Source organism: Bacteroides sp. Marseille-P8574, assembly GCF_902825465.1.
In the GTDB taxonomy this organism is placed as follows: Bacteria; Bacteroidota; Bacteroidia; order Bacteroidales; family Bacteroidaceae; genus Bacteroides; species Bacteroides uniformis.
In genome coordinates this window covers 2,190,383-2,248,053 of the sequence record NZ_CADEBE010000001.1, presented here as the reverse complement: position 1 = coordinate 2,248,053, position 57,671 = coordinate 2,190,383, and the positions used below count along the sequence as shown (strand labels likewise).

The window sequence follows — 57,671 nt, the reverse complement described above, 5'->3', positions numbered from 1 at the left end:
CTGCACTCCGTTTTCATAGATCACATTTCCGCAGTAATCCGTCGTGGTGGTAGCGCTGCCTATCTTATGGACTGTTCTTAGCTTTGTGCCGTCAGCTCCATAGGTATAGGTAATTGTACTTCCGTCACTGAAGGTTACTGCATTCGGCAAATTTAAACAATTATACGATATGTTGGTAATTCCCTTGTTTAAATCTTTAGTTAAATTGCCGTTCGCATCGTAGGCGTACTCGTTCGCCTGCTTCATGCCGTCCTTGAACTCGAAGCCTCCACCGTAAGTGGAAGCCGTCACCGCATCATCCACACGGTTCAACCGATTACCGTTCAGGGTAAAGGTCAAGTTGTCTATCAAGCCGTAGGCAGAAGCTCCGGTCTGCCCATAACGTTGCAATCCCTTGATGTTGCCGTTCTTGTCATAGTTTGTAACGTTCTCGCTGAAACGGTTGGCATTCGTGCTGATGCCTGCCGTTTCCCCATAAATAGCATTCAGCAGACGGTCCAGACCGTCGTAGGTGAACTTATAGCCGCGGACGGTGCTTTCATTGCCTGCCTTCCAAGTCATGCTGCTGATGCTGCCGTTGTACTTCACTACTCCGTTTCCGGTGTTATAATACAGATTCTGCGTGAACTTGCTTCCGCTGACCCCCGTCAGCCAGCCGCGGATGTTGTAAGTATAGGTCTGCTTGTTTACGGCACTGCCATGCAGCGACTTCGACTGTAGACGGCCCAGGTCGTCATAGACATTGTTCACGAGCGTAACCTCTCCCAAAGCATCCAACTTGTGCTTCACCGTCAACAACCTGCCTGCATGGTCATAGGAGTATGTACGGACTTCCGTACGGGCAGCCTTGCCTTGGGCAGTATGAACATGGCGCAACCTGGTAGGCTGGCCGGTAAAGTTATAGGCCGTGTATTCCGTTTCCTTGCCTCCCAGGGAATTGGAACTTTGCCGTTGGACGGGCCGTGAACGGCGGTCATAATACACCACACTGTAAAGCTGTCCGGCGCCGTCCCCGGCCAAGCCCGTCACGCTGCCCGTAAGCATTCCCCGGGCATCGGATTTGGTGCCGTATCCGGAGGACTCCATGGAACTGTCGTAGGCATAGGCGGGGAAACCGTTCTTGCCAAGAAAGTCATAGTTGTCGTAGTAGTTCACTGTGAGCAGCCTGCTTCCCGAAAGTGCACGGACGGTTCCACCCACTTTCACGGCATATCCCTTATAGCTTCCGCTGCCCGTGAATTCCGCTTCCACCGCACTTCCGTCCACCGGCAGGGGCTCGGAGCAGAGGCCGGAAAGCACTGTACGGCCCAAAGCGTCGGGAATGGTGAAGCGCCATCTGCCTTGTCCCTTCAAGTTGCCGTCCTGCACGAAAATCAGACGGTCGGCCTTGTCGTAGACATAGCGCACGGCATCACATCCGGGCAGCTTCCTCCACACGCAGCGGTCGCGGCTGTCGTACTGATAGCAATAGGCCAGTGCATCCTTTCCTGTGAGATTCCCTCGTCCCGCAGGCGCGAGGGAAGGACGAAACGGAGATTGTCCCGGTTGTCGTAGACATAGTAGGTGTCGTGGTTGTCGCTTCCGATGACCCGGCGCTGCAATACCATACGTCCCAGCTTGTCGGTGAATAGGCAGGAAACGTTCCTGTCCTCGTCCGTGGTGCGCACAATGTAAAGATTGCCCGAAGAGCAGTTCCCTGATTTGGAAAGCGTGGCGTTCCTACCTGTCCCGTTCACTTTATAGGCTATGCGGTTCAATAAAGCTCCGCCCGGAACGTTCGTCAGGTATGAAATAAAATTCCCTGCTTATAGAGATGGGGCAATATAAGCAGGGAATCATTTGGCTTATCGAAGCAGGAGATTCTAATATTCAGAAGCAGCGGATGAAGAACATCCGCTGCGACAAAAAATCAGTACAAAGATAGCTCAATTGGTATTTGGTATTTTAATCTCATATCCAAATACTCTTGCCAACTCAAAGGTCCCAATACAACATCGTTTGTTTTTAAAATTATCCAATAGAATAAACTATCGTTTGTTCCATATTCATATTTTCTTTTGTATAAAGGTTCTTGAGGATATTTAGGCTTCTGTTTTGCAATAATATATTCATCGTTATAGATATAGTCAAGTACAGTTGCCGGTATTTCTCCACCATTGAAATTTTGACAAAGAATATCTTTTATATTCTCTCCTTCATCTCTATAAAAATATCCATTTCCTAAGTTCTTAATAGAATCAGAAATGCAACTTTGAATAAATAAACTACAAAGCAAATGTAGAACAATACATCCCTTTTTCATATCTCTTCATATTATTTTATCCAAGGTAAAAATGGTGTCAGTTTAGCACTTCCATAAATATTTATTTCATATGGTTGTCCCCTTCCTGCAACCCTATTTCCTATAATAGTTTCTATATTTCTTCCCCAATTCAATGGATTCCGACCATTGTGCATTTCAAAATCATATTTATCAGAAAAAGCTCTTACTGAATGATTCGGATATCGTTTTAAAGTAACGTTTCCGTATACTAATCCATCATTTAAGGAGCCACTATGCAACAATAAATTAAAACTTTTTATTTCTCTCACATATTTTTCTCCTAAAGAGTATATCCCTGATAAATCTATTTTTGCTAAAGATGTGAATAGAGGTTGTCCTTTCCCTTCCCTATACCATTTATTAGCTTCCTCCAAGGTCAAATATCCATCATAATCCGGTCTGTCTTTAAGACTTGTATAACTCTCCAAGTAGTTAGAGCGCGCTTCTTCATCTGCCAATCCATTATACCCTAAACTATGGCTTAGTGCCTCTTCATGAGACATGCCTTGTTTAAAGTTTGACTTGTTCATAATAATGGCCTCTCCTTGCAGACCTTCATCATCTGTACCAATCAACTTACCTTCTTCGTCATAAATCGGACTTATGGACATACCTGTCGGATCAATATAGCGTACGGAATTATTACTACAATATGCATACATCCCTATCGAATAATACTTCTCCGCCAGAGGGTCAACAGTCGTAAACCGTCCCAGTACCGCATCATAATGCCTTGCTCCATAGTCATACCAATTCAGTCCTTTCTTCGTGTCATATTCCTTGCCGTTATACTTATAAGGCTGGACATTCGTAGTACTTGCAAATACCCCTCCGAAGGGATAGTAATGGTTCGTTTCCTCTACAGTGCCTGACTGGTTGACAACTACCCGGTTGTTCCCCTGATGGTCTTTCAGATAGTAGTGATACTGCTGAGTTCCGGTCAGGTTGACATAGCCCTCTTCGGTAAGAAGCATCTTCTGCACTCCGTTTTCATAGACCACATTTCCGCAGTAATCGGTAGTGGTGGTAGCGCTGCCTATCTTATGGACTGTTCTTAGCTTTGTGCCGTCAGCTCCATAGGTATAGGTAATTGTACTTCCGTCACTGAACGTCACCACACTTGGCAAATTTAAACAATTATACGATATGTTGGTAATTCCCTTGTTTAAATCTGCTGAATTCAACTTGCAAATGCAACTGAATTCTGGTTAATAATTTGTTTAAATTTTTCATTTGGTGTGAGGTATCCAAGTCTTTTACGAGGTCGATTATTGAGGATATTTTCTATCCTTTTAATCTGCTTATTGGTTATCTCACTAAAGTCCGTACCCTTTGGAATGTATTGCCTAATTAGTCCGTTAGTATTCTCATTAGCACCTCTCTCCCAAGAATGATATGGCTTACAAAAGTAGAAATCTAGTTCTAACTTTTGTGCTATTTCCTCGTGTTTTGCAAATTCTTTTCCATTATCAGCCGTAATAGTATAAATTAAGTTCTTTACTTTTCGTAGAGCCCAAGCGGTTACTTTAGCTACTGGGATGGCTTCTTTCCCTTGTAGTTTTCGTATCCAAACCCTACCTGTTAGTCTATCATTAATGGTAAGAATTGCACCCTTGTGATTCTTACCTATTATTGTATCTATCTCTAAATCTCCAAATCTCTCTTTGTTATCAACCACATTTGGACGCTCATCAATATCTACTCTGTTAGGGATAAATCCACGTCCTGCGTTCTTTGAGCCACGTTTAGCATACTTACGTCCCTGCCGCCTTAGATACTTGTGTAACGTGCCACCTTTTCGCTTCTCCTCCCATATCCAGCGATAAATAGTTTCGTGAGAGACCATTGGCTTATCCTCATTCTTGCTCCTACCTGCAATCTGTTCAGGGCTAAAACCTCTTTTTAAGAGCTTCTTAACCCTACGCTGCATCTGTAAGGTAAATAGCTCTTTACGTCTCTTATCTGCCTTGCGTTTATCTGCTTTGCGCTGTGCTAAATCCATAATATACTTACCACTACGCATATCACAATTACGCCTTAACTCTCGGCTTACAGTACTTTTATCTACTTCGATAGTCTTTGCTATCTCTATTTGTGTATAACCTATTTGCAACATCGCAAAAATGGTATATCTTTGTTCTACGGTTAAATGTTTCATATCTGCAACTAAATCTTTGGACGGACACAGGCGAAGATAGTAATATTTATCCATTCAGCAAAGCGAAGGAGAGTAACTCTCTCTTTCCTCTCTGAAAAAATATTGTATCTATTCCTATGCAACAATCATAAATTAAAAGTTGCATTTACAAGTTGAACTCAAGTCTTTAGTTAAATTCCCGTTAGCGTCGTAAGTGTATTCATTCGCCTGCTTCACGCCGTCCTTAAAACCAAAGCCGCCGTTGTAAGTGGAAACCGCTACCGCATCGTCCACGCGGTTCAACCGATTGCCCTTCAGCGTAAAAGTCAGGTTGTCTATCAGGCCGTAGGCAGAAGCTCCGGTCTGCCCGTAACGTTGCAATCCCTTGATGTTACCGTTCTTGTCATAGCCCGTCACATTCTCGCTGAAACGGTTGGCATTCGTATTGATGCCTGCCGTTTCCCCATAAATAGCATTCAGCATCCTATCCAGACCGTCGTAGGTGAACTTATAGCCGCGGACGGTGCTTTCATTGCCTGCCTTCCAAGTCATGCTGCTGATGCTGCCGTTGTACTTCGCTACTCCGTTTCCGGTGTTATAATACAGATTCTGCGTGAACTTGCTTCCGCTGACCCCCGTCAGCCAGTTGCGGATGTTGTAAGCATAGGTCTGCTTGTTGACGGCACTGCCATGCAGCGACTTCGACTGTAGACGCCCCAGGTCGTCATAGACATTGTTCACGAGCGTAACCTCTCCCAAAGCATCCAGCTTGTGCTTCACCGTCAATAACCGGCCTGCATGGTCATAGGAATATGTACGGACCTCCGTACGGACAGCCTTGCCTTGGGCAGTATGAACATGGCGCAACCTGGTAGGCTGGCCGGTAAAGTTATAGGCCGTGTATTCCGTTTCCTTGCCTCCCAGGGAATTGGAACCTTGCCGCTGGACGGGCCGTGAACGGCGGTCATAATACACCACACTGTAAAGCTGTCCGGCGCCGTCCCCGGCCAAGCCCGTCACGCTGCCCGTAAGCATTCCCCGGGCATCGGATTTGGTGCCGTATCCGGAGGACTCCATGGAACTGTCGTAGGCATAGGCAGGAAAACCGTTCTTGCCAAGAAAGTCATAGTTGTCGTAGTAGTTCACAGTGAGCAGCCTGCTTCCGGAAAGTTCACGGACGGTTCCACCCACTTTCACGGCATATCCCTTATAACTTCCGCTGCCCGTGAACTCCGCTTCTACCGGACTTCCGACCACCGGCAGGGTGTCCGAGCAGAGCCCGGAAAGCACTGTACGGCCCAGAGCGTCGGGAATGGTGAAGCGCCATCTGCCTTGTCCCTTCAGGTTGCCGTCCTGCACGAAAATCAGACGGTCGGCCTTGTCGTAGACATAGCGCACGGCATCACAGCCGGGCAGCTTCCTCCACACGCACCGGTCACGGCTGTCGTACCGATAGCAATAGGCCAGTGCATCCAGCTTGTCTTGTGAGATTCCCTCGTCCCGGATGCGCGGGGGAAGGACGAAGCGGAGATTGCCCCGGTTGTCGTAGACGTAGTAGGTGTCGTGGTTGTCGCTTCCAATGACCCAGCGCTGCAATACCATACGTCCCAGCTTGTCGGTAAACAGGTAGGAAACGTTCCCGTCCTCGTCCGTGGTGCATACCACACTGAGCTCTCCCGAAGCATAGCTGCCGGATTGCACCAATGCAGTGCCGCTCCCGCCCCCCCCTACCTTGTAGCGGATGCAGTCAAGCCGGTTGTCGCCCGTCCTGTTGGTCAGGTAGCTTGTCTGCACACGCTTCCGGTTGTCGTGCCACAGCTGGCCGGCACCATACTCCTCACAGACGCGTCGGTGTATGGGTTCCTCATAGGAAGACATGCCATAAGGAGCGGTGTCGCCGTAGTTCGTCCGTGCCTGTGCCGTGACAGAGGAGGGGGCGGTATATGCCCCGCCCGCACTGAAAGCCACCGGCAGCCAGTGCTTTTCCGGCACATCAAGGGAAGCGTACTCCTGCATGCTTATCAGATCCTTTCCCGCAGGCGAAGTGCGGTATTCCACCTGCTGCGCCGGGCGTCCCAATCCATCCATGTAACAGATGGAAACCTGCACGTTGCCGCTTTCGTAATTGCTGATTGTCCCGTTGTTGCAAGCCACGGAGGAAACCCCGTTGCGGGGAGTGAGCGTAGCCACATAATTCTTGTCCTTGCTGAACGAGACCGTTGCCGGACCGGAGCTTTGAGACTGCATTTCCAAAGAGATGCCCAAAGCGAATATCAATAGTATATATCTTAAAATCTTATTCATAGCCATGTTGTTTTAGGGATTGACATAATTATATTCATAGGATTGAAGCACTTTTCTGGACAGTCCTTCCAGCATCCAGACTTCTGACAGGCGGCCGAAGTTGTCGTATCCGTAGTAAGTGGTTGTTCCTGCCGGAGAAGTTTCTGTCAGCAACCCCACCTGGGGTTTATAGGTATAGGTGGTGACATGCGCCTTGCCCAATTTCGTCCTCAGTCCGTCTATCAGTGCCGTATCGGGACTGGAAGAGGAGGACAGTGATTCGGGAGCGGTGCCCAGGGCTGCCTTTACCTTTTCATACGTGGCATTCACGATTTTTGCCACCGGGTACATGCCTTGGTAGCTCCATAGGAAAACCATGTTTCCGGTTCCATCGACAGAGACATACAGAGGATTGCCGTAGCTGTCGTATTTGTGGCGCTGGCTGGCAGACAATACCACCTCTTGTACGCGGTACATCAAATCTTTTTTATAGGGGTCTTGTTCAAAATCATTTGTCTTGTATACATTCGATTCATAGGTGAATTCCGCCGTTCCCCCCGTCGGATATGTCACCCGCCTCAACTGGAATGCTTGTGCGAATGCCGGAGTGGGTTCGCGATCGGCACTGCCTCCATATTCCAAAATGACCGAATCAGACTTTTGATTGCTGTTACAGCAATAGGCAGGAATCAGACTTTTGTTGGCCGCACCATTATAATATCCCCAATGATCACGAGCTTCCGACAACTTGGTGGGTAGAGCGGCTTCGTTGTAGGAAAAGGAATAGACTTCCGGTGAAGCCACATTGCTTGCCGTATGTTTGAGTCCGGTCAGTTTCAGTCTTTTGGTATTCCAATCTTTCGTAAACATCTTGTTGTTCCATGTGGAGTTGTAATAAGCGCTGTTAGGCAGCCTGCGATTCAGTTCGTCAAGGGTAGGCACATCGAAGCCAATGTTGGCATTGGAAACAAAATATCCCTGAATCAACTCCCACTTGCTCAGATTGTTGCCTGCAGCGTCGTTGATGCGAACAGCCGACAAGCGCACTTCCGGACTGTAGTCCAACCGGTCTGTGGCATACTCAAAACTAATGCTGCCACCGGGATAACTGATTCTATCCAGATAGGGCACCTTGTAATAAGCCATATCCGCGGTGATATATTGTTCCATCCGACTGTCCTGAATATTGGCAAAAGAAGCCAAATGGAAATCCCTGGTTTTATAGCCGAATGTAACCACTGCTCCGGCCGTTGTCTTTATCCGCGTCAGGTAGAAAGCACTGGAATAGCTTTCTGCACGCGGACGGTCTGTGAAAAACGTCTGTTCAGTCTGTTCAAAACGGTATTCAGTGCCATCGGGGGTGGTCATGACCCAGCCGGCCAGTTTGGGATGGCCCATAGCATCGTTTTCCGTAAGAGGCGTAATCCGCACATTGTCTTCTCTTTCCTTCACTATGTGGCCCGAGTGAGAAAATATGAACTTTCCCGAATATCCCAAGAAGTGATAGTGGAAGACATCAGGAGCCAGTTCCGTACCGACACAACTGGCATAAGTATCGCTCGTCAAAGCTCTGTACAGCATTTCATGGGTCATACCTTGGGGTAGAGCGAACGGCAAGGAAGTGCCGGCTCCCTGCGTAAGATAAGTGTCGATATGATAGATGCCCGCAATGTCCTGGAGCTGGTTATCCGGGGAGTCATTGAAATAGCCCCACTCGCAGAAGTCCTGATAACGTCCTCTCACGGTATGGGTCACAACTCCGCCGGCATTCAATGTCCAGCCCAGCCCTACCCGAGTGGCCTCCTCATTTACCTTGATGCCCGAGGCATTGTAGGAAAGAGAGACGGGAAAGGAAAAATCTTTCAACTGGACGGTATAGAGGGGGATGGTAATATCCGGTACCCCTGTATAGCCGGACACCGGAAAATGTCCTGCCTTCAACATGCTTTGTGCATGAGGGGAAGGTGGAGTCACATTAGAGATAAGAATATTGTCTGACTGCGCAAACGTGGCAATTGCACACCATAGGCAGCAAAATAGGATATAAATTGTTCGCTTCATGTTTTTTTGTATTTCCTGATGAGTAAAAGTCTTAAGTTTCGTAAGTCCAATAATTGACTTTCAACAGAGGACTTGCGAAACTTGAACGAATGCTTTCTGTTTTTTTTCATAAAACTGCCCCGCTTGGTAGCTTTGTATACCAAGCTGTAAGCGGGGTAGTTGTCATCCGGAAAATCAGAGCGGCATCGCCTGCACCCCCAGCACACTGGCTATGGTAGCGATGATAGTACCCACAATTTTCAAGATGTCTTTCCAAGTTTCTTTACTTATTTTCATGATGTTCTGTGTTTTTAGACCCCTCGTTCCCCTAAAGGGGAAGGAGAATACTCCCGCCAATCCTGCGCGCGCTCAATCTTCAGGAGTATCCCCCTCCCCCTTCAGGGAGTCCTAGGGGGGATTAAAGTTCTTTACTGACCTCGAAACACGGGCACTGCTTCACCCACTCCCGTGGCTGCACCGTTCCGTCCCCGTCCAAATCCGGACTCAGGTCGCGGTGACCGCAGACACGGGCATTCCAGAACTGCTTCAGCAGCTGGTGTACCAGCAGCCGGAGTGCCGAACGCTGCTCCGGGGTGCGGGTATCTTTCGGATTCCCCATGGCATCCAGTCCACCCTCGTAGCAGATGCCGACGGAATGCTTGTTGTGGCCGCAGTTCCAGAGAGCGGGCCCCGAGCACAGTGCCGTCGCGCCGGATATAGTAGTGATAGCCCGTCGTGCGGAAGCCGCGACGGCGGTGCTCTGCCTCCAAAGCTTCGGGAGTGAGCGCATGGCCCTCCCGCGTGGCGCTGCAATGCACCACGATGTTGTTGATTTTTCGCATGAATGATGAATAGGGATTAAGAGTTAATGATTAAGAGATGTACGATTTGACGATGTACGATTGGGATTACTCCTCGTATCATAAATGCCTACACAGGCGCGGCTATTTAGCAGTACTAACTCCAATCGTACATCGTCAAATCGTAAATAATTTTATCCCAAAGGATTTTCGCCCTGGTCGCCGTCGTTGCCGCCCGAACCTGCCGTGTCCTGAAGGTCGAAGCGATGGCCATCGTGAAGTTCTCAATAAGGAAGAATATGATGATGTAGAGGGCGGCATTATCACCGGAAATTTCGTAAGAACACTCCTGACAAGAACTATTTAACAAGTAAATAGAGAAATTATGCAAATAAAAAACTTGTAATTTATTCTTTTATCTTATTTTTGCGATGCCATAGGCATAATAATAAGTATCCGGAAAAAACATGCTTATTCCATCCAATAGAACAAAGAGGGAGTGCATTCTTTCAAGGTTATGTTTTCTAGTGCTTTCAGTATGGGTGTCCCTACCTTCCGCAGCACAGAACAATCCCTACAAGATAGACGATGCACTCTACCCCATCTACCAACGGGCTTCCAGGCAGGCACGCCAGCAGGAGGGGTTGCTGGTGGCCGACACCTTGTATCAACAAGCTCTGAAACTCGGTGACAAAAAAGCACAATGCCTGGCATACATTATCCCTCTGCAGTTCTATATGTCCCAAAAAGACGACAGCAAGATAGAAAAGGCATCCACTGACCTGAAAGAGATTTCACGTGCCAATAACTATCTGCAATATTATTATTACGCTTGGAGCAGCGAAATAATTTACTTCCTGAACCAACAACGCTCATTGCTCGCCTTGCAGAAAGCGGAAAAAATGAAAAAGCAAGCTTTTGCCGACAGATACCCTTACGGTATCTTCAGCTGTATTCGAACCATGGGCCATATCTACAAATCACGCGGAAACTTCGACCTCTCCGCCCAATACTATCAGGAAGCCTTGGACTATATGCTGAAGAATATGCCCGACCAGGACCCCAGCCAACTATACTCAAGCCTTGCCGAATATTACCGTAACACCCAAAAAGATTACGCCACCGCACTGGACTATTGCGAAAAAGCCTTGAAGAGCGCCAAAACAGAACGGAACATAGCCCAAGCCATGATAGAGAAATGCCTGGTACTATTCCGACAGGGGCGTATAGATGAATTCAACGACTGCTATAAAGAAGCCGTGCAAATGGCGGACCGTTGCAAGCTCTCTGCCAACGTTTCCCTACTGATAGCCCACATCAGCAAGAACATACTGGACAAACAGTATGAGCAGGCCCATGCCCACGCTGACCAATTGTCCGAGAAAGGCTTGCAACAACATGCCTACATTTACGAATGCGCCAAAGACTATCCCAATGCCATCAAATATCTGAAAAAATATTACCAGCAGTTGGATTCGACAAACAATCTGCTGCAACTGTCGGACATCGCCGAACTGAACACCCAGATAGGCGCCGAACGCCTGAAAATAGAAAACATACAGGCCACCTCGCGCTACCGCATCACTCTTTTCAGCATTGTCACCGGCTTTTTACTGTTATCTCTGCTTTTCCTAATGCTCTACCTCCACCGCAAACGTAAAGTCAACCTCGAACTATGCCACAAGAACGAGGAACTTTCCGAAGCGCGCGACCAAGCCGAAGCAGCCAACAAGGCAAAGAGCATCTTCCTGCAGAACATGAGTCACGAAATACGGACACCGCTCAACTCTATCGTGGGCTTCTCACAACTCATCACTTCCCCCGACACGAACCTTTCCCAAGAGGAAAGGCAGGATTTCTGCCATCTCATACAGCACAATTCCGACCTCCTCCTCACACTGGTGGAGGACATCCTCAGCGCAGCCGAGTTGGAAAGCAACAGATACACCATGAAGATAGCGCCGCACAGTTGCAACAAACTCTGCCGGGAAGCCATAACCACCGTTGAACACCGCACGCCCGAAGGCGTGAAGCTCTACTACACCTCCGAAGTGGACGACTGCTACGAACTGAGCACCGACGGGCAACGTGTGTGCCAGATACTCATCAACTTCCTTACCAATGCCGAGAAACACACCACACAAGGCGAAATCCGCCTGCACTGCTCCCTCACAGAGCATCCCGGATACGTCACCTTCTCCGTCACCGATACCGGTACCGGCATTCCCCCGGAATACTCGGAAACCATCTTCGAACGCTTTGAAAAGGCCGACAACTTCGAGCAAGGCACCGGCCTGGGACTCAATATCTGCCGCCTCATCGCCGAACGACTGAAAGGGAAAGTGCTGCTGGACAAGGAGTACAAGGAGGGGGCAAGGTTCGTGTTTGTACTGCCGGTGGAGGAAAAAAATAAGAGTTATCTCAAAACTTGAAAGAATAGGTCAGCGAAGGGACGATGCCATAAAGATACAGTTTATAGATACGCCCGTTTCCTACAGAAAAGTGCCCCTGCCTCCCTGCATAAATAGAGAACACATTTTTCCGGCTATAAGCATTGATGATGGAAAGGCTCAAGCTACGGTCTTGCCTGATACGCCACGTTGCCGAAAAGTCCAACTGGTGGAAAGCCGGGGCACGATAACCATTCCGGTCAGAATAAATATAGACCAGTACATGTTCCGATTCATACTTTCCAACGGGAAGCGTAAGATTCATCCCCGATGCATAGGAGAAAGTGGAAGACAGAGACCAATGTCTGTTCATTTCCCAGTTTACGAACAATTTCAGGTTATGGGGACGGTCGTACACCGGTCGGTACTCCTCTCCTCCTATACGGTTACGCGCACGCGAGAGAGTATAACTAATCCATCCGGTCACGGCTCCTTTATTCTTTGACAAATAGAATTCCAATCCACACCCTCTGGCAGAACCGGTTTCGACTTCATCCTCTATCCGGTCGTTCTGAAAAATATCGGCATTTTTCCTATAATCTACCACATGGTTTGTTCGGCGCATATATGCCTCCAGTGACAATGTATATTCCTTATCAGGGAAATTGTATTCATATCCCAATGCCAGTTGGCGCATGACGGAGGGCTTCAACAGTGCATTGGCAGGCATCCACATGTCCGAGGGGATACCTACTGAAGAGGTGGTAAGCATGTGTATGCTCTGTGCCGCCTGTGTATACGATGCGGAAAACCGGTGCGAGGCATTCGGAATAAAAGAGAGTTCGGCACGGGGTTCGGGCATCACAAATGTCTTGGCTGCATAATAGGTAGAGGCCGGTGCATGCAATACGGACAGCCTAACCCCGGCATTCAGAAGAAAACGGGGCAGGAATTTATAATTTGCCTCGGCATACAATGCCGCATCCCACAAACTCTTGCGCGACATTTCCGAAGGAGTGATGTTAGAATCCTTACCGGACTTGCCCACCTCACCGGGCATCGTAGTGAAATAATGCAGGTTCACCCCTCCCTTCAAGGTCAGCAGATTGTTCTGATACCTCTCCCAATCCGACTTCAACTGATACGACTGCATGTTCGACTTCCACACATATCTCAATCCGTCCGACAACGATTTGTACTTATAATAATAGTTGCTGAAGACAGCGCTTGTATTCACATTTGTCTTATCATTCAGTATATGATTCCAACGTATCGTAGCCGTAGCATTTCCCCAATCCATCCCATAGCCTTTCACCAGCTTGTTGAACACGGTATGGTCGCCTCCGCTATACAAGGAAAAGAACATACGATTTCGAGCATCCAGCGTTCTGTTCACTTTGGCATTGACATCATAAAACCACATCTGCGGTTTCGACGTCAGGTTACTTCCCAACAGTCCGGCTACTACACCCGGATATCCAAACCGGCCGGAAACCAGATAAGACCCCTCTTTCTTCTTCAAAGGTCCCTCCAACAACACTTTCGAGGCTATCAGCCCCAAGCTGGCACTCCGTTCACGTTCCTTGCTGTTACCTTCGCGCATACGCACGTCTATGACGGATGAAGAACGACCGCCATACTTCAGCGGGAAGAACGATTTGTACAAGTTCACCTCACGGATAGCATCGTTGTTGAACACCGAAAAGAAGGACAATACATGACTGGGGTTATAAACTACAGCCTCATCCAGCAAGACCAGATTTCCCCATTGGTTACTACCCCGTACAGAAATATTGTTTGTCCCTTCATTGCCACTCTGCACTCCGGGCAGAAACTGCAATGACTTCATCAAATCCGGTTCCCCTCCCACAGATGGCAATGCTTGTATTTCCTTTGCTTCCAAAGCAAATTGTCCGCTATGCTTGCGGCTTCCCACTATCTCGATACCTTTCAGCCAATAATCATCGGGAGTCAATGCGATATTCACCACCGTATTTCCTGATAAAGTCAAGGTATCTCTCCAAGTAACATACCCCAACATGGAACATTGCAATATACATTCCCTTTTGGGAAGTGATATGGAATAAAGTCCGTAAGCATTGGTTGCCATCCCCGTTCCCGACCTTCGTTCCAGCACATTGGCATCCGAAAGAATCTCACCCGTTTTGGCATCCGTCACACATCCTCGTACAACGGCCTTTTGAGCAACCACTGCCTGACAACTCAAAAACAAAATACAGAAATAAATCAGCAACAGTTTCATTAATTTTATCTTCTTACGATTACAAAAAAGAACGCATCATCTTTCCCCCGTTGCAATACCTTTTTCGGAAACCGCACTCACACGGAAGCAGCCATACGCCCCGCCGCTTATATTGCTGCCCACCGATGACGGTGCAGGTGTATAAGCGCCACCATCCGACCGGAACTGGCGTATCATCTGGTCGAAAACGTCATAACAACTCTTGGATATGGTCTGAGCCCATACATATACAGAATCTCCCATGGGATAATCCCAACCCGGAGGATAACCCAGAGGATTTTCTCCGTCGTCAATCAGAAAATCAACCACATTCTCTTCAAGATACTCATCGCTCAAGATAGAATACTCCCAAAAGGTATTGGAGCCCAACAAAGAGTGAGGGCGCGAAAAAGAAAAATGCTTGTAAGTACGCGAATATAACCGGAACAAATAATAGTTATCTACCTCAGACGGATTAGTGAAACTTATACATGGCGCCCACCTGCCTCCTTTTTCATTAAAGTCGAAATATTTCAGCTTCAAATCAGTAATGACAAGTGCAGGCTCCATCTTCTGGACATCGGACTGATAATGCTTACCATCGTGATAAATATCCAATTGATAAGAATGACCTTCTATGCCATAAATTTTGGTAGTGACATACATACCCCTGCCAGAACCATTATCATACATGAGGTTCACTCTTTCGCGAGTATTCTTCTTTAAATGATAATCATAAAAATCATAAAACACTCCACCGTAATCACCATACGGATAAAGCACCTGCATAGTATCTCTGATACCTTCAGTAAGGTCCGTAACAATCATCACAGCATCTTCTATACCCTCATAGGCATAATCTTCAGCCGACATCAATGCCGGTTCCCTCAAAAGAAAGAAATAAGGGGGATTTTCGTTTGTAATTACTCCATTAAATACAATTCCCTCAAGCATAGAATCGGGGATATTGACATCAAACACTTCCTCACAACTTGCAAGCAGGAGAGAAAGGCCGGCCAGAAATGTAATTGTAAGGTATCTTACCATCGGCATCAGAGTTTATCTGTTTTGTAATTCTTGGTCTAAGAGTCTAGTCAGTTCCTCATACGAATTTGTGATGTATACTAGTCTGTCATTAATGATAATGGTAGGAGTGGCAAAAAGCCCCCGTTCCATCAACTTATTGATAGCATGGTTTACCTTATCATAATTTGGAGCAGACAACAACTCTTGTTTATATGCTTCTAAGTCTAAACCCAAATTTGTGGCTATATTAAAAATAAAAGATGAATCTACCAAAGCTTCGTGTTCAAAAATAGCATCGTGGAACTCCCAGAATTTACCATACCTGGAAGCAGCCTCGCACGATAAGGATGCAAGGGTAGGCTCATCAGCAAAATTGATGAATCCAAACTTTACCCGCTCCTTGTATTTATCATAAATCCGCCTCAATGTCTTTTCAAAATCAACACAACGTTTGCAGTCAAAGTCGGAAGCAACAATGAAAGTTGTAGCAGCATTCAGATTGCCCCTATAGCGCACGTTCAAATCACCAACAACACATTTGGGCTGTTTAGGAGGATAAAAGTATCTTTTAACTTGCGCCTTATTATACAATGAATCTGCCAAATGCTGAATGATAGCTGCACGAATATCATTCTTCACAGAAATAGTTCCTTCAATACTTTCTGAAGAAATCTTGTTTAATCTCTCCCTTGAATGGAGAATTCGCTCATTTACAGAACCATACACCGCAAGCAGGCTGTCTTCTTTAATGCTCATCACCTTTTCTATATAGTCATTCAAAAAAGTCTCGAAAGTTTTTCCTGCAACGGTGGCTTCTTGCTCTATCAACTTTTGTTTAATCAAGTCTTCCAAAGCCTTCATCTTTATCTCATAAGCCGTATTAAGCAAATCAAAAGTCTCTTGGGTAGTTAATTGAGACAGCTCGGAAGAATAAACTTTATGTCCATTCACTTCTGCCACAATGCTCTTGTCCCAGTTGGAACAAGAGCATAAAAGAAGTAAACAGCAAAATATTTGATATTTCATATTATTACGGTCTTGGTATAGGGGTTCCAAAATTAGGATGGAATATATTATTCAATGCAAAACCTTTGTTTGTGTTTAATAAAACATAATATCTTGTGTTGTCTGTAGCATTAATTCCATACATGCCTTGGTCACCAGACAATTTATCTTTGTATGTATATCCCTTATAGGATTTAAGCCAGTTTTTATTGCTGGAATCTTCGTCATCAACATAAATCATGCCTAAGTCCTCAATAGTATAGGCATAAGCTAAAACTCCATACTTAATAGAATTTCGAGGACCAACTCCAGGAATATAGCCCCATTGATTGCGAGGATAAGGAGGGTAAGCCCAGGCTAATGCTGCATTAGAATTCACGACAGTATACCCTCCAAGCTGATCAATTCTTTGGTATTCAGGATGTGTGCTATCAATTATTTTATTATCAGTATGCTTATCATCACAATCATGATAACGAACAAGTATATCCATTGTACCACCAAACTGACTGTAATTTATATGGTCAACAAGAAAAACTCCTCCAGGATAATATTGAGTTGCTTCCGTCAAGCAGAATTTGAAACGGACATTGCCATTATTATCTACAAACGTATCTCCTACATAACCTTCAATCTTAGAATTCTGTCTTGTATCTTCTGCATCAAGATAAAGTGTCAGTTCTTTATAAGTCCCACATGACTCTACTTTGAACACCCCTACTACATCAGTAGTTCCAGTGTAAGTAGTTCTCATTACTCTTTCTTTAGCAACAGACTGTCTATTCATTAATTCCTGCTCGTACTCATCCATCAAAGCCTAAATAACTTGTTCATCGGCTACAGTCTCAATTTTTGCCGTATCCCCCTCCTCATTAATTGCTCTGGTTGATAGCTCATAATCTTCAGCAGCTTTAGCAAGCTCCGCATCATTTTCCAACAAATCGTAGCTGTTACTGCATGAGTAACAAGCCAGCGCACCTAAAAAGGCGAACAGCAAATGTTTCTTCATTTTTTCTTAAATATAATGTTAGTAAATAAAATCCCCGTATAAAACGGTATCTCCGATAGTAATTTCTAAGCGATACTCTTCTCCTTCATTTAATAAGCCTGCTAAATTTAGTATTATCTCAAAAGTAGAGTATGAATCAGAAAAGATGGTTTCATTAGTAAAAAGGTTGGTAACTGAAACCTTGACATCAGCAAAGCCATTCTGAGAAGTTATCATAATTGATTCTGAATTAGAATCGAATAATGCAGAAGCCTCTAAGATAGCAGAACGTGTTCCTTTACTATTTGTAGTAGAAGAAGCTACAATTTTTTCAAGATCTATCTTTTTCGGTCGTTTCTGAGACATTGCATTTATATTCATACAAGTAAATGCAAATAGACACAATAGTAGTTTTCTTGTTCTCATTATTAATTAAGTTATTAAAAGTTTAATACTGCAAATAACTTAATCTTTTATAAGAAAGCCTACAAAAAAGAGGTAACAGTGGTAACAGAGCAATGTAACAGAAGTAACAAATCCATCATAATACGCTATTTATCAATAGTCAAACATACGATTGAACAGTTCTTCATCAATTTTATTCTTGATACGGCTCTTTCTCGTTTTTATAGCGTCCGAAGAGACATCCAGTATACATAAAACAATAAATTTGGAACAACGGAGCAAAGACAATATACAATAAAGCAAATCATCATTAGTCAAACCGGGATAGTGTTCCTTCAAATCTTTCATGACATCGGCAAAAGTCTTTCTTATATCACTCACCATCACTTGCCTATAAGTATCTGCAATCGAAACCTGCATTTTAGCAGTTGCTTTCTTCAATTCATCAAGTTTTCTACTTCCCTCGGTGGTTCTAAATATAGAAACACAGATACTGAATCGTTCCTCCTCCAATTTGTGTAATTCTGCTACTTTCGTATTAGAAGCTGATTCAGGAATTTCATTCAAAAGCATCACCTCCGCACGGTTTTCCATCAAGCGCTGCTGCAAAGCCATATACTCCTTTTTCCTACGGGCATCACGCCACAGATAAACAATGACCAATACAAACATGAATAACAAAAAAAGAACCGCCAAGCCTGCAACTATCCGTTGATTTCTGACAGACAATTCACGTTTATGAAGTTCTATTAAATGATTATCCATCAGTTCATCAAGTTCTGCACGATAATTCATCATTTGAATGGAGTCATAGAAAAGAATGAAAGAGTCAACATATACAGTAGCATTTTCCCAATCCTTCATTTTTTTATATCCTTCAAACAAATGATTATAAGACGATGTCTTTACATATATATTAGAAGACCTTGCTCCAATTTTCCAATAATAAACAGCAGAATCATTCCGATTTAAGGAATTTAGAATATCCCCCTTTATAGAACAAGCCGATGTATAATCTTCCTCAACGGTCAAATAGGGTAAAGCTTTTGAAAGAGCCGATTCCGCCTCCATATACCGCCCCAACTCATTATAAAGCCCCGCTATGTTTTTATAAATAAGGGATAAACACTCATTGTCTTGCAGCGAGGATGCAATTTTTAAAGCTTGTTGATAGTAACAAAGCGCACTATCCAATTGATATTCCAACAAAAAGGTATTTCCAATATCTCTTAATGCATAAAAAGAACGTGCAGAATCCTTCACTGCACATAAATTATATCCCTTCCGATACATTTCCCTTGCCGTAGAATGTAAATCTTGCTCATTATAACAGTTCCCCAAATGGCTGTACAGCATCGCCACGAATATAGAGTCTTTCTTTGGCATCAGTTCCAGCGACTTCAGATAGAGGCTTATCGCCTTCGGAAACTCTTTATTTTCCATATAGACACATCCCCAATAGAAATATGCTTGCGCCAGCCGTTCCTGCTTTCCGCCTCCTTCGTAATAGTCTACCGCTATCTGTATCAGCGAATCGTTCTCCAGCAGCACACAACTCTTGTATCGGGCTTGCGTCAGCAGCAACGCATACAAGGCGCGTTCTTCTCCCCGCAACTCGCGGGAATCCGGTATCTGTTCCAACACCAGCAAAGCACTGTCGGGATTGCTCCACATCATGGAATCTGCTGCCACGAGCATGGAACGTGCAGAAGTGACTTCCTCCTTGCACGACTGGCACAGCACAGAAGTTACTAAAAAGAAGGAAAAAGCAAGCAAAAGGTATCTCATAGGCAGCCCTATATTCGTTGTTGTTCACAAAGGTACACTATTTAGAGGAGATTACTGTACACATTCCATGCACATTTTGCAGGTAAGCTACGAATGCAATGGCAAAATTGCTTGTAAAATAAGGAAAAGAGAGAAGAAGAATCGCTTGTTGATAAACCACCATGCCCCCGTGACGAGCAAAAACACGAAAGCCACCTCTTCTGCATATACCGATATTCCGGAGATGCAGAAGGGCAGCCTTCTATATAAATAGCCGTAAAGCTATGCTGATTATAAACCGAATGCGGCTTTCACCTTGTCCACATAGTCCAGCTTCTCCCAGGTGAAGAGTTCCACTTCAATGTCCTTGTTGCCTTCGTAGCGGCTCTTGAAATGCTTGACGATGGTCTGCGGCTCGCGGCCCATGTGTCCGTAGGCGGCAGTCTCCTGATAGATGGGGTTGCGCAGTTTCAGGCGGTCTTCTATTGCCTTGGGGCGAAGGTCGAACAGCTCGTCAATCTTACGGGCAATCTCACCGTCGCTCATATTGACGTGGCTGCGGCCATAAGTATCTACGAAAATATTGATGGGGCGTGCCACACCGATGGCGTAACTTACCTGCACCAGCATTTCGTCGGCAACGCCGGCAGCTACCAGATTCTTGGCAATGTGGCGGGCTGCATAAGCTGCGCTGCGGTCTACCTTAGAGGGGTCCTTTCCGGAGAAAGCGCCGCCGCCGTGGGCACCCTTGCCACCGTAGGTATCTACGATAATCTTGCGTCCCGTCAGCCCGGTGTCACCGTGAGGACCACCGATTACGAACTTGCCCGTGGGGTTGACGTGGTATGTGATATGGTCGTTGAACAGTGCCAGCACCTTTTCATGATGGATGGAAGCAATGACACGCGGCATCAGAATCTCGATTACATCCCGGCGGATTTGGGCGAGCATTTCCTCGTCGGCCTTCAGCTGGGCGGCATCACTGTCGTCGGCAGGCTGGACGAAGTCGTCGTGCTGGGTGGAGACTACGATGGTGTCGATGCGTACCGGCGTGCCGTTGTCATCATATTCGATGGTAACCTGGCTCTTGGCGTCGGGACGGAGGTAGGTCATCACCTTGCCTTCGCGACGGACATCTGCCAGCACTTGCAGGATGCGGTGTGCAAGGTCCAGTGAAAGCGGCATGTAATTCTCCGTTTCGTTGGTGGCGTAGCCGAACATCATTCCCTGGTCTCCGGCACCTTGTTCCATGGGGTCCTGTCGCTCCACGCCGCGGTTGATGTCGGGGCTCTGCTCGTGGATGGCGCTCAGCACGCCGCACGAATTGCTCTCGAACATATACTCGCCTTTGGTATAGCCGATTTTCTTGATTACTTCGCGTGCGATGAGAGGCATGTCAACGTACGCTTTGGTTTTCACTTCTCCAGCCAGCACTACCTGACCGGTAGTAACCAGAGTTTCGCAAGCTACTTTCGAACTGGGGTCGTAGGCCAACAGTTTGTCAAGCACAGCGTCCGATATTTGATCGGCCACTTTGTCGGGGTGTCCTTCAGACACCGATTCGGATGTGAATAAATATCCCATTTCAGTTGAGAATTGATAGTTGATAATTGATAATTCAACGAATGGCGGAAGGAGGTGTGTGGAGTAGATGCATCCGGCACACAAACGTGCCGTCAGAAAAGGATGTGTTTTAGCATTTTTTTCTGTGGTTGCAAGCTACTCAAATCTCTCCACATATCGTTTTCGGGGGCAAAGATAGTGCAAACCGAACGCAGAACAAAATGAACTTGTTCATTTTTTATGCTGAGGTACAGCCTATCTTCGCTTTTCGGAGGCAAAGATAAAAAAGAAATCTTGTATCTGCGCTACAGATAGCAGAGATTAACACTGATTTTGCAACAATTCCCCGATTGTCTTTCCCAATACCGGGTGCACCACGCCTAAAGCAATCTCCACCAACGGCTCCATCACGAAACGGCGTTCCTGCATCAGCGGATGAGGAAGTTTCAGTTCGGGCGTATCCAGCAAAACGGGAGTACCGTCATCGGCAAAACAAAGCAGCAGGTCGATGTCTATCACACGGTCGCTATACACTGCATTGACAGACTTATGCGTACGCCCCATCTCCCGCTCGATTTCCTGCGTCGTTTGCAACACCTCCAAAGGTGCCAAAGCAGTGTCTACGCAGAGTGCGGCATTCAGAAAAGTATTATCGGAAGAAAAGCCCCACGGGGCAGTAGCATAAAAAGCAGATAGGGAAATCACTTCCCCTATCTGCTTTCTTATCTTTTGGACGGCCATGCGGAGGTTCTGCTCCTTATCGCCGAGATTGGTACCAAGACTGAAATAAACAACCATAATTACCTGTCTGTAATCAGCATCGCATCTCCATACGTACCAAAGCGGTACTCTTCCTTCAATGCCACATTGTATGCCTCCATCCCCTGCTCGTAACCGCCGAAAGCGGCAACAATCATCAGCAGGGTACTGAGCGGCATGTGGAAGTTGGATATCATGGCATTGGCCACGGTAAAGTCGTACGGCGGGAAGATGAACTTGTTGGTCCAACCCGCGTATTCCTTCAAATGTCCGTCGGTGCTGACGGTGCTCTCGATGGCACGCATCACGGTGGTACCTACGGCACAGACTTGGCGGTTCAGGTCTTTGGCATGGTTCACAATCCGCACGGCTTCCTCGTTCACAATCATCTGCTCGGAGTCTGTCTTGTGCTTGGTGAGGTCTTCCACATCAATGTCGCGGAAGTTACCCAAGCCGGCATGCAGGGTGATGTAGGCAAAGTCAATACCCTTGATTTCCATACGCTTCATCAGCTCGCGGCTGAAGTGCAGGCTGGCGGTAGGCGCCGTAACAGCTCCTTCGTTGCGTGCAAAAATAGACTGGAAACGTTCGGCATCGTCCGGCTCTACGGGACGGTTGATGATACTGTGGGGCAGCGGCGTTTCGCCCAGCGCATAGAGCGCCTTCTTGAACTCATCGTGCGGACCGTCGTAAAGGAAACGAAGCGTACGCCCGCGCGAAGTGGTGTTGTCGATAACCTCAGCCACCATGGAGTCGTCGTCACCGAAGTAGAGCTTATTGCCGATACGTATTTTACGGGCAGGGTCCACCAGTACATCCCACAACCGGAGCTCTTCGTTCAACTCACGCAACAAGAACACTTCAATACGCGCACCGGTCTTTTCCTTGTTACCGTACAAGCGGGCAGGGAAAACCTTGGTGTCGTTGAAGATAAACACATCTTTGTCATCAAAATAGTCCAGAACATCCTTGAACATCTTGTGCTCAATCTCACCCGTCTTACGGTGCAACACCAGCAGACGTGACTCGTCTCTGTACTTCGTGGGGTGCAAAGCTATCTTCTCTTCGGGAAGCTTGAATTTGAATTGCGACAGTTTCATAATTAGTTATGAGTTATAAGTTATGAGTTATTTATTATTTATATCAGTCTGTTTTAGTCATAAGAGGGTATGAGTTATCCGGCAGTATGCTACACTTCATAGCAAATAACTTATAACTCATAACTTATAACTAAATATCTATCTCCTGCGCCTCTATCCACTCTTTGAAATCGAGGGGATTGAGGCAGTCTGCCAGCCGGACGTCGCCTACACGGGTACGCTCCAAGGCGGTGAGGTGAGCGCCGCTCTGCAGGGCTTCGCCGATGTCACGTGCCAGGGCGCGGATATAAGTTCCTTTGCTGCATACTACGCGTACCTTTATCCACGGTTCGGCAATACCCAGCCCGTCGTCCAGCAGCTCTATCTCGTCGATGACGAGCAACTTGGGTTTCAGCTCTACCTCCTCTCCCTTGCGGGCAAGGTCGTAGGCACGTTTCCCGTTCACCATACATGCCGAGAAGGCGGGAGGCACTTGCTGTATCTCGCCGATGAACTTCTTCAGCGTCTCATCCACCAGTCCGCGGGTGATGTGCTCCGTGGGATAGGTGGCATCTATCTCATGTTCCAGGTCGTAAGAGGGAGTGGTGGCGCCCAACCGGATGGTGGCGACGTACTCCTTCGTGTGATACTGGAATTCCTCAATCCGTTTCGTGGCCTTGCCCGTACAGACTATCATCACCCCCGTAGCAAGCGGGTCGAGGGTACCGGCATGGCCTACTTTCAACTTCTTCTCCTTTATCCGCCGGCAGATGTGGTAACGCGCATGTCCCACAACCTTGAACGATGTCCATCCCAGCGGTTTATTGAAATAGAGGACTTCTCCTTCTTTAAAATTCATTGGCCTCTCCCCTAACCCCTCCTCGGTAGGGAGGGGGATAAAATGGTACAACTTAATATTTTTCTCTTATTGATTTCCGGAGTAATCAGTCTTTCCCCCACACAAGGAGGGGACTTTAGCTTAATATGAGCGTTATGACACCGGCTATCGCGCAATAGATGGCAAAATAAATCAGCTTGCCCTTCTTCACAATATTTATCATCCACTTGCAGGCCAGGCAGCCCGAAACAAAAGCAGCCAGGAAACCTACCACCAGCGAAAGCGTCGGAATATCCCCTGCAACCGCCTCACCTTTCATCATCTTCATTCCATCCAGCAGTGCCTCGCCCAGGATGGGAGGCATCACCATCAGGAAAGAGAACTGTGCCAGCTTCGCCTTGTTGTCGCCCAGCAACAGACCGGTTGCAATGGTGCTGCCCGAACGGGAAAGCCCCGGAAGCACCGCGCATGCTTGTGCCAGACCGATGATAAAGGCATCCTTCATGCTGATGTTCTCCTTCTGCTTCGGCTTATAATAATAGGAGAAAGACAGCAGCAGAGCTGTCAGCAGCAGGCAGCAGCCCACAACGACCAGTCCCGAACCGAAAATGGCCTCTACTTCGTCCTTGAAAAATACCCCCACAATGCCGATAGGTATCATGGATACCAGTATATTGATGACGTAACGTGTCTCCTCGTTCATCTGCCACTTGAACAGTCCCTTGAAAATCCAGTCAATCTCTTTCCAGAGTATCACCAGCGTACTGAACACCGTAGCCACATGTACCACTATCGTAAAAGCAAGATTCTCCTCTCCCTCAATACCGAACAATGCCGAACCTATGGCGAGGTGTCCGCTACTGCTCACCGGCAGATATTCGGTCAGTCCTTGAATAAGCCCAAGGATAAGCGCTTCAAACCATTCCAATTTGTTTAAGTTTTTAAGTTCTTGAGTTGCCGGAGGGGCTGTCCGGAAGCTCTGTTACTACTTTCTTTCTGATTATTTTTCAGACGCAGATAACGCAGATGACACGGATTTCTAATATTCCAATCTGCGTCATCTGTGTAATCCGCGTCTGAAAGTTTACTCCTCTGCACGACAGCTTTTAGGCTTGCGCAGCACGGCATATATCATGAACACAAACCCCAGCAGGCAAACTACCGGAGCCACCTTGATGCGTCTCACACTAAAAATGTCCGGCTCAAAGGTCGTCGGGGTAGACACGGGGCCGGTCATCAGAAGAAAACCAATGATAACCACCGCCATTCCGATGCCAAGCAGGATAAAATTGGTCTTATCAAAAGCGAATTTCTCTTTACTCATCTATACATTTACTATTTTACTATTTACAATTTACTATTTGGAGGCTGCGATAACAGTACTTTCTCTCTATGCACTTCAAGGCGTTAAATATAATACAGTGTGCTTGCCTTCATCCTCAGATATTTGTTGATGGAAAGCAAAGCGCACAGCCACGTAATAAGTACACCGAACACCAGCACGGCACCCGACACCAGCACCATCACCTCGGGCGTAATCACCTTGACCAACTCCGGTTCGTAGGACACCAGCCAATAGGCGGCTCCCCACAGAATGCTGTCGGCTATGAAAGCGGCCAGCACACCTATCCAGAAATTGCGCCGCAGAAACGGACGACGGATGAATGCCCAGCTTGCTCCCACCAGCTTCATGGTGTGGATAAGGAAACGCTTGGAATATATAGCCAGACGGATGGTGTTGTTTATCAGCGCAAAGGAGATAAACGTCAGTATCACAGCCAGCCCCAGCAGCATCAAGCTGATATTCCTTATATTATCGTTCACGGCATCTATCAAGTCTTTCTGGTAGAGCACTTCCTGGATATTGGTATTCTTTTTAATCAGTTTCTCTATTTTGGCGATGCTGTCCGAATTGGCATAGTCGGAATGCAGCTTGATTTCGATGGAGGCAGTGAAAGGATTGTAGCCGAGGAACTCTTGCGGGTCCGTACCCATCGCCTCAGTCTGCTCGCGGAGTGCCTGCTTCTTGGAAATGTATTCCGTCTGCTTCACAAAAGCCTCCTTGTCCAGCCTCTTCTGAAGCTTCAGGATGTCGCTCTCCTTCATGTCGTCACTGACAAGCACGGAGAAACTGATGTTCTCCTTGACGTACACGGAAAGATTATGAGCCGCGAGCACAAAGAATACAACCAGCCCCAACAGCAGTAACACCAGCGTCGTACTGATGCTGGACGTAATGAACTGCATGTCAAAATAGGATACCGAGTTATTCTTTGCTTTCATTATACCAATTATAAGTTACGAGTTACAAGCTACAAGTTATGTAAATCAGTCGCTATTAATCATTAATCCCTAATCCCTTTTCTCACCCTTTCTTCCTGAACACGTAAATCATGGAACTGCTGCGTTCCTTCTTCACCAACGCGCTGAACCAGGCCAGTGTACCGGTCACCATTCCCCGCAGGAAAGTACACGAGTGCCTCATGTGCTTTTCTGTCAGCATGGAGACGTAGAAGGCATCGAACGGCATGGGATGCCGCTCTGCCATGATGAAACCATGCTTGGAACCGAATTGCTGGATGGTGCCCGGTGTGAAGTGCCACAAATGGCGGGGCACATCGTAGGCAGCCCAGTAAGCCCCGTATTTCTTTGCGTCGAAAGAGGAGCAGTTGGGCACAGCTACAATCAGCACCCCCTTTTCAGTCAGCAGGGAGTGCAGGGTTTCCCACGTTTCGTTGAGGGGTTCCAGATGTTCCATGACATGCCATAGGGTGATGACATCGAAACTGCCCGGTGCAAAATCTTTCAATGCCGTATGGGGTTTCACATCCAGATTGAAGTGTTCTTTGGCAAAGGCACGCGCCTGCGCACTCTTTTCCACAGCTTCCACCTGCCAGCCGCGACGCTGCATGACATCGGCAAAGTAACCGGTCCCCGTACCCAAATCCAGCAGGCGGCCCTCCTTGCGGTGTGCTTCACGGAGCACAAGGCGTGCCTTGCGTCCCAGCATATAGTTGCGCACCCAATGGTACACGGAGTTCATCGCCCCCTTGCGGGTATCGGTATGTGATATGTAATCAGGAGTTTCGTAGTAACGACCGATTTCAGCCTCCACGGGAAAGTCTTGCGTGAAAAGGAAACCGCAATCCCGGCAGCGGCACAAGTGGAACATTTCGCCCGAGGCATAATGGTCTACACATGTCAGGGCACGCTCCAAATGCGTTCCACCACATAACGGACAAGCTTTTATAGTGAGTTTATTCATCGAACGTTCTGCCAATAAGGAAGTGCAGCCCGAATGAAACAGACCACACCATACCTAAATTTGGTGCAAAATAACAAATAAAAAGTGATTTATAGGGTTTCCATTAAGGAGATTTAAGAAAACAAACACTTGCTCCGGCCAGCTGGCGGAACGAATGACCAACTGTTCGATATTAAGCGGACAACTGTCCGATAATGAACAGTTTTCGAAAGCATCTATTCATTGATTATCAACAACTTAAATCTTTGGCATGGGAATTGACTATAATTAGGCGAAGGCGTTTGAGAAAAAGATTAGTTGGAATGCAACTTTTTAATCGGGAACAACGTCTAAAAGAAACAGAGTAAGTAACAACAATTAAAAATAAAGATTATGAAAACTACAAATTTATTCAAGGCAGTCGCATTCGTAGCAATGACTATCGTAAGCGTTATGAATACAGAAGTGAAAGCTCAGGAAAACAACTTCATCACCAATGAAGAAGTGAAAAACGAATTAGTAGTTGCCAAGACCATCTTTAAGCAAGACGGTGCACAACTTTACCGGCACATCCGTTATGAATACTCTTATGACGACCAGAAACGCCTGACCTGCAAGGAAGCCTCCAAGTGGGACGGTGCAAAAGACGAATGGACACCTTACTTTAAGATGACATACCAATATGGCAATGATGAAATCACCATGTCCTACGCACGTTGGAACGAGTCTCACAAGGCTTATGACAAAGACATGAAGAAAAGTGTGTATGAATTGAACGATGAAAACATGCCGGTAGCTTACAAACTCTACAATCAGGACGCGCCAAAGTCCGAATTGACCCTGGTAAGCTACAACAGGACTGACTACGTAGCGAATATTCTGGCCATGGCAGAATAAAATTTAAAGTTTATAATATGGAAAGCACGGGCCGTGAGGCTCGTGCTTTTATTCTATATACCGGTGTCATCATACTGATGTCATCGAGACTTTTCTATCCCGTCAGCCGGCTACCTCTTCTCCTTTCAGCGTAGCCGAACTGGATTCGGTAACCTTCACCATCACAAAATCGCCCACACGGTGCGTGCCACGGTCAAACACCACCACACGGTTCTGCTCCGTACGGCCGAACAACTGGTCGCGGCTGCGTTTGGAAACACCTTCCACCAGCACCTCGTACGTCTTGCCCACGCAACGGGCATTCGCCTCGGCAGAGAGACGGTTTTGCAAGGCGATGATTTCATTCAGACGGCGAATCTTCACCTCCTCGGGCACATCGTCCGGCAGATGCTTGGAAGCATGCGTACCGGGGCGTTCGCTGTACTTGAACATGAAGGCGGAATCGTATCCGCACTCCTCCATCAGCGAGAGGGAAAGCTGGTGGTCCTCCTCCGTCTCACTATGGAAACCGGAGAATATATCCGTAGATAAGCCACAATCGGGGATGATGCGGCGGATGGCTGCCACGCGGTCCATATACCACTCGCGGTCGTACTTGCGGTTCATCAGCTTCAGGATGCGGCTGCTCCCACTCTGCACCGGCAGGTGGATGTGCTTGCATACGTTGGGCATGTCGGCGATGACCTGGAGAGTTTCGTCGCTCATGTCTTTAGGGTGCGAGGTGGTGAAACGGATACGTACGCCCGGCGCTGCCTCTGCCACGGTGCGCAGCAGCATTGGGAAGGTAACCGTCTCTCCGTCCGGCTTCTCGAAGCGGTAGGAATTGACGTTCTGTCCCAGCAGGGTAACTTCCTTGTAACCCTTTGCCACGAGGTCGGCCACTTCATTGAGGATGCTTTCCACATCACGGCTGCGCTCGCGGCCACGGGTGTAGGGAACGATGCAGTAGGTACAGAAATTGTTGCAACCACGCATAATGGACACGAAGCCGGAGATGTGGTTTCCGCAGATGCGCGAGGGAATGACATCCCGATAGGTCTCTGTAGTGGAAAGCTCCACGTTGATGGCTTTCTCACCGGCCTCTACCGAGGCCATCAGTTCGGGCAGAGTAAGATAGGCATCCGGTCCCACCACCAAGTCCACATGATGGTTGGTGATTAAGTCGTCCTTCACACGCTCTGCCATACAGCCCAGCACACCCACTATCAAGCCGCGTTTCTTCTTCTTAAGCGAATGGAAGAATTCCAGACGGTTCAGAATCTTCTGCTCCGCATTGTCGCGGATAGAGCAGGTATTCATAAACACCGCATCGGCTTCCTCCAGGGTGTCGGCCACCGAATATCCCGCCATCTGCATGACGGATGCAATCACTTCACTGTCGGCCACATTCATCTGGCAGCCGTAAGTCTCGATAAACAACTTCTTGTTGTCATCAGCAGTTGCAGATTTAAAGTCTGCTCCCGTTACTTTTTCCATAATCAATTCGTTTAAAATCAGTTTATATCATAAGTTGGTATCTGTCATTCGGAGCGCAAAGATACTTCTTCCCTCCCAATAAACGGATGAAATGAAAGAAAAATGCCATTACAAGTTGTCAATCTGCGCCTTATCAGCTAATTAATGTTAAGAGAATAAACATTTTCCGAGTGTTAATTTGGCATAGAGCAAATTAATTCACAAATTTGTGGAATGAAAGAAACATTAGATTTTTTCATAGTTAAGGTTTAGGTTAAAAAAATTAAGGGGAGCTGTGAAGCTGCCCTTTTTTATTACCAATTCCTTGGCTGTAATCAGATTAAATAATAACTTTGCCCAAAAGCAAAGATAAGAGATAATTGCACTATCTTTGGGTGGAAAATCAAAAAGAATATGGAAGATGTCTTCAAGTTTCTGTTAGTTGCGGCTGTCATAGTAATCGGACTCGTCAAGCAGTTTAAGAAAGAAGCAGATAAAAACGCTGACAAGAGTCCCGACATACCTATGCCCGACGTCGACAACCCACTGCCCGAATACTGGGGCGGAGACACTTACGGAGGCTTTATTCCCGAAGGCCCCAAACCGACAGAAAAGCCCAAGCCGGTATCCAAACCGTCTGCCAAATCCAAGCACACTTCCATAAAGGCTTCCCCTCCCTCCCCGGCATCCCGTCCGCAGGAATCTGATGAAGCAATGTCCGAATACGGCATCCACTCGGCAGAAGAAGCGAGGAAAGCCATTATCTGGTCAGAAATACTTCAACGAAAATATTAAAGAACGGATAGTTTACAGTCGATAATTGCAGAACCAATTACGAGCCCCTTCAGAATCTTTACACGAAAAAATAACTATTTATATTATGGCACTCAATTACATTTCGGCAGCAGAAGCTGCGAGCCTCATCAAACATGGCTACAACATCGGCTTGAGCGGATTTACCCCCGCAGGAACAGCCAAAGCCGTTACGGCTGAATTAGCAAAAATCGCGGAAGCAGAACATGCAAAAGGAAACCCGTTCCAGATAGGTATCTTCACCGGTGCTTCTACCGGAGATTCCTGCGACGGTATCCTTTCACGCGCTAAAGCTATCCGCTACCGTGCTCCTTACACCACCAACGCCGATTTCCGCAAAGCCGTGAACAACGGTGAAATAGCCTACAACGACATCCACCTTTCACAGATGGCTCAGGAAGTCCGTTACGGTTTCATGGGAAAAGTGAATGTTGCCATCATCGAGGCATGCGAGGTTACTCCCGACGGTAAAATCTACCTGACGGCAGCCGGCGGTATCGCTCCGACTGTCTGCCGCCTAGCCGACCAGATTATCGTGGAACTGAATGCCGCCCACAGCAAGAGTGCCATGGGTCTGCACGACGTCTACGAACCCCTAGACCCTCCTTACCGCCGCGAAATCCCCATTTACAAGCCGAGCGACCGTATCGGCCTGCCCTACATCCAGGTAGACCCGAAAAAGATTGTCGGCGTAGTGGAGACCAACTGGCCGGACGAGGCACGTTCGTTTGCCGCCGCCGACCCGCTGACCGACAAAATCGGGCAGAACGTGGCCGACTTCCTTGCCGCCGACATGAAACGCGGAATCATTCCGCCTACCTTCCTGCCGTTGCAATCCGGTGTGGGCAACATTGCCAATGCCGTACTGGGCGCTTTGGGACGTGACAAGACCATCCCTGCTTTTGAAATGTACACAGAAGTTATCCAGAACTCCGTTATCGGACTTATCCGCGAAGGCCGCGTGAAATTCGGCAGCGCCTGCTCACTGACCGTAACGAACGACTGTCTGGAAGGTATCTACCAGGATATGGACTTCTTCCGCGACAAACTGGTGCTCCGTCCGTCGGAAATCTCTAACAGCCCGGAAGTGGTGCGCCGACTCGGTATCATCTCCATCAACACTGCCATCGAAGCCGACATCTACGGCAACGTGAACTCCACGCACATCGGCGGAACCAAGATGATGAACGGCATCGGCGGAAGCGGTGACTTCACCCGCAATGCCTATATCTCCATCTTCACTTGTCCGTCCGTTGCCAAGGAAGGTAAAATCTCGGCTATCGTGCCGATGGTTTCGCACATAGACCACACGGAACACGATGTCAATATCATCATCACCGAACAAGGTGTGGCCGACCTCCGCGGCAAGAGTCCGAAAGAGCGTGCACAAGCCATCATCGAAAACTGTGTCCATCCGGACTACAAGAACATACTGTGGGATTACCTGAAGCTGACCGACGGCAAATCACAAACTCCCCACGCTCTGCGCGCCGCACTGGCTATGCACGCTGAGCTGGCCAAAAGTGGAGACATGAAGAATGTAGACTGGGCACAGTATAAATAAACCGCTCCCTCAAAGGCGGAGAGAAACCGCCCGAAAGATATGCCGCGTTGCATGTATATTTCCGGTTTGCTGGATCTATATATGCAACGCGTTGCATATATAGATGGAACACGCTGCATCTATAGTTCCAACAACAAGCTATTTCAGTACCTACTACATCCCTGTATCAATTCCTGGCAAAACCTCCTTCTTACCGGTAAACTCACTATCTTTTGCTTCAGTTTCCTTTTCAGTTTCTTCAATCGATCTCTCACCGAGCCAACGCTTATCGTTCGCATTGAGTGAAAAACTGCAATAATTTGTCCAGAGAAATACTTGCCTCCATTTGATCCCTCCTATTCATTGAAAACGGGCTGCCTGGAATCACTTCCCGGACAGCCCTTCCTTCACATTTAAAGTGAAGATGCAGAGAGAGTAGTATGATGACACTCTATTCCTGACCTCCCCCTAACGCCTTGTAGAGGTTAATCAGGCTTTGTATTTCAGAAAATCGATTTGCCGTCTGTGCCAGTTGTGCGTTGAGCAATGTCTGCCGGGCGGTAAGCACCTCCAGATAGGTGGTGTTGCCATGCTCCATCAGCAGGGAAGTGCTGCGGGCAGCTGTCTGCAAGGAAGCTACCTGCTTGTCCAGCAGTTCGCTTTTGGATAGGCTTGTCTGCCAAGCAGTCAAGGCATCGTTCACCTCGCTGCCTGCATTCAGCAATGTCTGCTGGAAGGCAAGGGAAGCCTCCTCCTGCTGGGCACGGGCTATGCGGTACTGTGCAATGACCTGCCCGCGGGCAAAGAGCGGCTGCGTCAGCGAACCCACTGCCGAAGCCAGGAACTTGCCGGGATTCACAATCATTGAACCGGCGGAATTGGTCCAGCCCGCACTCCCACCCAGCGTAATGGAGGGATAGAAGGCGGAACGCGCCGCATTGGTACCGTAGAACGCCGCTTCCAGTGTCCGCTCGGCTGAGCGGACATCAGGACGGCAGGAAAGCAGCCGGACAGGAATCCCTATGGAAAAGTCCGCGGGGAACTGCTGCTCTGCCAGCACACCGCGCTCGTAATGACGGGGCGTCTCTGCCAGCAACAGCGCAAGGCTGTTCTCCACCTGGTTTATCTGTTCTTCCAAATCAAGCACGGAAGTCTGCACCTGATAGTATGTGGCCTCCATCTGCGACACGGCAGACTCATTAGCCATGCCCGCATTCATCAGGGCACGGGTGGAAGCAACGGTTTCCCGCCACGTCTCTTCGGTCTGCCTGGAGATGGCAAGCTGCTCGTCCAACATCAGTAAGGTATAGTAAGTATTGGCTATCCCGGCAATGAGTTGGGTGCGCACGGCCTGACGGTAGTCCCGGCTCTGCGCATAGAGTGCCTTCGACTGTTTCTTGGCATTACGCATACGACCGAAAATATCCAGTTCCCAACTGGCAGTGACGGGCAACGAATAGGTCTGCGTAGCCTTGTGAGTGTCAAAGCTGCTCACCGTGCCCTGCGGTGCAAGGGCAAAGGAGGGCAGAAAAGCAAGCTTTGCGGACAGCAAGGTGGCTTCGGCTTCCTCCACACGGAGTTGTGCCAACTGGTAGTCGGTATTGTTCTGTAGCCCTTGCCCGATGAGTGCCTGCAGATGCGGGTCGGTGAAAAGCTCGTGCCAGTCCATGCCGCCCAGGCCAAGGTCCAGGCTGTCTTCGGGAGCCACCGGAGAACCGTCGGTGCTCTCCGTAAAAGTGGCTATTTCTTCCCCGTAGAGGCCGTCGGGGACCTCGGTAGCGGGTTTGTATTTGGTGTACACGCCGCAACTGCTGAACAGCAAACCGGCGGCGGACAATAGGATGATATGTTTCTTCATTGTTCCAATCTGTTTTTATTTTATTTTCCTCAATCTTTCGCCCGTTCTGCCTCACTCTTCTGCTTTTCAAGCAATACCTGCATATCGGCTTCTTCCTCCATTGGCGGACGAACCTTCTCCTGCAAGTACTCAAAGATGATATAGAATACGGGAACCACAAATAGCAATGCCAATGTTCCTACAAGCATACCGCCTACTACACCCGTACCCAGCGAAGAGTTGCCGTTGGCACCCGCACCTCTCGAGAACATCAACGGAAGCATACCGAATATCATCGTCAGCACCGTCATCAGGATAGGACGCAGGCGGACCTGGGCGGCCGAGTAGGCCGATTCCACAATGCCCATTCCCTTGCGGCGCCGCTCGATGGCATACTCCGTAATCAGAATAGCTGTCTTGGCAAGCAGACCAATCAACATAATTACACCCGTCTGCAAATAGATGTTGTTCTCCAAGCCAAGGACTTTGGCAAAGAGGAACGAACCCATCAGCCCGAACGGTACGGAGAAGATGACCGCAAACGGCACCAGGAAGCTCTCGTAGAGACATGCCAGAATGAGATAGATAAGGAAGATACAGATGGCATAAATAAAGACAGTCTGCGCACCACCGGTATTGGCTTCCTCACGTGCCATACCTCCGTACTCGTAACCGTAGCCCAGCGGCAATGTCTGTTCCGCCACTTCCGCAATCACTTTCTGCACTTCACCGGACGAATATCCTTCTGCCGGATTCACGTTGGCAGAGATGGCGCTATACAGATTGAAGCGGTTGGCCGTCTCCGGACCAAGCACCCGATTCAATGTCACAAACTGGCTGACCGGAGCCATCTCCGTACCGTTGCGCACAAACATATTACCCAGTGCCTGTTCGTCCAGACGATATTCGGGCGATGCCTGCATCATGACGCGGTATACCTTACCGAACTGGTTGTAATTGGAGATATAAGCTCCACCGCAATAACTGCCCAACGCGTCGAGCACCACACTCGGCGAAATGCCCGCACGCTTACACTTGGCCGCATCTACATCTACCGATACCTGCGGGAAGTTCATAGCATAAGAGGTATACGCCATAGCCACCTCAGGACGCTGGTTCAGCGCACCCAGGAACTGTATCACTGCCTCGTAGAACGTTGCCATGTCACCGCCCGTTCTGTCCTGGAGGTTCAGCTCTAAGGAGTTACCCATACCGTAGCCCGGAATCATACCCGGCTGGAAGCTGAATATCTGCGCCTCCTTCACACCGTAGAACTGGGCATTGAGGCGTGCCACCACAGCATCGGACGTGTGTTCGCTCCCCTTTCGCTCACCCCAGTCCTTCAGACGGATGATGATGGTGCCGTAGGAAGTTCCCTGACCGGACATCAGCCCGTAGCCTGCCACCTTGGCATAGTGCTCTATCTCTGGTGTGCTCTTCAGAATATCCTCCAACTTGTTCATCACCTTCGTAGTTTCTTCCAGCGTGCTTCCCGGTGAGGTGCTGACGTTCACCATGATGACACCCTGGTCCTCCTGCGGCACAAGCCCTGTCTTGGTGGTGCTCATCAAGTAAACCAGCAATACGACGGTAGCCGCCAATGAAGTCCACACCATCCAGCGGCGGTGGATAAAGAACATCACACCTTTCTTATATTTTCCCAGCACGGCGTTGAACGAAGCATTGTATGCCGCACGCACCCGTCCGTTGATGCTCTTCGCACTCTTCGTACCGTCCGACGGACGCATCATGATGGCGCACAAGGCGGGGCAAAGCGTCAATGCCGAAATCATGGAGATGCCCACTGCCGTTGCCATCGTAATGCCGAACTGCGTATAAAACACACCCGAAGTACCACCCATAAACGTCACGGGGATAAACACCGCCATGAACACGCAGGTACAAGAGATGATAGCCATCGTCACATCGCCCATCGCATCCTTCGTGGCAAGGTAGGGAGACTTATATCCGGCGTCGAACTTGGACTGCACAGCCTCCACCACCACTATGGCATCGTCCACCACCGTACCGATGGCAAGCACCAACGCAAACAGCGTCAGGATATTGAGACTGAACCCCGCAGCCACCAGGCAGGCAAACGTGCCGACCAGCGACACGATAATGGAAATGGAGGGTATAAGCGTACTCTTGAAGTCCTGCAGGAAGAAATACACCACCAGAATTACCAGTATAATGGCAATGACCAGTGTCTCCACCACATTGTGTATGGAAGCGAAGAGGAAGTCGTTGGAACTCATCATCGTCACAAATTCCGTCCCTTCGGGCAGGCTCTTCCTCATCTCGTCTATCTGTGCGGTAATCTGCTTGTTGACAGCGGTTGCGTTGGAGCCTGCCGTCTGGAACATCATGAAAAGTACCGCCGGCTTGCTGTCCATCTCACTGCGGAAACTATAGGTCAGCGTACCCAGCTCCACATCCGCCACGTCCTTCAGACGGAGCACGGAACCGTCACTCTGCGAGCGTACCACCGTGTTCTGGAATTCCTCCACACTCTTCAGGCGTCCGCGATACTTCATCGTAAACTGGAACACGTTCTTTGAATTCTCGCCCAGCGAACCGGTAGGCGCTTCGATGTTCTGCTCGCCCAATACGGCGGTCACATCCGAAGGAACCAGTCCATACTGCGCCATCCGTTCCGGTTTCAGCCAGATACGCATGCTGTATGTATCGCCCAGCTCCATTACATCACCCACACCTTCGATACGCTTAATCTGCGGAATCACGTTGATATCGAGGTAATTGGCTAGGAAAGTCTGGTCGTAGCGTCCGTCGGTGCTTACCAAAGCACCGATTTGCAGGAAGCTGGTCTGGCGCTTCTGGGTAGTCACACCGATTTTCGTCACTTCGGCAGGCAGCAGTCCCTGCGCCTTGGATACGCGGTTCTGTACGTTCACCGCAGCCATGTCGGGGTCCGTGCCCTGCTTGAAGTAGACCTGTATGGTGGCAGAACCGGCATTGGTGGCGGTAGAGCTGATGTACATCATGTTCTCCACACCGTTGATACTCTCTTCCAACGGCATGATGACACTGTTCAATACGGCTTCGGCGTCGGCACCGGTGTAGTTGGCACTGACGTACACCGTGGGAGGTGCAATATCAGGATACTGTTCCACCGGCAGCGTAAAGAGCGAGATAAGCCCTATCACCAGAATCAGTACGGAGATGGAGATAGCCATCACCGGCCGCTTTATAAATATATTTCCTTTCATCTTAATGGGTCATTGATAGTTGATAAATAGCAGTTCATTATTTCACCTGTGTCCCTTCGCGCAGCAGTCCGGCACCGGTGGAAACAATCTCGTCGCCGACTTCCAGTCCGTCCAGCACTACGTATTCGCGTCCGTCATTTATTCCGGCCACGGTAATCAAGGCAGAAACGGCCTTGCCATCCACTACCTTATATACCACTGTCTTGTCCTGCAACTGCACGGTGGCCTCTTGCGGAATCACAATACAGTTCTTATAAGTGGTAGGCACCACCACCGTGCCCGACGCCCCACTGTGGAGCAGGCGCGATTCATTGGGAAATACCACACGTGCCACTACCGTACCCGTCTGACGGTCAATGACGCCACTGATGGACTCGATGGTTCCTTTCTTGTCATAGACGGAATTGTCGTTCAGTCTCAGTTCCGCTTGAGGCATGTTCTTCAACGCCTCGTCCATGCTTCCGTATTGGCGGGTCAGGGCAAGCAACTGGTTTTCGGTCATGGAAAAGTAAACGTACATGTCGCTGTTGTCACTGACCGTTGTCAACGGCTGCGGCAGGCTGGGGCTGACCAATGCTCCTGCACGGTAGGGCAATGCCCCCACCACCCCGTCGCTGGGACTCTTCACTTCCGTATAGGAGAGGTTGTTGCGCGCACTTATCTCCTGGGCTTCGGCCTGCGAGAGCTGTGCCTTGGCGGTAAGATAGGCGTTCTCGGCAGTCTTCAGACTAAATTCCGAAACCACTTTCTGCGCATACAGTTCCTTGTTGCTATTGTAAGTCAGTGCAGCAGTAGCCAGTGCAGCGCGTGCAGCCTCCACATTGGCCACGGCCGTTTTGAGGGCAGCCTTGTAGGGCACTTGGTCGATAATGAAAAGCGACTGTCCGCGGCGCACCTTCTGCCCCTCAGTCACACAAAGCTTCTCAATGGTACCCGACACTTGCGGATAGATATCTATGTCCTGCCGTCCGCGTATCGTTGCCGAATACGAAGTGGAAAGCTCTTTGTCTGTCGCCTCCACTTTCATGGTAGCGTAAGAAGGTTTCATTCCGGAAGCATCCGTTGCCTGCTTGCAAGATGCCAAACACATTGTACAACCGACAATCCCTATCAGCCGTATCCATTTCCTGTTTAATGTAATCATACTCTTTCTCATTGTATTTTTGTTAAAACTGGTGGCAAAAGTAGGAGAAAGGAACAACGCCATAATGACCAATTACACTCCAAGGATGTCCCTTTTTCGACATTCATCTTTTTTAAGGCTAATGAATTGTCTATAAATGACATATAGAACAAGAAAGCCGCATAATGGAACATTCCATATTTCCCATTATTCACCAACTTTGCAAAACGAAAAAGGAAGAATATGGAGAAAGGGAACATAAAAATCGTAGAAATCGCGGACTTTAAGAACAGCGAACATGTCCTTGACTATGTAGACAATGACTTTGTCATAATCAACAGTCTGGAGGGAAGCCCCTACAATGAAGATACAATAAGATTAGGATGCTTCCTTATCGCTATCTGTCTAGAAGGCTGTATCCAGTTGGACGTCAACTACAAAACCTACCAACTGGAAGCAGGCGACTTACTGCTCGGCCTTCCCAATACCATTATCAGCCACGCGATGGTAAGCCCAAAGCACAAGATAAGGCTTGCCGCATTCTCCACACAGTTCCTACAACGCGTGGTCAAGATGGAGAAGGATACATGGAATACCGTTATGCATATCCACAACAATCCCATAAAATCTGTCGGGGAGGAAGGAGACAAGGAAATCTTCAAATTCTACCGGGAACTGCTTATGGCAAAGATAAACGACGAGCCTCATCCCTATCATAGGGAAGTGATGCAACACTTGTTTTCTGCCATTTTCTGTGAAATGTTGGGACACCTCAACAAAGAAGTGAACCCTTCAGCAATGACAGCCGATACAAAAGAAAGCATCAAACAGTCCGACTATATCCTGTGTAAATTTATAGAGATGTTGTCCAAAGACAACGGCATACACCGTTCTGTAGGATATTACGCCGATGCACTCTGCTACAGCCCCAAACACTTTTCGAAGGTTATCAAGCAGGCGTGCGGACGTACACCGCTGGACTTGATAAACGAGAATGCCATTGAACACATCAGGTACCGGCTGAAGCACTCGGACAAGTCCATCAAAGAGATTGCAGAGGAGTTCGATTTCCCCAACCAGTCTTTCTTCGGGAAGTATGTGAAGTCTTATCTGGGTATGTCTCCGGCACGCTACCGCAATACGAAAGAGGAATGATTTCCCCTACTCTTGGGGCTCACTCCGTAAAGGTCTGCATTAGGAAGCTAAACCTTAACTTTACGACGCTAAAGGTCAACTTTACGATGGCTAAACCTCAACGTATCACTTCATCACACACTGCATCCTGGAAAGCGCGTGCTTCTCTGCCCGACAGTGCATTCTGGTTCATGATGGCAAAGGCTATCTCGTGTCCGTTGCGGGCTTTAAGGTAGCCGGCCAGGCAGTTGATGGCGGTAAAGGAACCCGTCTTGGCATGTACATTTCTGTGGGAAAGGGTGCCTTTCTTCATGCGGAACTCCAGTGTACCGTCCACGCCGCCAATGGGCAAAGCCTTATAAAGTTTCTGGAAAACATCCGTACGCGAGTAGGCATATCGCAGGAAAGAAACCAAGAGTTCCGGTGAAATGTAGTTGTAATTGGAAAGGCCGCAACCATCTGCCAGATTATACCTATCGGGGTTATATCCCATCTCTTTTATCAGCATGCGGATAGCGGAAAGCCCGTCCTCGGCAGAGACACGCTTCTTTCCGCTGCTCTGCACACCCAACCGGCAGAGCATGGCTTCGGCATTGAGATTATCGCTCTCCTTCATTATCTGTTTCACCACATCCTGCACGGAAGTTTCATAAGAAGCCATCCGCACGGAAAGGCTGTCTTGCCGGAACTCACCGAAGAGGTAAGAGACTTCCGCTTCTGCCGCCGGAATGCACCGGATGCCTCGTGCCTGCAACCGTTCCATAAAGGTATGCATGAAGAAGTCCTGCGAAGAAAAGATATTGACCGTACCTGCACGGCGGGCATCGACGTTGCCCGTCACGGTGATGTTGTTCCCGTTCACCAGCCAGTCGCGCGACACACGGAAACGTCCGGCAGAAGGGGTACGGCTTCGGGTCTTGTTCGTCAGTGTATAATAGGAAGAGGCGGGAGTGCATTCAAGGCGTGCGCTGTCGCCCCGTTCGCCGGGTGTAGCGGTAACCTTTACCACTCCTTTATTCAGCATCAGCGGTGAGAGGTAGGGCTGGAAAGAATAAGGGGTGTCATCCCACAACCAACCGCTGCCCCAGTACAAGGAGTCTTTCATGGAGACATCTCCATACACCTTGCCTTTGATGACGGAGAAGGGGAAACGGGCCACGGCAGCCACCAGGGAATCCAACGCCTCTTCATCAAACTCCGGGTCGTAACCGCCTATCACGTACATATCTCCCTGCAAGGTATCGCGCTCAATGGTTCCCTGATACCACACTTCCGTACGGAACGGCTCGTCGGCTTCGGGACGGGAAAGGGCGGTAATGGTAGTCAGCAGCTTCATGGTGGAAGCGGGACGGGAAAGCTTGTCCGCCTGATAGCCGTACAAGGGTTTGCCGACAGTCAGGTCATAGACCGAAATGGCCACATTAGAGCCTGCGGGAAGTTTGTGTTCTATCAACGCATCAATCCGCGCAGAGAGCGGCTTCACCGGAGTTACCGTCTCTTGGGGCCATAATGGGAGCAGGCAGACGGATAAAATTAACAGCAACAATATCCTTTTCATAAATATATTTATCTTTAAAGGCAAAAGTACGACAATCTTACAAATGAACAACAACGAGGTAGTCTTTTCATAAATTATATCCAGCCATCCATCTTATATTCCTTTAAAAATACTACTTTTACATAGGCAAAATCTCCCAGTTACTATCACTCTAAAATTGATATATCATGAAACTACAACTTACAATTGCCAGCTTTACAATATGCCTCCTTTTCTTCCCCATGCTTCGGGCACAAGAATCTCCGCGCATTGTCAGTTATGACTTAACCGTACAGATTGATGTACCGAACCGACAGGTCGAAGTAGGCGGTTCGTTTGAAGTTGATTTCCAGGACAGTGACTCAATCTCGTTGGTACTATGGCGCCATGCCCGTATCGACACACTACGCCACAGCAGCCGGGAGATAACCTACCGTTTCGATACGCTTGCCCCGGCACCTGCCCAATTCATTCCCGACGGACGGACCTTGACCCTCTACCGGCCGGCAGGAGCCGATGACCGCTGCCGCATAAATACCCGTTACACACTCTACATGCAGGAAGTGCAGGGCCCTGCAAAATCATTCAATGACCATTGGATTGAACTTGGTTACTATACGGGATGGTATCCTGTCTGCAACGGTAACCGGGCAGATTATTCGCACTTACGAATCGGCATCACTGACGGTTATACGGTGAGCGGCTCAGGTATTATTTCCCATACAGAAGAAGGGATGTGGGAAATGAAGCAACCTTGGGAGAATTTCGACAATGTTATCCTGGCTTCACCCATGCTGAAAAGCCGCCGCATCAATGATAACGGAACTACCATTGAACTTATCTATACAGACTTCCCGGATGCCGGTGCAGACTCGGCACTTCAATGTTGCCACAATGCCTTGAAATTCTTCCGACGCCTTTATAAAATTGCGGGAGATGAGGATATTTACATGAAATTCCTGCTTTCAGCTTCCGGCACCTCAGGAGGGTACAGCCGTAAAAATTTCATTATGCTCAGTTCCCGAACATTCAATGAATATGTACTCAAGAACACCGCCCACGAAATCGGCCACTTCTGGTGGAACAAGGCTCCAGTGGAATCTTGGCACGACTGGCTGAACGAATCTTTTGCCGAATTCAGTGCTTTGCAATACATACGCCACGCCCGCGGCGAAAAAGCCTATGCCGCTTACATCGACGCCTACCGTAAGGAAACACGCCATATCCGTCCTATCTGGGGTATTGACCGCAACGACCGCGAAGCGCATCTTGCCCTCTATAGGAAAGGGTCAGTACTACTCGCCGACCTGCTTGTCCGAGTGGGTGAAGAACCTTTCTTCAACTTTCTGGCAGGTGTCATCCAAGCCCATATAACAGACACATCGGCTTTCCTGGATTTTGCGGAAAGCCGATTGGGACGTAAAAACCGGGACTGGATTGAAAAGCGGTTAAAAGAATAAACACCTGATTATTCTTCAACTGTTCCTTTCGCCACCGGCTTCTCAAAATGAGTGCCGCACTTCCTGCATACATACTCCCAATGCTCAGTGCCCGGAGGTGCGGCCGACAATGCCGCAATAACAGCAGCCACCACAGCACGCACCCGATGGCTCTTCTTCAGCACAAACTTAATCTCATCCGAACCGCAATGGGGGCAGTACCTCAACTGTTCCGGAATCATCTGGTTCCGTTCAAGCAGACGGAGGGCATTGTCATATTCGTCCTCATAGACAAATATATCCACTCCCGTGACATCACGGACATATCCGCGCATCACGGAAGACATGTTTTCATTATGCAAAACAGACGCAATGCCCTCATTCTCCAAGGCACCCTGAATGACGTGTGCCTGGAAGGCATCGTCACAGGTGATTAGCTTTACGGTTTTCATCTTTTATGTTTATATGAAACAATAGTCATGGGGTCTACAATGCCTCCTTGAATATCTCTCCCACCGTGGGGTGCGGAAAGACAATCTTCTTCCATTCATCGGCAGTAAGTTTCAGCTCGATGGCCATGCCTGCCAACGTTATGATTTCCGAAGCGGGATTGCCCAAGACATGTGCTCCCAATACGGTATCGTCACTGCCCAACAGTAACTTGCAGACACCGTTCACACCTTCGTTCTCGGCGACGAAACGGCCACTATAGGCCATCGGCAGTTTTACGGCACGATAGGCAACGCCTCTCTTCTGCAGGGATTCTTCTGTCTCGCCCACACCGGCTATTTCGGGATTGGTATATACCACGCCGGGGATGGCACGGTAGCTCATGGCATCCTTCTTGCCAATGATGGAATGTATGGCTACTTCTGCCTCGCGGACGGCTGTATGCGCCAGCAAGGAATATCCCGTCAAGTCGCCGCAAGCATATACTCCGGGAACTGAAGTCTGCATCTGTCCGTTGACAAAGACATTTCCGCGCTCCGTTCTTTCCAAGCCCAGATTCTCCAATCCGAAGCCTTTCATTACCGGACGGCGCCCGACACTCATCAGAAGCCGTTCGGCAACGACGGAACCGGGACCGTCGGCTGTTTCATAATTCACCTGGATAAGGGAAGAAGCTTCGGCAGTATCCGGCATGACAGACACTACTTTTGCACTCAGCATGAACTTGATTCCCCGCTTGGCGTACTCTGCACGGAGCATACCCGCCAGCTCTCGGTCCATACCGCCTCCCAGTATCTCGTCCAGCATCTCGACGACGGTTACTTGCACTCCCAGGCTGTTGAAGAAAGAAGCGAACTCCATACCGATGACACCGCCGCCGATGATGGCAAGCGAAGCGGGCAGTTCCTTGTTGTCCAGCGCGTCACGATGGGTCCAGTAAGGCACCTTGTCTATGCCGGGAATGGCAGGGACAAAGGTTTCGGAACCGGTGCAGAGCAGCAGGTTCTCGCATTCGTAGGTTTCTCCGCCGCACTCCACATGATTCTTGTCCGTCACTGTGGCCTCTCCGCTGACAATCGTCACACCATGGGCAGTCAGCTTTCCTTTGATTCCCAATACCAGCTTGCGTACTACCTTCTGCTTGCGGGCAATAATCTTGGGCAAATCAAGCGATACTTCGGGCACACTGACCGCATACTTCGAAGCATGGCGGGCTCCGTCATAGGTCTTGGCCGAATACAACAAGGTCTTGGTAGGGATACACCCTTCATTCAGGCACACTCCACCGAGACTCTGCTTCTCAAATAGTACGACACTCAATCCTACTTTTCCGGCAGCTTCGGCAGCAGTATATCCCGCAGGACCTCCACCGATAATGGCAACTTGGTATTTCATGGAATTAATGGTTAGTGGTTAATGATTAGCGATAATTTGTGCGCAAGTTAATAAAACCCGTATTATCCGACAAAAAAGAACACTTCTTTCTTTCGGAGAATACAGCGTAAAGAGGAAATAATTATCTTTGTCGTGCAGCATTTACAAAGAATGCCACGTCCAATGGACATAAATCAAATAATAACCAACATGAAAACGACTGACTTATTCCAACCCATCCTTCTGTTCGCTCTTTTTCTTTGCGGCCTGGCTGCTTGCAACAACGATGATGACCTTCGCCTCTCGCCCATGCAGGAAACTACCATGGACGGCGATGCCTCCACCCTGCAGATAGACCTGACACGCAGTAACTGGCGCATTGCCTCCATCACCACCCTCGACGGAATCACGATGGTAGATAACAACAACCGCCCCTTACAGTTGGAAGGTTTGGGAAGCCTCCACTTCCGATGGTTCGACCTCACCCGCGAGAACGAAACCCGGCTCACACTAAAGACTGAAGACAATTTCGACGGAGAAGAACGCGGGCTTATCCTCAACCTGGAGATGAAGACGGGCTTCTACAAAGAACAAATCACCATACGGCAAGCGCCATGCGAGAATTTCTATCAGATAGAATCCATTGAATACAGCGTGGGAAATAATGACGGGGTGGAAGAAGCCGGGACGGAACCCGACAAGAGTACCTATAAAGATGAAACTATGGGCAACACAACCGGAAAGCATGACCATTATCCGTTCATCAACAAATGGACAGAATACGCATTCTTGCTCAACGACCACTCCAACGATGTCTTCAACTGGATAGACCCGAAGAAACGCAGCATCTGCCTGCCCGACCGTATAGAAGACGGAAAGGTGGTGATGGGGCAACAACAGCTATTCTTCCTCGCCCAAGGCAAGTACTACAAAGAAGACGAATTGAGATATAAACATTTTGAAATGGATATAGTGGGCATGAAATGGAACATATACACTTCAACCATCTATTACAAACGGCTTCAAGTGACATTCACCGCCACTCTTTCACGTCCCGGTAGCGATACAAAGAAGGTACTCAAGGGTAAATTCATGCAGAGATACCCTTATGACTGCTCGGAAATACATCACGAAGTAAAGGATTCTTTAGAAGATTAGAGTCCGGTGTCTGTCAGACAAGACTCCACCTCCTCCCTGCTCAATGCCGGAGCTCGCCCATCGGCAAGCTTACGGCATACCAACCGGCCGGCCGCCAGCGCTTCCGCCTTTGTGGCAAACGGCAGGCGACCGCTCAAAGCAGGTATAAAAGGTTGATATATCAGGGTATCGGCTCCATGCAGCACCACGTAGCCGTAACCGCCTTCCACCTCCATCACCCGGCATTTCAACTCATTGCCACCGCCGGCAGTATGACCCGAACAGCAAGAAAGGCATACCGCCATCACAGCCGGTACACCTATCTTTATCATAATAAACATCAGCTTCATAAGTTCCGTTCAGTTATGGGGCGAATCAGACTTCCTCTTCCTCATCGGGCAGAAGTTCGTACACATCATCAAAGTAGCTGGTACCGCTTGTTCCCGTCAGCACAAAACCACGTTCGCCGGTAGAGAAACCAACGGCAGCCCTGCGCGAAGAAGCGCCGGAAGGATAATTATGTACATCTGTAATGGGGGTAAAGTCGTCATCGGAATCGCCGTACCATAAGTCCTTGTCAGGGTCGTACAGCCAGTAGTCGCTGCTCAGGGAAGTGCTGTTACGTATTCCCGTAGCCACAAACCCTCTGCCCCCAATGACGAAAGATACGGCTTCGGACCGTGTGATGGCGTAGTCATCGTCATAGTCGTTGTCGGAGTCCGTATTGGCAATGTCACGCAATTGGGTCCAGTTGCTTCCGTCGAACTTCCAGAAATCCACCAGGTCGGTACTGTTGTTTCGCCCGCAACAGATGTAGGCCACCTCGTCGATGACGAATGCCGTACCGAAGTAGCGCTTCTCGCCTCCATACCCGCTCACCGCTTCCCATTGCGAACCTTCGGCTCCATTGGGATTGAAACGGTAAAAGTCCATCTTGTAGGCACTCTCGCTGCCGGTAGCGTCGCTGTTGCAGCCCGTACCGACATAGCCATATCCGCCTATACTGAAAGCCAGGGCACCGTCGCGCACCCCGCCTTTGAAGTCGTCTTTCCGTGTCCAGGCATCCGTGGCAGGGTCATACTCCCAGGTATCTGCCACACAGTAGGACGAGGAGCCGTCCTTCACGGAACCGGTCGTAATGTATCCCTTGCCATTCACGGCAAAGCCCACGGCAGCCTTGCGCCCGGCAACGGGCATGTCGGCACACTGCGTCCAGCTGTTCCGGCTCATGTCATACTCCCAAAGGTCGTTCAGGTAATCCTTGTTCGCTCCGTAGAAGCCACCACACAAATACCCATAATTGCCGATGGTGAAGCCGGAGGCATAAGCGCGGTACACACCGTTATAGCTGGCTTTCTTCATCCACTGCCCCTGAGTGTATTCATCCTCGTCCGTACAACTGCCGGCAATGCACACGATGGCCAGCAACATTATTCCTACCAATAGTCTGTTCATTGTTTATTGTTTTAAAGATTAATTTTTCATACCCCTCGTTCCCCTGAAGAGGAAGGAGAATAGTTTTAGTATCGGGATGCCGAAACTATTCCCCTCCTCTTTCAGAAGGGCGGAAGTTCTGCCCGCAAAAGTAAACCGCCGCAACCACACCGGCAAAAATAACCGACGAACAGTCCGAAATTCCCGTTAAACGCCTTTACCGATAAAAACCGTCCGAACGCCGATTTTTGTAGAAAGATATAAAAGTTTTGCCTTTCCTTTGCCGCCAACTAAAAGAACAGAAATGAAGAAATCATTGTACAGCTTATTCGCAGTCCTCGCTATCCTCTGCGCCTGCCAGGACGAGAACTCGCAGCTTGGAAAGAGCCTCGTGGAAAGCTCCTTCTATAATGTATACGCAGACACCTGCTCGGTAGACATCAGCACCATACTGCTGGACTCCATAGAGACCCGGGGCGACAGCATCTGCCAGCTGGGACATTACCGGAGCAGCTCTTGGGGAGAAGTATCCGCCACCTACTATGCCGAATACTCCACGTCCCACTTCACCCCCAACACAGACCACACCTATACCCTCGACTCCCTCGTACTGCAGATGATACCTTCGGGCCATTTCTGGGGAGATACCTTGACGCAACAGCGCATCTCCATCTACCGGCTGAAAAACCCCATCGTGCTGGACAACGACGAGGACCTTTACAACAGCACCGTACTCCCGACGGAAGATGCCCCACTCTTCAGCTTTGCCTTCACCCCCCGCCCGGGGCGGAAGAAGGAAGTAAGCGTCCGCCTGCCCGACTCATGGGGCCAACAACTGCTGAATGACCTCGTGGCCCAAGACGACTACTTCGATACCCAAGACAAGTTCAAGAAAAAATTCCCCGGACTGGTCTTTGTGCCCGAAAACGACGGGCAGTGTATCACCGGATTCATGGTGAACGACTCTGCCATGAGCATCAACCTCCACTACCAGGAAGTCTCCAACCAACGTACCGGACAAGTGCTGACTTTCAGCGTAAACACCGACTATGCCTATACCGGTATCCGGCACGACCCCACCGGCACCCACCTTGCCTCCCTGAAAAGCGGAATAGAGAACCTCGTCCACTCCGGCGACATGGGTTGCCTGGCCTATATGCAGGGATTGACGGGCTACTACAACCAACTGGAATTCCCCTACCTCAACAGCCTCGGAAGTGCCGGACAGATAGTCTCCATAGAGAGCGCCACACTCTACCTCTATCCTCTGGCCCGGAGCTACAACGAAGTAAGCCAGCTTCCCAATGACATCCGCCTTTATATCACGGACGAGAACAATGTGCTGGAGGACTATGTATACGGCAGCGACGGCGTAACCGTACAGACCGGCAACCTAACCATCGACGAGATGTACGGGAAAGAGACCTACTACTCCTTCGACCTCACCGAATTCATCCGCAACAACTACGGCACTTCGGGCATCAAGCGGCAGAAACTGCTGATGAGTCTGACAGACGAAGAAAGCACCACCACCTTCAACCAGGTCATCTTCACCAACGACCCCGAACAAGAAAACCAATGCAGATTAGACGTAAGATTCAAAATATACAACGAGCAATGAAACGCCATTACCGGATTCCCCTTCTGCTGTGCAGTCTGTGTACGGCAAGCCTCACCGCCGTGGCACAAAACACCACCAACCTGCCCACCTCCATGTACGGAGTGGGCGAACTGAGTGCCGGTGACGGCGGACGTTATGCCGGCATGGGCAACACGGGCATCGCCCTGAACCGTACCGGATTTCTGAACACGCTGAACCCCGCAGCCATCACCCGCATGGACACCGCCTGCTTCACGTTCGATGTGGGTGCGTCGGCCTCGTATGCCCGTTATTCCTTCCTAAGCGAACACAGTTCCAACTTCACCGGCAATCCCAACCGCATCAGCATGGGCTTCCGCATCCTGCCGCGCTGGTATGCCCTTGTAGGTGCAGCGCCATACAGCAGTGTGGGCTACGTCATCCAGACCGAAGAAGAGATAGAGGGAATGCCCGGCAACTACACCTACTCGCTCTTTGAGGGTACGGGTGGACTATACCGGTGCTACGTCACCAATGCCTTTGCACTGAGCAGGCAACTGTCGGTCGGCATCAACCTGGGGATGATAGTGGGCACAGTGACACAGAGCGAAACGCAGGAAAGCGCCATTGTAAAGTACGAATCCTCCAAACGGGCCTTTTATGCGGACTTCGGCATACATTACGAATGGGGTGCGACCGGACAACGGAAGTGGGCGGCAGGACTGGTATTTGCTCCCTCCCTTCCCATCAGCCACGACAATACACTGACCTACAGCAACTCATCTACCAGCGAGAACCTCGATAAAGGATACCACAGCCGTACACAATATCTGCCCATGCACCTCGGCACCGGCCTCAGCATGGCCACCGAACGCTGGGTGCTGACCGCCGACTACAACTACCTGGACTGGAGCCGCAACTCCTCTTCCTATACCTCCATGAAATACGAGAACCAGCACAAAGTGAACATAGGCAGCAGCTACATTACCAAGCCACGCCTGGCACGTTCCACCGAGCTGATGGGCGGAATAGGTTTCGGCAACTCCTATATCAATCTGAAAGGCGGGAAGATGCAGTATCTGGAAGCCAGCGTAGGGACGAGCTTCCCCATCCGGTACTCCTATCTCTCGCTGGGCGCCACGTGGCGGAAACAACTGAACTCACGCAGCAATCTGATGCAGGAAAGCCGGTTCAGTCTGAATCTGAACTTGACGTTCGGGGAAAGAATTTCGAGAGCAAAACTAAAGTAATACAAGGTTCCGGTTCACCACAGATTACACGGATTTTACACCGAATGATTATCATTTGTTGGATCTATATATGCAACGCGTTGCATATATAGATGCAGCACGCTGGAACTATAGATCCAACAAACAAAGTATATAGTATCTGAAAACGGGGTATTACAACACTGCCAGCCTGGACACATACCCTTTTACCCTTTCGCGGTAAGCATCGCCAATGGGGACATCCTTCTGCTCGATGAGCAGTGTGCTGCGCCCGATGGCGCTGATGCAGTCCATGCGGACAATAAAAGAACGGTGCACGCGGATAAATTCGTCCGCCGGAAGTTTTTCCTCCATGTACTTCATACTGCATAGGCTCAAGACAGGTTTGGAGGCACCCTTGCAGAAAATCTTGACGTAATCCCCCAAACCCTCTATGTAGTTTATCCGCTCCAGGTCGAGCCGCATGATGCGGTTGTCACACCGCATGTAAATCACCTTCGGAGCCTCTTCCAGACCTTGCCTGTGCTTGGAGTCGGACGTACCTGCATCTTGCAAAGAGAACCAGCGTGCCGCCTTGCTGACAGACTGGAAAAACGTGGAGAAATTGAGCCCGTCCATCAGATAGTCCAACGCATCCAGGCGGAAACACTCGGCAGCATACTTGTCGGTATCTGTAATGAAAATGACACGAGTGGACGAGGACAAGAGCCTGCAAAAATCCATTCCGTTGATTTCACCTTCTTCCACCGGATAGATGCCGACAAAATAAACTTCCACTTTTGTCTCATAATAATCCTTCAGCGCTTCAAGAGGATTGCCGTACTTTCCGTGCAAAGAGAGAAAAGGAACCTTGTCGATATACTCTTCCAACCTTCCGGCAATCTCCGGGTCTGCATGTAAAATGGCACAATTCAAATTCATGTTCGTTTCTTTTTTACATAATGGACGCTGCCATATCCGAAAAACTGCAAACAGAAGAGCTAAAATTAAGCTTTATTTATGATTCAAAGATTACCTGCATTTACAGAAAGACTAAATTATCAGGAAAATAAAGTGCTCACTATGAATAGTTTCAAAAAAATAAACTTATCTTTGTACGTACATCCTCACAAAAAAGTAAAGGCTATGAGACAACAGAAACTATTCCACCTCGTATTGTCCGCCATATTGATTGTCTGCACGACCGGCTGTTATGATAAAGACGAAATTAAAGATGCTGAAAAATATCTGTTCAAAGATATTCAATACTCTTTTGAAGAAGAAGGGGATGGATTCAGTACCTATGATGTAGAACTCCTGCCTTTCATCATGGAAAACAATTTGAACAGCAGTATTACCACCACAAACTCCCCCTTTGAAGACACATGGCAGGAAACCACCTTCCAAAGCAACGACCCCGGAGCATTTGCATGGATGGGGGAAGAAGACATATTCGTCAATGCCCCTTACATGTTTGGAGATGAACTATCGTTAAGCGGGACAACAATAAAATATGGCAGCGAAACAACAAAAGCCAAAGGTCCAAACAGCAGTACTTCCACCATCAGCATACCACCTCACTGTCGGCTCATCATAAAAGGAACACTACACTACAGCAAGCTTGTAGCTACCTATACGCTGACATTCGTAGGTGAATATACAAAAACGGAAAAACAGATAAAGGGAAAGTTCATACAAACAACTCCGGAAAGCTACACAGGAGACATTACCATGAAACCGATAACGGCAGATTAAAACGAAATCACATACGTGGGCACACCATATTGCTCATCCTCTCCGTTCCTCCATCAACCGGATGAACTCCTCCTCTTTGACCGGAAACAATACCTCGCACTTACCCGCTCCATACTTCACCAGTACGTAGCGCATTACTGCAAACCGTCCTATCTGCATGGAAGAGGCACGCTCCACGGAAATGACATCCTTCAGCAGAATCTCCTTACTGCGCGAGAAGCGGCCGAAATACAATTTCAGCTTCCCGTCCGGAGTCACCGTATAGGTAGTATGAATCAGCTTCTCGATGACAACTATCAGCCAAAGCATGAAAAGCGCCGCAGGCAGCACGTATTTATCCCACAACATATAAATGGCAAGACCACTTATCAGAGCCAGAAACAAAAACTGCCCTACAGCAATACGGGCATGAAAGATTCTATTCATTCTATCGGATTTTTGCCGCTAAGGTAGGTCTTTTTACGAATAAATCCCTACGGAATGAACAAGGAATGTACTTATTTTGTAGTTTTGCAGCGATAAACACTAAATCCTATGGTAAGAAAGTTCGATTTCCTCGTTATCGGCTCCGGGCTTGCCGGTATGAGTTTTGCGCTGAAAGTGGCGCACAAGGGGACAGTAGCCCTTATCTGCAAGGCAGGTCTGGAAGAGGCAAACACCTATTTTGCACAAGGAGGTATCGCTTCCGTCACCAATCTGGCTGTGGACAACTTCGAGAAGCACATCGAGGACACCATGATTGCAGGTGACTGGATAAGCGACCGCGAAGCCGTAGAGAAGGTGGTGCGCAATGCTCCCGAACAAATCAAGGAGCTCATTAAATGGGGAGTGAACTTCGACAAAAAGGAGGACGGAGAGTTTGACCTGCACAAAGAAGGCGGCCACTCCGAATTCCGCATCCTCCACCATAAGGATAATACGGGTGCAGAGATACAGACCAGCCTCATCGAAGCTGTGAAGCAACACCCCAACATCACCGTACTGACCGACCACTATGCTGTGGAAATCATTACCCAGCATCACCAGGGAATCATCGTTACCCGCCATACCCCCGGCATCAAGTGCTACGGTGCCTACGTGCTGAACGAAGCGACGGGCGAGGTGGATACCTTCCTTTCCAAAGTCACCATCATGGCAACGGGCGGTTGCGAAGCCGTTTACCGCCATACCACCAACCCGCTGGTAGCCACGGGAGACGGCATTGCCATGGTCTACCGTGCCAAGGGAGCAGTGAAAGACATGGAATTCATCCAGTTCCATCCCACAGCCCTTTTCCATCCGGGAGACCGCCCCTCGTTCCTCATCACCGAAGCCATGCGTGGTTATGGCGGCGTGCTGCGCACCAAAGACGGAAAAGAATTCATGCAGAAGTACGACCCGCGACTCTCGCTGGCCCCGCGTGACATCGTGGCACGTGCCATCGACAACGAAATGAAACAGCGCGGTGAGGACCATGTGTATCTGGACGTCACCCACAAAGACCCCGAAGAAACCAAGAAGCACTTCCCGAACATATACAAGAAATGCCTCAGCATCGGTATCGACATCACAAAGGAATACATACCGGTAGCCCCCGCCGCCCATTACCTCTGCGGAGGCATCACGGTGGATTTGGACGGACAGAGCAGCATCCGCCGTCTGTACGCCATCGGCGAATGTTCGTGCACCGGACTGCATGGCGGCAACCGTCTGGCAAGCAACTCACTGATTGAAGCCGTGGTTTATGCCGACGCGGCAGCCAAACACGCGCTGAGCGTACTGGAACGTTATGACTTCAACGAAGACATCCCCGAATGGAACGACGAAGGTACCATCTCCACCGAAGAACGTGTCCTCATCACACAAAGCATGAAGGAAGTGAACCAGATTATGGAGGCATACGTAGGCATTGTCCGCAGCAATACCCGGTTGACACGTGCCTGGAACCGACTGGACATACTTTACGAGGAGACAGAAGCACTCTTCAAGCGTAGCAAGGCTACCCGAGAGCTGTGCGAACTGCGCAACATGATAAACGTAGGATACCTGATAACAAAGCAAGCCATGGAACGCAAGGAAAGCCGCGGACTGCACTACACGATAGACTATCCGCACGTCGGGAAGTAACTAAAGTAAAACTCGCGCCACTATACTGGCACGGAAAACGAACATGGTCATTTAAACAAAGCGCCCGGATGCTCTGAAGAAAGCATCCGGGCGTTTCCCGTTATCCATACCTGCACAAGCAGGAGACATTATCAATAGTTTGACTTCTTTACTTCGAAGTAAGCCTGCGGATGCAAGCAAGCCGGACATACCTGAGGAGCTTCCTTACCGGTGTAGATGAAACCACAGTTGCGGCACTGCCATACCACTTCACCTTCCTTGGCAAATACGCTGGCAGTCTCTATATTCTGGATAAAAGCGCGATAACGTTCTTCGTGTCCCCTTTCGGCAATGGCGATGTTACGGTACATAAGAGCAATTTCGGGGAAACCTTCTTCGTCTGCAATATCAGCAAACTTAGGATAATCCAATGACCACTCTTCGTGTTCGCCGGCAGCAGCTTCCTGAAGATTTTCCAGGGTAGTGCCAATAACACCTGCAGGATAAGAAGCGGTGATTTCTACCATACCGCCTTCCAACCACTTGAACATACGTTTAGCGTGTTCCTTTTCCTGGTCAGCCGTTTCTGTGAAAATAGCGGCGATTTGTTCGTAACCTTCTTTCTTGGCTACACTTGCAAAATAAGTGTAACGCATTCTTGCTTGTGATTCACCAGCGAATGAAGTCAGCAGATTCTTCTCAGTCTGAGTTCCTTTAACACTTTTAGCCATAGTCTCTTTTTTTATTAGTTAATATAATTACGTATAAATGTCGTTCGTACTGTTCGTAAACAACACAAAATTACGAATTTAGTTTGAAATAACCACACTTCTGCCCCATCGGATTCATCTATCGTCTTATAGAAAGAATCTATCTTCACCGATAATCCGAAAAGGCATTTTAGCATAATTAATAGCACATATCTGATAAGGAAAACAAAATACATCACAGTTGTGTTCACTAATATCCATTATTTTATCTACTTTTGCAGGCAATTTGCAATATATACATTACATTCTGTATAAAAAAACGTATAAAAAAGTAGATTATAATGAAAGCGTTCGGATTCAGACCAAAGCTATACACGGCTTTAAAAAATTACTCTAAAGAACTGTTCATGGCAGACCTGATGGCAGGTATCATTGTAGGTATCGTTGCCCTCCCGCTTGCCATTGCATTCGGTATCGCCTCCGGCGTATCACCGGAGAAAGGTATCATTACGGCTATCATAGCCGGTTTCATCATCTCTCTGATGGGTGGAAGCAAGGTACAGATTGGAGGACCGACCGGTGCGTTCATCGTCATTATCTATGGCATCATCCAGCAATACGGTGAATCGGGGCTGATTGTCGCCACACTGATGGCAGGCGTACTGCTTATTCTGCTGGGAGTTTTCAAGCTGGGAGCTGTCATTAAGTTTATCCCCTATCCCATCATCGTAGGTTTTACAAGCGGTATTGCCGTCACCATCTTCACCACGCAGATTGCCGACATTTTCGGGTTGACGTTCGGAGGAGAGAAAGTTCCGGGAGACTTTGTAGGAAAATGGATGATTTATTTCCGACATTTCGATACCGTTAACTGGTGGAACACGATTGTAAGTATTGTCAGTATCTTCATCATTGCCATTACACCGCGGTTCTCGAAGAAGATACCGGGGTCACTTATTGCCATCATCGTGGTGACAGTGGCAGTCTGGCTGATGAAAGTATATGGAGGCATTGACTGTATCGATACCATCGGCGACCGTTTCAGCATCCGTGCCGAACTGCCGGATGCCGTGATGCCTGCCTTGGATTGGGAAGCGATAAAGAACTTGTTCCCCGTAGCCATTACAATCGCTGTACTGGGTGCCATCGAATCTTTGCTGTCTGCCACCGTAGCTGATGGTGTGATAGGCGACAAACACGATTCCAACACGGAACTGATAGCACAAGGTGTTGCCAACATGGCTACCCCGCTGTTTGGCGGTATCCCTGCCACCGGAGCCATCGCGCGTACCATGGCAAACATCAACAACGGAGGAAAAACTCCCGTAGCAGGTATGGTTCATGCAGTGGTGTTGCTGCTTATCCTACTGTTTCTCATGCCACTGGCACAGTATATACCAATGGCCTGCCTGGCGGGTGTACTGGTCATAGTATCCTATAACATGAGCGGTTGGCGTACGTTCAAGGCATTATTGAAGAATCCTAAATCGGATGTCACGGTACTGCTGATTACTTTCTTCCTGACCGTCATCTTCGACCTGACTATTGCCATTGAAGTAGGTCTGGTGATTGCCTGCGTGCTGTTTATGCGCCGCGTCATGGAGACTACCGAAATATCCGTCATCAAAGATGAAATAGACCCGAATGCAGAATCGGACATTGCAAGCAATGACGAGCACCTAATAATCCCCGAGGATGTGGAAGTATATGAAATAAACGGTCCTTACTTCTTCGGCATCGCCACCAAATTCGAAGAAATCATGGCGCGGCTGGGCGACCGCCCCAAAGTGCGCATCATCCGCATGCGTAAAGTTCCGTTCATCGATTCTACCGGTATCCACAACTTGACAAGCCTTTGTGAGATGTCCCAAAAGGAAAAAATAACCATTGTGCTCTCCGGTGTCAATGAAAAGGTACATAAGGTACTGGAAAAATCGGGCTTCTATGAGCTGTTGGGCGAAGAAAATATCTGTCCGAACATAAATGTGGCACTGGAAAGGGCCAAAATAATTATCCAACACTAATCCCGGCATGGCACGAAAAAAAAAGAAACAATCGCAAGGCGTCTATTATCTTATATTGTTTATATGTGCGGTCTGCCTTGCCTATGAACCCGTTGCAAAGATACTTTCGGATGCCAGGCAAAAGAGTTCTACGCCTGCCAAGATAGAACTCACGGCAGGCACACGCCTTGAAATACCGGCAAAGCTGAAGAACGTCTCCGAACAGATTCTCCAGCGGAAAGGCTACACAGTATCCTACAACAAGGATTTAAAGATACCCAATTGGGTAGCCTGGGAACTCACTCCCGAAAAACTGGTGGAACGTGAAAGCCGTACAGACAAGTTCTTGCCCGACCCCGACCTGCCTGAGCACGAGGCAGTAACCACCGATGACTACAAAGGAGCCGGCATGGACCGCGGACATATGTGTCCGGCCGGTGACAACCGCTGGCACTGGAAAGCCATGCAAGAGAGCTTCTACATGACAAACATTTGCCCGCAGAACCACAATCTAAACCGTGGCGACTGGAAAGAACTGGAAGAGTCATGCCGCCGTTGGGCACAAGAAGAAGGCAAGATATACATTGTATGCGGTCCTATTCTCTATGACCAACGTCACCGTACCATTGGTAAGAAGCACAAAATTACAGTGCCCGAAGCATTCTTCAAGGTCGTTCTGTGTGCAGACAGCAATCCCCCCAAAGCCATCGGCTTCATTTATAAGAATGCATCAGGCAATCATCCATTGGACAGCTACGTCAATACAGTGGACGAAGTGGAACGTATTACAGGTATCGACTTCTTCCCCGCCCTTCCGGATGAAATAGAAGAGAAGGTGGAAGCCGAATATGACTTGAAACTGTGGTAAAGGAGCTATTCCTTTACCCAGGCATCTACAATCTCGGCTACATAAACCCGGTGCAATCCACCGTGGTCACCGCCATACCAACGCTCGTAGACGGAATGGTCGAGAAAGAGTTCTTCTTTCATATCGGTAATGAAAAGCTTGCGGCACTCCAATCCCAGGCGGTCCTGCTCAAAGAGAATGTTTCCCCGCTCGGTAACGATAGGATTCAGACCAGTTTCCTTTACCTTATCCACTTCCCTACCCGATTTACTGCCACAAAGGTTGTAAATGCTCCGATTTTCCTTTCCTAAAAAAGAAAGAGTGAAATATTCGTTCTCCTCCATAAACTCATACGTATAGCGCTCGGAACGAATAAAGACAAACACCACCGGCTTGTTCCAAAGCCAGCCAATACCTCCCCAACTGGCAGTCATGGTGTTGAAATGTTCTTTACTGCCTGCCGTAACCAGCATCCACTCTTTGCCTATCACTTCGAAGAAGTTCTCGCTTAAATCTTTAATTGCTATTGATTTCATAAGTATATTATTAATAAGAAACACTTACCGGTATACCCGTTTCCCGTATCCGTTCCGCAATGCGATCCAGTTCCTCGCGGGTGGCCTTCTGCAAATCATGGTCGGGCGTTTCGCGGTCGATGGTATAAATCATCACTTGGCGGGGAGCAATCTCCTTGACAGCTTCCAGCCAGGGAAGAACAAATTTATCGGATGTATTATCCATATCTTGTCCTTTATAACTTCCTTTGAGAAACATGGTCTGGATAATGCAGTTCCCTTTGAACGCTTTCATCCCTTCTATAATCTCCCGGATGGAGTAATGTCCGGTAGGACGGTCAAGTACACGGATATACTCTTCATCTACCGTATCCAGTTTAAGGATGTTGTTGTCAATCTTGTCCAAAGCCTCGAATACGGCAGGACGATGAATAAAGGTAGAATTGCTCAGTACGCTCACCTTTGCATTCGGAAAATACTTGTCGCGCAAGGCAAGTGTATCTTCTATGATTTCGGGGAAACGGGGATGTGCCGTCGGTTCTCCATTACCGGCAAAAGTCAGTACATCCGGTGTAGGTCCGTTTTGCTGCATGTCCCGCAGACGGGCTTCAAGGGCCGAACGGACTTCTTCGCGCGTAGGCAACGGCTGTTTGGGACGATGGTCGGCATTGAAGCCA

At 48.6% G+C, this 57,671-nt stretch carries 50 protein-coding genes and 2 pseudogenes (2 of these 52 running past the window's edge); 13 read left to right on the top strand and 39 right to left on the bottom strand.

What is annotated here, in order from left to right:
• The 10 genes and pseudogenes from HUX74_RS09485 to HUX74_RS09440 all read right to left on the bottom strand — a co-directional run.
• Positions 1-1,437, bottom strand: partial view of an RHS repeat-associated core domain-containing protein gene (locus HUX74_RS09485; RefSeq protein WP_254592851.1) — the 5' portion only. 876 nt of this gene lie to the left of the window's left edge; only the first 1,437 of its 2,313 coding nucleotides appear in the window; its start codon is at positions 1,435-1,437; its stop codon lies beyond the left edge, outside the window.
• Complete coding sequence (locus HUX74_RS09480; protein WP_131225637.1) at positions 1,374-1,736, bottom strand: hypothetical protein; 363 nt, start codon at positions 1,734-1,736, stop codon at positions 1,374-1,376. The genes HUX74_RS09485 and HUX74_RS09480 overlap by 64 nt, the downstream gene beginning before the upstream one ends.
• 173 nt (positions 1,737-1,909) lie before the next feature.
• The gene (locus HUX74_RS09475) at positions 1,910-2,302 is read right to left on the bottom strand and encodes a DUF3997 domain-containing protein (protein ID WP_174646568.1); all 393 of its coding nucleotides are present in this window, start codon (positions 2,300-2,302) and stop codon (positions 1,910-1,912) included.
• A gap of 623 nt (positions 2,303-2,925) precedes the next feature.
• Positions 2,926-3,495, bottom strand: a pseudogene (locus HUX74_RS09470) (RHS repeat-associated core domain-containing protein); the annotation flags it as partial.
• A gap of 8 nt (positions 3,496-3,503) precedes the next feature.
• Entirely contained in the window at positions 3,504-4,481 is a 978-nt protein-coding gene (locus HUX74_RS09465; protein WP_117681738.1) for an IS30 family transposase, read from the bottom strand.
• A 132-nt stretch (positions 4,482-4,613) separates the two neighbouring features.
• On the bottom strand, positions 4,614-6,764 hold the full coding sequence (locus tag HUX74_RS09460; protein WP_174646567.1) for a DUF6443 domain-containing protein: 2,151 nt from the start codon (positions 6,762-6,764) through the stop codon (positions 4,614-4,616).
• Between the two features lie 12 nt (positions 6,765-6,776).
• On the bottom strand, positions 6,777-8,804 hold the full coding sequence (locus tag HUX74_RS09455; RefSeq protein ID WP_174646566.1) for a hypothetical protein: 2,028 nt from the start codon (positions 8,802-8,804) through the stop codon (positions 6,777-6,779).
• 174 nt (positions 8,805-8,978) lie between these two features.
• Positions 8,979-9,080: a smalltalk protein gene (locus HUX74_RS09450; protein ID WP_005825315.1), complete on the bottom strand. Its 102-nt coding sequence runs from the start codon at positions 9,078-9,080 to the stop codon at positions 8,979-8,981.
• Positions 9,081-9,201: 121 nt separating this feature from the next.
• Positions 9,202-9,625 (bottom strand): annotated as a pseudogene (locus HUX74_RS09445) (N-acetylmuramoyl-L-alanine amidase).
• Positions 9,626-9,740: 115 nt separating this feature from the next.
• On the bottom strand, positions 9,741-9,953 hold the full coding sequence (locus tag HUX74_RS09440; RefSeq protein WP_171030469.1) for a hypothetical protein: 213 nt from the start codon (positions 9,951-9,953) through the stop codon (positions 9,741-9,743).
• 97 nt (positions 9,954-10,050) lie between these two features.
• On the opposite strand from HUX74_RS09440, the gene HUX74_RS09435 reads away from it, so the two are divergent.
• The gene (locus tag HUX74_RS09435) at positions 10,051-12,015 is read left to right on the top strand and encodes an ATP-binding protein (protein WP_174646565.1); all 1,965 of its coding nucleotides are present in this window, start codon (positions 10,051-10,053) and stop codon (positions 12,013-12,015) included.
• Here the strand turns inward: HUX74_RS09435 and HUX74_RS09430 are convergent.
• The 15 genes from HUX74_RS09430 to HUX74_RS09365 form a co-directional block, all read right to left on the bottom strand.
• Entirely contained in the window at positions 12,005-14,236 is a 2,232-nt protein-coding gene (locus tag HUX74_RS09430; RefSeq protein WP_117965036.1) for a TonB-dependent receptor domain-containing protein, read from the bottom strand. The genes HUX74_RS09435 and HUX74_RS09430 overlap by 11 nt on opposite strands.
• A 36-nt stretch (positions 14,237-14,272) precedes the next feature.
• Positions 14,273-15,262, bottom strand: a complete 990-nt coding sequence (locus HUX74_RS09425) for a DUF4249 family protein (protein WP_138346392.1) — start codon at positions 15,260-15,262, stop codon at positions 14,273-14,275.
• Positions 15,263-15,274: 12 nt separating this feature from the next.
• The gene (locus tag HUX74_RS09420) at positions 15,275-16,267 is read right to left on the bottom strand and encodes a thioredoxin domain-containing protein (protein ID WP_174646564.1); all 993 of its coding nucleotides are present in this window, start codon (positions 16,265-16,267) and stop codon (positions 15,275-15,277) included.
• Positions 16,268-16,271: 4 nt separating this feature from the next.
• Positions 16,272-17,057, bottom strand: a complete 786-nt coding sequence (locus HUX74_RS09415; protein ID WP_254592850.1) for a hypothetical protein — start codon at positions 17,055-17,057, stop codon at positions 16,272-16,274.
• Between the two features lie 6 nt (positions 17,058-17,063).
• Entirely contained in the window at positions 17,064-17,255 is a 192-nt protein-coding gene (locus tag HUX74_RS20735; protein WP_227187015.1) for a hypothetical protein, read from the bottom strand.
• Between the two features lie 18 nt (positions 17,256-17,273).
• On the bottom strand, positions 17,274-17,660 hold the full coding sequence (locus tag HUX74_RS09410; RefSeq protein ID WP_117599955.1) for a DUF3244 domain-containing protein: 387 nt from the start codon (positions 17,658-17,660) through the stop codon (positions 17,274-17,276).
• Between the two features lie 132 nt (positions 17,661-17,792).
• Positions 17,793-19,427, bottom strand: coding sequence for a tetratricopeptide repeat protein (locus HUX74_RS09405; RefSeq protein ID WP_117599954.1), 1,635 nt, complete (start codon positions 19,425-19,427; stop codon positions 17,793-17,795).
• Positions 19,428-19,697: 270 nt separating this feature from the next.
• Positions 19,698-20,990 carry a methionine adenosyltransferase gene (gene metK / locus HUX74_RS09400; protein WP_025834620.1) on the bottom strand — a complete coding sequence of 431 codons (1,293 nt, stop codon included), beginning with the start codon at positions 20,988-20,990 and terminating at the stop codon, positions 19,698-19,700.
• Positions 20,991-21,290: 300 nt separating this feature from the next.
• Positions 21,291-21,767, bottom strand: coding sequence for a 2-amino-4-hydroxy-6-hydroxymethyldihydropteridine diphosphokinase (folK, locus tag HUX74_RS09395; protein WP_174646563.1), 477 nt, complete (start codon positions 21,765-21,767; stop codon positions 21,291-21,293).
• 2 nt (positions 21,768-21,769) lie between these two features.
• Positions 21,770-22,828, bottom strand: coding sequence for a tRNA preQ1(34) S-adenosylmethionine ribosyltransferase-isomerase QueA (queA, locus tag HUX74_RS09390; RefSeq protein WP_174646562.1), 1,059 nt, complete (start codon positions 22,826-22,828; stop codon positions 21,770-21,772).
• Between the two features lie 130 nt (positions 22,829-22,958).
• On the bottom strand, positions 22,959-23,666 hold the full coding sequence (gene truB, locus HUX74_RS09385) for a tRNA pseudouridine(55) synthase TruB (protein WP_057089642.1): 708 nt from the start codon (positions 23,664-23,666) through the stop codon (positions 22,959-22,961).
• A gap of 115 nt (positions 23,667-23,781) precedes the next feature.
• On the bottom strand, positions 23,782-24,573 hold the full coding sequence (locus tag HUX74_RS09380) for an undecaprenyl-diphosphate phosphatase (RefSeq protein ID WP_005825291.1): 792 nt from the start codon (positions 24,571-24,573) through the stop codon (positions 23,782-23,784).
• Between the two features lie 156 nt (positions 24,574-24,729).
• A complete protein-coding gene (locus tag HUX74_RS09375; RefSeq protein WP_005833999.1) occupies positions 24,730-24,969 on the bottom strand; it encodes a DUF3098 domain-containing protein in 240 nt (79 codons plus the stop codon).
• Between the two features lie 83 nt (positions 24,970-25,052).
• Complete coding sequence (locus tag HUX74_RS09370) at positions 25,053-25,928, bottom strand: ABC transporter permease (RefSeq protein ID WP_005825286.1); 876 nt, start codon at positions 25,926-25,928, stop codon at positions 25,053-25,055.
• 82 nt (positions 25,929-26,010) lie between these two features.
• Positions 26,011-26,910, bottom strand: a complete 900-nt coding sequence (locus tag HUX74_RS09365) for a bifunctional 2-polyprenyl-6-hydroxyphenol methylase/3-demethylubiquinol 3-O-methyltransferase UbiG (protein WP_131225645.1) — start codon at positions 26,908-26,910, stop codon at positions 26,011-26,013.
• A 372-nt stretch (positions 26,911-27,282) separates the two neighbouring features.
• On the opposite strand from HUX74_RS09365, the gene HUX74_RS09360 reads away from it, so the two are divergent.
• The gene (locus HUX74_RS09360; RefSeq protein ID WP_008662312.1) at positions 27,283-27,786 is read left to right on the top strand and encodes a DUF3836 domain-containing protein; all 504 of its coding nucleotides are present in this window, start codon (positions 27,283-27,285) and stop codon (positions 27,784-27,786) included.
• 102 nt (positions 27,787-27,888) lie between these two features.
• Here HUX74_RS09360 and miaB read toward each other — a convergent pair whose 3' ends face one another.
• Complete coding sequence (miaB, locus tag HUX74_RS09355; protein ID WP_174646561.1) at positions 27,889-29,262, bottom strand: tRNA (N6-isopentenyl adenosine(37)-C2)-methylthiotransferase MiaB; 1,374 nt, start codon at positions 29,260-29,262, stop codon at positions 27,889-27,891.
• A 393-nt stretch (positions 29,263-29,655) separates the two neighbouring features.
• On the opposite strand from miaB, the gene HUX74_RS09350 reads away from it, so the two are divergent.
• Both HUX74_RS09350 and HUX74_RS09345 read left to right on the top strand, forming a co-directional pair.
• Complete coding sequence (locus tag HUX74_RS09350) at positions 29,656-30,036, top strand: hypothetical protein (RefSeq protein WP_174646560.1); 381 nt, start codon at positions 29,656-29,658, stop codon at positions 30,034-30,036.
• A gap of 85 nt (positions 30,037-30,121) precedes the next feature.
• Entirely contained in the window at positions 30,122-31,618 is a 1,497-nt protein-coding gene (locus tag HUX74_RS09345) for an acetyl-CoA hydrolase/transferase family protein (protein WP_117599946.1), read from the top strand.
• A 430-nt stretch (positions 31,619-32,048) separates the two neighbouring features.
• Here HUX74_RS09345 and HUX74_RS09340 read toward each other — a convergent pair whose 3' ends face one another.
• Genes HUX74_RS09340 through HUX74_RS09330 form a run of 3 tightly spaced genes read right to left on the bottom strand, consistent with a single transcriptional unit; the run spans position 32,049 to position 37,808 of the window.
• On the bottom strand, positions 32,049-33,455 hold the full coding sequence (locus HUX74_RS09340; protein ID WP_117599945.1) for a TolC family protein: 1,407 nt from the start codon (positions 33,453-33,455) through the stop codon (positions 32,049-32,051).
• 29 nt (positions 33,456-33,484) lie between these two features.
• The gene (locus HUX74_RS09335; protein WP_117599944.1) at positions 33,485-36,664 is read right to left on the bottom strand and encodes an efflux RND transporter permease subunit; all 3,180 of its coding nucleotides are present in this window, start codon (positions 36,662-36,664) and stop codon (positions 33,485-33,487) included.
• 37 nt (positions 36,665-36,701) lie between these two features.
• Positions 36,702-37,808, bottom strand: coding sequence for an efflux RND transporter periplasmic adaptor subunit (locus HUX74_RS09330; RefSeq protein ID WP_117599972.1), 1,107 nt, complete (start codon positions 37,806-37,808; stop codon positions 36,702-36,704).
• A gap of 222 nt (positions 37,809-38,030) precedes the next feature.
• On the opposite strand from HUX74_RS09330, the gene HUX74_RS09325 reads away from it, so the two are divergent.
• Positions 38,031-38,942, top strand: coding sequence for an AraC family transcriptional regulator (locus tag HUX74_RS09325; RefSeq protein WP_174646559.1), 912 nt, complete (start codon positions 38,031-38,033; stop codon positions 38,940-38,942).
• A 97-nt stretch (positions 38,943-39,039) separates the two neighbouring features.
• Here HUX74_RS09325 and dacB read toward each other — a convergent pair whose 3' ends face one another.
• Positions 39,040-40,479 (bottom strand): D-alanyl-D-alanine carboxypeptidase/D-alanyl-D-alanine-endopeptidase, encoded by a 1,440-nt coding sequence (dacB, locus tag HUX74_RS09320; RefSeq protein WP_174646558.1) that lies wholly within the window; start codon positions 40,477-40,479, stop codon positions 39,040-39,042.
• Between the two features lie 167 nt (positions 40,480-40,646).
• Between dacB and HUX74_RS09315 the strand changes: the two genes are divergently transcribed.
• The gene (locus tag HUX74_RS09315) at positions 40,647-41,918 is read left to right on the top strand and encodes a M1 family aminopeptidase (RefSeq protein WP_174646557.1); all 1,272 of its coding nucleotides are present in this window, start codon (positions 40,647-40,649) and stop codon (positions 41,916-41,918) included.
• Between the two features lie 8 nt (positions 41,919-41,926).
• Here the strand turns inward: HUX74_RS09315 and HUX74_RS09310 are convergent, their stop codons facing one another.
• Together HUX74_RS09310 and lpdA are read right to left on the bottom strand one after the other, a co-directional pair.
• Entirely contained in the window at positions 41,927-42,349 is a 423-nt protein-coding gene (locus HUX74_RS09310) for a DUF2007 domain-containing protein (protein WP_061412806.1), read from the bottom strand.
• Between the two features lie 34 nt (positions 42,350-42,383).
• Entirely contained in the window at positions 42,384-43,742 is a 1,359-nt protein-coding gene (gene lpdA / locus HUX74_RS09305) for a dihydrolipoyl dehydrogenase (RefSeq protein ID WP_174646556.1), read from the bottom strand.
• A 189-nt stretch (positions 43,743-43,931) separates the two neighbouring features.
• On the opposite strand from lpdA, the gene HUX74_RS09300 reads away from it, so the two are divergent.
• Entirely contained in the window at positions 43,932-44,879 is a 948-nt protein-coding gene (locus HUX74_RS09300; protein WP_174646555.1) for a hypothetical protein, read from the top strand.
• Here the strand turns inward: HUX74_RS09300 and HUX74_RS09295 are convergent.
• Both HUX74_RS09295 and HUX74_RS09290 read right to left on the bottom strand, forming a co-directional pair.
• Positions 44,876-45,208, bottom strand: coding sequence for a DUF4907 domain-containing protein (locus HUX74_RS09295; RefSeq protein WP_120129525.1), 333 nt, complete (start codon positions 45,206-45,208; stop codon positions 44,876-44,878). The two genes, HUX74_RS09300 and HUX74_RS09295, sit on opposite strands and share 4 nt — an antisense overlap.
• 25 nt (positions 45,209-45,233) lie before the next feature.
• Entirely contained in the window at positions 45,234-46,313 is a 1,080-nt protein-coding gene (locus HUX74_RS09290; protein ID WP_174646554.1) for a kelch repeat-containing protein, read from the bottom strand.
• 283 nt (positions 46,314-46,596) lie between these two features.
• Here HUX74_RS09290 and HUX74_RS09285 point away from each other — a divergent pair, with 283 nt between their 5' ends.
• Together HUX74_RS09285 and HUX74_RS09280 are read left to right on the top strand one after the other, a co-directional pair.
• Positions 46,597-47,913 carry a DUF4270 family protein gene (locus tag HUX74_RS09285; RefSeq protein WP_174646553.1) on the top strand — a complete coding sequence of 439 codons (1,317 nt, stop codon included), beginning with the start codon at positions 46,597-46,599 and terminating at the stop codon, positions 47,911-47,913.
• The gene (locus tag HUX74_RS09280) at positions 47,910-49,121 is read left to right on the top strand and encodes a hypothetical protein (RefSeq protein ID WP_174646552.1); all 1,212 of its coding nucleotides are present in this window, start codon (positions 47,910-47,912) and stop codon (positions 49,119-49,121) included. The genes HUX74_RS09285 and HUX74_RS09280 overlap by 4 nt, the downstream gene beginning before the upstream one ends.
• A 153-nt stretch (positions 49,122-49,274) precedes the next feature.
• Here the strand turns inward: HUX74_RS09280 and HUX74_RS09275 are convergent, their stop codons facing one another.
• A complete protein-coding gene (locus HUX74_RS09275; RefSeq protein ID WP_117965065.1) occupies positions 49,275-50,021 on the bottom strand; it encodes a LytTR family DNA-binding domain-containing protein in 747 nt (248 codons plus the stop codon).
• A 204-nt stretch (positions 50,022-50,225) separates the two neighbouring features.
• Here HUX74_RS09275 and HUX74_RS09270 point away from each other — a divergent pair, with 204 nt between their 5' ends.
• Positions 50,226-50,834, top strand: coding sequence for a hypothetical protein (locus HUX74_RS09270; RefSeq protein ID WP_119962198.1), 609 nt, complete (start codon positions 50,226-50,228; stop codon positions 50,832-50,834).
• Between the two features lie 33 nt (positions 50,835-50,867).
• Here the strand turns inward: HUX74_RS09270 and HUX74_RS09265 are convergent, their stop codons facing one another.
• Entirely contained in the window at positions 50,868-51,260 is a 393-nt protein-coding gene (locus tag HUX74_RS09265; RefSeq protein ID WP_117599934.1) for a PH domain-containing protein, read from the bottom strand.
• A gap of 108 nt (positions 51,261-51,368) precedes the next feature.
• Here HUX74_RS09265 and nadB point away from each other — a divergent pair, with 108 nt between their 5' ends.
• A complete protein-coding gene (nadB, locus tag HUX74_RS09260) occupies positions 51,369-52,940 on the top strand; it encodes an L-aspartate oxidase (RefSeq protein ID WP_131225650.1) in 1,572 nt (523 codons plus the stop codon).
• A 131-nt stretch (positions 52,941-53,071) separates the two neighbouring features.
• Here the strand turns inward: nadB and rbr are convergent, their stop codons facing one another.
• The gene (gene rbr, locus HUX74_RS09255; RefSeq protein ID WP_174646551.1) at positions 53,072-53,650 is read right to left on the bottom strand and encodes a rubrerythrin; all 579 of its coding nucleotides are present in this window, start codon (positions 53,648-53,650) and stop codon (positions 53,072-53,074) included.
• 320 nt (positions 53,651-53,970) lie between these two features.
• Between rbr and HUX74_RS09250 the strand changes: the two genes are divergently transcribed.
• Together HUX74_RS09250 and HUX74_RS09245 are read left to right on the top strand one after the other, a co-directional pair.
• Positions 53,971-55,653 (top strand): SulP family inorganic anion transporter, encoded by a 1,683-nt coding sequence (locus tag HUX74_RS09250; RefSeq protein WP_117599932.1) that lies wholly within the window; start codon positions 53,971-53,973, stop codon positions 55,651-55,653.
• Between the two features lie 7 nt (positions 55,654-55,660).
• A complete protein-coding gene (locus tag HUX74_RS09245; protein ID WP_008662282.1) occupies positions 55,661-56,500 on the top strand; it encodes a DNA/RNA non-specific endonuclease in 840 nt (279 codons plus the stop codon).
• A 5-nt stretch (positions 56,501-56,505) separates the two neighbouring features.
• Here HUX74_RS09245 and HUX74_RS09240 read toward each other — a convergent pair whose 3' ends face one another.
• Both HUX74_RS09240 and HUX74_RS09235 read right to left on the bottom strand, forming a co-directional pair.
• On the bottom strand, positions 56,506-57,015 hold the full coding sequence (locus HUX74_RS09240; protein ID WP_009037517.1) for a flavin reductase family protein: 510 nt from the start codon (positions 57,013-57,015) through the stop codon (positions 56,506-56,508).
• Between the two features lie 10 nt (positions 57,016-57,025).
• Positions 57,026-57,671 carry the 3' portion of a radical SAM protein gene (locus HUX74_RS09235; RefSeq protein ID WP_174646550.1) on the bottom strand. 128 nt of this gene lie beyond the right edge of the window, so only the last 646 of its 774 coding nucleotides appear in the window; its start codon lies off the right edge, out of view; the stop codon is at positions 57,026-57,028.

Excerpts from the sequence above, each read along its gene's own strand:
- HUX74_RS09475 (WP_174646568.1), bottom strand. The coding sequence starts at position 2,302 with ATGAAAAAGGGATGTATTGTTCTACATTTGCTTTGTAGTTTATTTATT.
- HUX74_RS09465 (WP_117681738.1), bottom strand. The coding sequence starts at position 4,481 with ATGAAACATTTAACCGTAGAACAAAGATATACCATTTTTGCGATGTTG.
- HUX74_RS09460 (WP_174646567.1), bottom strand. The coding sequence starts at position 6,764 with ATGAATAAGATTTTAAGATATATACTATTGATATTCGCTTTGGGCATC.
- HUX74_RS09455 (WP_174646566.1), bottom strand. The coding sequence starts at position 8,804 with ATGAAGCGAACAATTTATATCCTATTTTGCTGCCTATGGTGTGCAATT.
- HUX74_RS09450 (WP_005825315.1), bottom strand. The coding sequence starts at position 9,080 with ATGAAAATAAGTAAAGAAACTTGGAAAGACATCTTGAAAATTGTGGGT.
- HUX74_RS09435 (WP_174646565.1), top strand. The coding sequence starts at position 10,051 with ATGCTTATTCCATCCAATAGAACAAAGAGGGAGTGCATTCTTTCAAGG.
- HUX74_RS09430 (WP_117965036.1), bottom strand. The coding sequence starts at position 14,236 with ATGAAACTGTTGCTGATTTATTTCTGTATTTTGTTTTTGAGTTGTCAG.
- HUX74_RS09425 (WP_138346392.1), bottom strand. The coding sequence starts at position 15,262 with ATGGTAAGATACCTTACAATTACATTTCTGGCCGGCCTTTCTCTCCTG.
- HUX74_RS09420 (WP_174646564.1), bottom strand. The coding sequence starts at position 16,267 with ATGAAATATCAAATATTTTGCTGTTTACTTCTTTTATGCTCTTGTTCC.
- HUX74_RS09415 (WP_254592850.1), bottom strand. The coding sequence starts at position 17,057 with ATGGATGAGTACGAGCAGGAATTAATGAATAGACAGTCTGTTGCTAAA.
- HUX74_RS20735 (WP_227187015.1), bottom strand. The coding sequence starts at position 17,255 with ATGAAGAAACATTTGCTGTTCGCCTTTTTAGGTGCGCTGGCTTGTTAC.
- HUX74_RS09410 (WP_117599955.1), bottom strand. The coding sequence starts at position 17,660 with ATGAGAACAAGAAAACTACTATTGTGTCTATTTGCATTTACTTGTATG.
- HUX74_RS09405 (WP_117599954.1), bottom strand. The coding sequence starts at position 19,427 with ATGAGATACCTTTTGCTTGCTTTTTCCTTCTTTTTAGTAACTTCTGTG.
- metK (WP_025834620.1), bottom strand. The coding sequence starts at position 20,990 with ATGGGATATTTATTCACATCCGAATCGGTGTCTGAAGGACACCCCGAC.
- folK (WP_174646563.1), bottom strand. The coding sequence starts at position 21,767 with ATGGTTGTTTATTTCAGTCTTGGTACCAATCTCGGCGATAAGGAGCAG.
- queA (WP_174646562.1), bottom strand. The coding sequence starts at position 22,828 with ATGAAACTGTCGCAATTCAAATTCAAGCTTCCCGAAGAGAAGATAGCT.
- truB (WP_057089642.1), bottom strand. The coding sequence starts at position 23,666 with ATGAATTTTAAAGAAGGAGAAGTCCTCTATTTCAATAAACCGCTGGGA.
- HUX74_RS09375 (WP_005833999.1), bottom strand. The coding sequence starts at position 24,969 with ATGAGTAAAGAGAAATTCGCTTTTGATAAGACCAATTTTATCCTGCTT.
- HUX74_RS09370 (WP_005825286.1), bottom strand. The coding sequence starts at position 25,928 with ATGAAAGCAAAGAATAACTCGGTATCCTATTTTGACATGCAGTTCATT.
- HUX74_RS09365 (WP_131225645.1), bottom strand. The coding sequence starts at position 26,910 with ATGAATAAACTCACTATAAAAGCTTGTCCGTTATGTGGTGGAACGCAT.
- HUX74_RS09360 (WP_008662312.1), top strand. The coding sequence starts at position 27,283 with ATGAAAACTACAAATTTATTCAAGGCAGTCGCATTCGTAGCAATGACT.
- miaB (WP_174646561.1), bottom strand. The coding sequence starts at position 29,262 with ATGGAAAAAGTAACGGGAGCAGACTTTAAATCTGCAACTGCTGATGAC.
- HUX74_RS09350 (WP_174646560.1), top strand. The coding sequence starts at position 29,656 with ATGGAAGATGTCTTCAAGTTTCTGTTAGTTGCGGCTGTCATAGTAATC.
- HUX74_RS09345 (WP_117599946.1), top strand. The coding sequence starts at position 30,122 with ATGGCACTCAATTACATTTCGGCAGCAGAAGCTGCGAGCCTCATCAAA.
- HUX74_RS09340 (WP_117599945.1), bottom strand. The coding sequence starts at position 33,455 with ATGAAGAAACATATCATCCTATTGTCCGCCGCCGGTTTGCTGTTCAGC.
- HUX74_RS09335 (WP_117599944.1), bottom strand. The coding sequence starts at position 36,664 with ATGAAAGGAAATATATTTATAAAGCGGCCGGTGATGGCTATCTCCATC.
- HUX74_RS09330 (WP_117599972.1), bottom strand. The coding sequence starts at position 37,808 with ATGATTACATTAAACAGGAAATGGATACGGCTGATAGGGATTGTCGGT.
- HUX74_RS09325 (WP_174646559.1), top strand. The coding sequence starts at position 38,031 with ATGGAGAAAGGGAACATAAAAATCGTAGAAATCGCGGACTTTAAGAAC.
- dacB (WP_174646558.1), bottom strand. The coding sequence starts at position 40,479 with ATGAAAAGGATATTGTTGCTGTTAATTTTATCCGTCTGCCTGCTCCCA.
- HUX74_RS09315 (WP_174646557.1), top strand. The coding sequence starts at position 40,647 with ATGAAACTACAACTTACAATTGCCAGCTTTACAATATGCCTCCTTTTC.
- HUX74_RS09310 (WP_061412806.1), bottom strand. The coding sequence starts at position 42,349 with ATGAAAACCGTAAAGCTAATCACCTGTGACGATGCCTTCCAGGCACAC.
- lpdA (WP_174646556.1), bottom strand. The coding sequence starts at position 43,742 with ATGAAATACCAAGTTGCCATTATCGGTGGAGGTCCTGCGGGATATACT.
- HUX74_RS09300 (WP_174646555.1), top strand. The coding sequence starts at position 43,932 with ATGAAAACGACTGACTTATTCCAACCCATCCTTCTGTTCGCTCTTTTT.
- HUX74_RS09295 (WP_120129525.1), bottom strand. The coding sequence starts at position 45,208 with ATGAAGCTGATGTTTATTATGATAAAGATAGGTGTACCGGCTGTGATG.
- HUX74_RS09290 (WP_174646554.1), bottom strand. The coding sequence starts at position 46,313 with ATGAACAGACTATTGGTAGGAATAATGTTGCTGGCCATCGTGTGCATT.
- HUX74_RS09285 (WP_174646553.1), top strand. The coding sequence starts at position 46,597 with ATGAAGAAATCATTGTACAGCTTATTCGCAGTCCTCGCTATCCTCTGC.
- HUX74_RS09280 (WP_174646552.1), top strand. The coding sequence starts at position 47,910 with ATGAAACGCCATTACCGGATTCCCCTTCTGCTGTGCAGTCTGTGTACG.
- HUX74_RS09275 (WP_117965065.1), bottom strand. The coding sequence starts at position 50,021 with ATGAATTTGAATTGTGCCATTTTACATGCAGACCCGGAGATTGCCGGA.
- HUX74_RS09270 (WP_119962198.1), top strand. The coding sequence starts at position 50,226 with ATGAGACAACAGAAACTATTCCACCTCGTATTGTCCGCCATATTGATT.
- HUX74_RS09265 (WP_117599934.1), bottom strand. The coding sequence starts at position 51,260 with ATGAATAGAATCTTTCATGCCCGTATTGCTGTAGGGCAGTTTTTGTTT.
- nadB (WP_131225650.1), top strand. The coding sequence starts at position 51,369 with ATGGTAAGAAAGTTCGATTTCCTCGTTATCGGCTCCGGGCTTGCCGGT.
- rbr (WP_174646551.1), bottom strand. The coding sequence starts at position 53,650 with ATGGCTAAAAGTGTTAAAGGAACTCAGACTGAGAAGAATCTGCTGACT.
- HUX74_RS09250 (WP_117599932.1), top strand. The coding sequence starts at position 53,971 with ATGAAAGCGTTCGGATTCAGACCAAAGCTATACACGGCTTTAAAAAAT.
- HUX74_RS09245 (WP_008662282.1), top strand. The coding sequence starts at position 55,661 with ATGGCACGAAAAAAAAAGAAACAATCGCAAGGCGTCTATTATCTTATA.
- HUX74_RS09240 (WP_009037517.1), bottom strand. The coding sequence starts at position 57,015 with ATGAAATCAATAGCAATTAAAGATTTAAGCGAGAACTTCTTCGAAGTG.